This window comes from Paenibacillus sp. 23TSA30-6, from assembly GCF_014858585.1.
GTDB lineage: Bacteria > Bacillota > Bacilli > Paenibacillales > Paenibacillaceae > Paenibacillus.
The window spans coordinates 1-57,671 of sequence record NZ_SLTL01000011.1; the positions used below are offsets into that span (position 1 = coordinate 1).

45 protein-coding genes (1 of these 45 running past the window's edge) are annotated in these 57,671 nt (G+C 47.3%); 13 read left to right on the plus strand and 32 right to left on the minus strand.

The window, feature by feature from the left end:
* Positions 1–484: 484 nt before the first annotated feature.
* The 11 genes from E0698_RS12110 to E0698_RS12160 form a co-directional block, all read right to left on the minus strand.
* A complete protein-coding gene (locus E0698_RS12110) occupies positions 485–2,095 on the minus strand; it encodes an FAD-dependent oxidoreductase (RefSeq protein ID WP_192511718.1) in 1,611 nt (536 codons plus the stop codon).
* 25 nt (positions 2,096–2,120) lie between these two features.
* Entirely contained in the window at positions 2,121–3,056 is a 936-nt protein-coding gene (locus tag E0698_RS12115) for an ROK family protein (protein ID WP_192511719.1), read from the minus strand.
* 138 nt (positions 3,057–3,194) lie between these two features.
* Complete coding sequence (locus E0698_RS12120; protein WP_134911503.1) at positions 3,195–4,034, minus strand: MurR/RpiR family transcriptional regulator; 840 nt, start codon at positions 4,032–4,034, stop codon at positions 3,195–3,197.
* Positions 4,012–4,731, minus strand: a complete 720-nt coding sequence (locus E0698_RS12125) for an N-acetylmannosamine-6-phosphate 2-epimerase (protein WP_044646501.1) — start codon at positions 4,729–4,731, stop codon at positions 4,012–4,014. Before E0698_RS12125 ends, E0698_RS12120 begins: the two co-directional genes overlap by 23 nt.
* 5 nt (positions 4,732–4,736) lie before the next feature.
* Positions 4,737–6,278 carry a DUF4127 family protein gene (locus E0698_RS12130; RefSeq protein ID WP_192511720.1) on the minus strand — a complete coding sequence of 514 codons (1,542 nt, stop codon included), beginning with the start codon at positions 6,276–6,278 and terminating at the stop codon, positions 4,737–4,739.
* A gap of 97 nt (positions 6,279–6,375) precedes the next feature.
* Positions 6,376–8,202: a beta-N-acetylglucosaminidase domain-containing protein gene (locus E0698_RS12135; RefSeq protein ID WP_192511814.1), complete on the minus strand. Its 1,827-nt coding sequence runs from the start codon at positions 8,200–8,202 to the stop codon at positions 6,376–6,378.
* A gap of 51 nt (positions 8,203–8,253) precedes the next feature.
* Positions 8,254–9,144 (minus strand): carbohydrate ABC transporter permease, encoded by an 891-nt coding sequence (locus E0698_RS12140; protein WP_192511721.1) that lies wholly within the window; start codon positions 9,142–9,144, stop codon positions 8,254–8,256.
* The gene (locus tag E0698_RS12145; protein ID WP_192511722.1) at positions 9,144–10,025 is read right to left on the minus strand and encodes a carbohydrate ABC transporter permease; all 882 of its coding nucleotides are present in this window, start codon (positions 10,023–10,025) and stop codon (positions 9,144–9,146) included. Before E0698_RS12145 ends, E0698_RS12140 begins: the two co-directional genes overlap by 1 nt.
* A gap of 64 nt (positions 10,026–10,089) precedes the next feature.
* Positions 10,090–11,364 carry an extracellular solute-binding protein gene (locus tag E0698_RS12150; RefSeq protein ID WP_192511723.1) on the minus strand — a complete coding sequence of 425 codons (1,275 nt, stop codon included), beginning with the start codon at positions 11,362–11,364 and terminating at the stop codon, positions 10,090–10,092.
* A gap of 185 nt (positions 11,365–11,549) precedes the next feature.
* The gene (locus E0698_RS12155; RefSeq protein WP_044646496.1) at positions 11,550–12,113 is read right to left on the minus strand and encodes a DUF420 domain-containing protein; all 564 of its coding nucleotides are present in this window, start codon (positions 12,111–12,113) and stop codon (positions 11,550–11,552) included.
* 296 nt (positions 12,114–12,409) lie between these two features.
* A complete protein-coding gene (locus tag E0698_RS12160; RefSeq protein ID WP_134911509.1) occupies positions 12,410–12,685 on the minus strand; it encodes a GNAT family N-acetyltransferase in 276 nt (91 codons plus the stop codon).
* A 139-nt stretch (positions 12,686–12,824) separates the two neighbouring features.
* On the opposite strand from E0698_RS12160, the gene E0698_RS12165 reads away from it, so the two are divergent.
* From E0698_RS12165 to E0698_RS12175, 3 genes are all read left to right on the plus strand, one after another.
* Positions 12,825–13,784, plus strand: coding sequence for an ATP-dependent DNA ligase (locus E0698_RS12165; RefSeq protein ID WP_192511724.1), 960 nt, complete (start codon positions 12,825–12,827; stop codon positions 13,782–13,784).
* A 109-nt stretch (positions 13,785–13,893) separates the two neighbouring features.
* Positions 13,894–14,436, plus strand: a complete 543-nt coding sequence (locus tag E0698_RS12170; protein WP_192511725.1) for a MarR family winged helix-turn-helix transcriptional regulator — start codon at positions 13,894–13,896, stop codon at positions 14,434–14,436.
* Entirely contained in the window at positions 14,421–15,344 is a 924-nt protein-coding gene (locus tag E0698_RS12175; RefSeq protein ID WP_192511726.1) for an alpha/beta hydrolase, read from the plus strand. The genes E0698_RS12170 and E0698_RS12175 overlap by 16 nt, the downstream gene beginning before the upstream one ends.
* Positions 15,345–15,424: 80 nt before the next feature.
* Here E0698_RS12175 and E0698_RS12180 read toward each other — a convergent pair whose 3' ends face one another.
* Positions 15,425–16,360, minus strand: coding sequence for a manganese-dependent inorganic pyrophosphatase (locus E0698_RS12180; protein WP_273042023.1), 936 nt, complete (start codon positions 16,358–16,360; stop codon positions 15,425–15,427).
* Positions 16,361–16,721: 361 nt separating this feature from the next.
* On the opposite strand from E0698_RS12180, the gene E0698_RS12185 reads away from it, so the two are divergent.
* Positions 16,722–21,017, plus strand: a complete 4,296-nt coding sequence (locus E0698_RS12185) for a S8 family serine peptidase (RefSeq protein WP_192511727.1) — start codon at positions 16,722–16,724, stop codon at positions 21,015–21,017.
* 80 nt (positions 21,018–21,097) lie between these two features.
* Here E0698_RS12185 and E0698_RS12190 read toward each other — a convergent pair whose 3' ends face one another.
* Both E0698_RS12190 and E0698_RS12195 read right to left on the minus strand, forming a co-directional pair.
* Positions 21,098–22,588 (minus strand): sensor histidine kinase, encoded by a 1,491-nt coding sequence (locus E0698_RS12190; protein WP_192511728.1) that lies wholly within the window; start codon positions 22,586–22,588, stop codon positions 21,098–21,100.
* Complete coding sequence (locus E0698_RS12195) at positions 22,585–23,271, minus strand: response regulator transcription factor (RefSeq protein WP_192511729.1); 687 nt, start codon at positions 23,269–23,271, stop codon at positions 22,585–22,587. Before E0698_RS12195 ends, E0698_RS12190 begins: the two co-directional genes overlap by 4 nt.
* 287 nt (positions 23,272–23,558) lie before the next feature.
* On the opposite strand from E0698_RS12195, the gene E0698_RS12200 reads away from it, so the two are divergent.
* The 5 genes from E0698_RS12200 (at position 23,559) to E0698_RS12220 (ending at position 29,277) form a co-directional block, all read left to right on the plus strand.
* Entirely contained in the window at positions 23,559–25,868 is a 2,310-nt protein-coding gene (locus E0698_RS12200) for a glycosyltransferase family 39 protein (RefSeq protein ID WP_192511730.1), read from the plus strand.
* 17 nt (positions 25,869–25,885) lie between these two features.
* The gene (locus tag E0698_RS12205) at positions 25,886–26,977 is read left to right on the plus strand and encodes a glycosyltransferase family 2 protein (protein WP_192511731.1); all 1,092 of its coding nucleotides are present in this window, start codon (positions 25,886–25,888) and stop codon (positions 26,975–26,977) included.
* Between the two features lie 3 nt (positions 26,978–26,980).
* The gene (locus tag E0698_RS12210) at positions 26,981–27,403 is read left to right on the plus strand and encodes a GtrA family protein (RefSeq protein ID WP_192511732.1); all 423 of its coding nucleotides are present in this window, start codon (positions 26,981–26,983) and stop codon (positions 27,401–27,403) included.
* Entirely contained in the window at positions 27,400–28,275 is an 876-nt protein-coding gene (gene galU, locus E0698_RS12215; RefSeq protein WP_192511733.1) for a UTP--glucose-1-phosphate uridylyltransferase GalU, read from the plus strand. Before E0698_RS12210 ends, galU begins: the two co-directional genes overlap by 4 nt.
* A 174-nt stretch (positions 28,276–28,449) precedes the next feature.
* Entirely contained in the window at positions 28,450–29,277 is an 828-nt protein-coding gene (locus E0698_RS12220; RefSeq protein WP_192511734.1) for a class I SAM-dependent methyltransferase, read from the plus strand.
* Between the two features lie 171 nt (positions 29,278–29,448).
* Here E0698_RS12220 and E0698_RS12225 read toward each other — a convergent pair whose 3' ends face one another.
* From E0698_RS12225 to E0698_RS12260, 9 genes are all read right to left on the minus strand, one after another.
* Positions 29,449–30,195 (minus strand): glycerophosphodiester phosphodiesterase, encoded by a 747-nt coding sequence (locus E0698_RS12225; protein WP_192511735.1) that lies wholly within the window; start codon positions 30,193–30,195, stop codon positions 29,449–29,451.
* A gap of 88 nt (positions 30,196–30,283) precedes the next feature.
* Positions 30,284–31,345, minus strand: coding sequence for a hypothetical protein (locus E0698_RS12230; protein ID WP_149095499.1), 1,062 nt, complete (start codon positions 31,343–31,345; stop codon positions 30,284–30,286).
* Between the two features lie 26 nt (positions 31,346–31,371).
* The gene (locus E0698_RS12235; protein WP_192511736.1) at positions 31,372–33,204 is read right to left on the minus strand and encodes an HSP90 family protein; all 1,833 of its coding nucleotides are present in this window, start codon (positions 33,202–33,204) and stop codon (positions 31,372–31,374) included.
* Positions 33,205–33,624: 420 nt separating this feature from the next.
* A complete protein-coding gene (gene arfA, locus E0698_RS12240; protein WP_192511737.1) occupies positions 33,625–35,139 on the minus strand; it encodes an arabinosylfuranosidase ArfA in 1,515 nt (504 codons plus the stop codon).
* Between the two features lie 183 nt (positions 35,140–35,322).
* Positions 35,323–35,847, minus strand: coding sequence for a hypothetical protein (locus E0698_RS26805; protein ID WP_238353971.1), 525 nt, complete (start codon positions 35,845–35,847; stop codon positions 35,323–35,325).
* Between the two features lie 69 nt (positions 35,848–35,916).
* Positions 35,917–36,912: a S8 family serine peptidase gene (locus E0698_RS26810; protein ID WP_238353972.1), complete on the minus strand. Its 996-nt coding sequence runs from the start codon at positions 36,910–36,912 to the stop codon at positions 35,917–35,919.
* A gap of 147 nt (positions 36,913–37,059) precedes the next feature.
* On the minus strand, positions 37,060–37,842 hold the full coding sequence (locus E0698_RS12250) for a muscle M-line assembly protein unc-89 Uncoordinated protein 89 (RefSeq protein ID WP_192511738.1): 783 nt from the start codon (positions 37,840–37,842) through the stop codon (positions 37,060–37,062).
* Complete coding sequence (locus E0698_RS12255) at positions 37,839–38,534, minus strand: TIGR04066 family peptide maturation system protein (protein ID WP_238353973.1); 696 nt, start codon at positions 38,532–38,534, stop codon at positions 37,839–37,841. The genes E0698_RS12250 and E0698_RS12255 overlap by 4 nt, the downstream gene beginning before the upstream one ends.
* 11 nt (positions 38,535–38,545) lie before the next feature.
* Entirely contained in the window at positions 38,546–39,400 is an 855-nt protein-coding gene (locus tag E0698_RS12260; protein WP_238353974.1) for a hypothetical protein, read from the minus strand.
* Between the two features lie 217 nt (positions 39,401–39,617).
* Between E0698_RS12260 and E0698_RS12265 the strand changes: the two genes are divergently transcribed.
* On the plus strand, positions 39,618–40,205 hold the full coding sequence (locus E0698_RS12265; protein ID WP_192511739.1) for an RNA polymerase sigma factor: 588 nt from the start codon (positions 39,618–39,620) through the stop codon (positions 40,203–40,205).
* A 170-nt stretch (positions 40,206–40,375) separates the two neighbouring features.
* Here E0698_RS12265 and E0698_RS12270 read toward each other — a convergent pair whose 3' ends face one another.
* From E0698_RS12270 to E0698_RS12305, 8 genes are all read right to left on the minus strand, one after another.
* Positions 40,376–42,223: an ABC transporter ATP-binding protein gene (locus tag E0698_RS12270; protein ID WP_192511740.1), complete on the minus strand. Its 1,848-nt coding sequence runs from the start codon at positions 42,221–42,223 to the stop codon at positions 40,376–40,378.
* 66 nt (positions 42,224–42,289) lie between these two features.
* Complete coding sequence (locus tag E0698_RS12275) at positions 42,290–43,456, minus strand: hypothetical protein (protein WP_238353975.1); 1,167 nt, start codon at positions 43,454–43,456, stop codon at positions 42,290–42,292.
* On the minus strand, positions 43,432–44,121 hold the full coding sequence (locus E0698_RS12280) for an ABC transporter permease (RefSeq protein ID WP_192511741.1): 690 nt from the start codon (positions 44,119–44,121) through the stop codon (positions 43,432–43,434). Before E0698_RS12280 ends, E0698_RS12275 begins: the two co-directional genes overlap by 25 nt.
* A 4-nt stretch (positions 44,122–44,125) precedes the next feature.
* On the minus strand, positions 44,126–45,004 hold the full coding sequence (locus E0698_RS12285; RefSeq protein ID WP_014279341.1) for an ABC transporter ATP-binding protein: 879 nt from the start codon (positions 45,002–45,004) through the stop codon (positions 44,126–44,128).
* Positions 44,994–46,415 carry a PapB family radical SAM/SPASM ranthipeptide maturase gene (papB, locus tag E0698_RS12290; RefSeq protein ID WP_192511742.1) on the minus strand — a complete coding sequence of 474 codons (1,422 nt, stop codon included), beginning with the start codon at positions 46,413–46,415 and terminating at the stop codon, positions 44,994–44,996. The genes E0698_RS12285 and papB overlap by 11 nt, the downstream gene beginning before the upstream one ends.
* Before the next feature lie 608 nt (positions 46,416–47,023).
* Positions 47,024–47,878, minus strand: coding sequence for an ABC transporter permease subunit (locus E0698_RS12295; RefSeq protein ID WP_192511743.1), 855 nt, complete (start codon positions 47,876–47,878; stop codon positions 47,024–47,026).
* 18 nt (positions 47,879–47,896) lie between these two features.
* Positions 47,897–48,781 (minus strand): carbohydrate ABC transporter permease, encoded by an 885-nt coding sequence (locus E0698_RS12300; RefSeq protein ID WP_134911527.1) that lies wholly within the window; start codon positions 48,779–48,781, stop codon positions 47,897–47,899.
* Positions 48,782–48,817: 36 nt separating this feature from the next.
* Positions 48,818–50,071: an extracellular solute-binding protein gene (locus E0698_RS12305; RefSeq protein WP_134911528.1), complete on the minus strand. Its 1,254-nt coding sequence runs from the start codon at positions 50,069–50,071 to the stop codon at positions 48,818–48,820.
* 490 nt (positions 50,072–50,561) lie between these two features.
* Here E0698_RS12305 and E0698_RS12310 point away from each other — a divergent pair, with 490 nt between their 5' ends.
* The 3 genes from E0698_RS12310 (at position 50,562) to E0698_RS12320 (ending at position 57,276) form a co-directional block, all read left to right on the plus strand.
* Positions 50,562–52,736, plus strand: a complete 2,175-nt coding sequence (locus tag E0698_RS12310; protein ID WP_192511744.1) for a glycoside hydrolase family 3 N-terminal domain-containing protein — start codon at positions 50,562–50,564, stop codon at positions 52,734–52,736.
* A 13-nt stretch (positions 52,737–52,749) separates the two neighbouring features.
* Positions 52,750–56,190 carry a GH36-type glycosyl hydrolase domain-containing protein gene (locus E0698_RS12315; protein WP_192511745.1) on the plus strand — a complete coding sequence of 1,147 codons (3,441 nt, stop codon included), beginning with the start codon at positions 52,750–52,752 and terminating at the stop codon, positions 56,188–56,190.
* Positions 56,191–56,271: 81 nt separating this feature from the next.
* Complete coding sequence (locus tag E0698_RS12320; RefSeq protein WP_192511816.1) at positions 56,272–57,276, plus strand: substrate-binding domain-containing protein; 1,005 nt, start codon at positions 56,272–56,274, stop codon at positions 57,274–57,276.
* A 98-nt stretch (positions 57,277–57,374) separates the two neighbouring features.
* Here E0698_RS12320 and E0698_RS12325 read toward each other — a convergent pair whose 3' ends face one another.
* Positions 57,375–57,671, minus strand: the end of a protein-coding gene (locus E0698_RS12325; RefSeq protein WP_134914512.1) for a hypothetical protein. 381 nt of this gene lie beyond the right edge of the window; only the last 297 of its 678 coding nucleotides appear in the window; its start codon lies beyond the right edge, outside the window — the gene reads right to left on this strand; its stop codon occupies positions 57,375–57,377.

Sequence of the window (57,671 nt, forward strand, 5' to 3'; positions counted from 1 at the left end):
TGTATTAGGCACGCCGCCAGCGTTCGTCCTGAGCCAGGATCAAACTCTCCATTAAAGACCAACCGAAGTTGGTATATAGAAAGAGCGATGTGCTCATTTTGAAACTGACGAGATAAAATATCTCTTTTACACTCCGATTTCATACAACCTTGCGGTATGCACCGAGATCTTCGTGGTTGATTTTGCGAACAAAATCATTTACTCACTCGTTGTTCAGTTTTCAAAGATCAAACATTTCTTTTTCGCTGTCTTTTTCAGCAGCTATAAGATCATATCATGTGCGTTTCAGAAATGCAAGCTTTATTTTTTCTTCTTTTATAAAGATTATTTTAACCAAGCTTTTCATTTTTGAAACGGCTGTTTTGTTGTCAGCTAAAATAATATATCATATATCCAAGTAACTTAGCAAGTACTTTTTTATTACTTATTAAAATCATCTTTTGGCCTTATCAAAGTCAGCCAAGGGGCAATAGCCCCTCACGTTTTAGCTGGTAACTCCTTCGGGTTCAAATACTTCCGCAGGCCAGTGTAACTCCACACCTTGGCAAAGAAGCCTGCTTTGAAAATGCCCCAGATGCTCTGCCGATTCGCTGACTTCTATCGGGAATACTCCGTTGGAGACACAATAAGCCGCCAGACTACCCGCTGATTCACCTATATTCCACTCCGTGGGGTGCAGCCGATAGCAACCATTTGCGATTTGAGTCATCCCTATATTTTTACAGGCGGGAAGCAGATTACGCACTCTTACCGGAATAAGGGAGCCTAACGGAATTTCATAAGGGTAATTAGGAATGTAAAATGTCCGCTGAGATACAGTGGTCGGATGGAGGTCCAAATGATAGCTGCCTACACCTACGCTGTCCGCGTATCGTTTGGACCCATCCGTTCCACGAAGCTCACGACTTACATCGAACTCTGATATCGTATACTTCGCTCGAATTCGGCGCGATTCGCGAATATAGGGGGTTTTAGCCAGACCATCTGAGGTACCAAGGAAATCTCCACGAGGCCGAATGCCCGGATAACCGAATCCTCCATCTAACCGGGGTGCTTCGGTCTGGAGCCAATAGATTAAAGAACGGGTCAATTCACGTGCGCCTTCTCTATGTCTTTCCTGCTCCTGAGCGGTAACACCGATTAACGGACCGAGGTAATAATCATTTTGCGCCCAGTTTAAAAGAGTTACCTCTCCATCATTTAACGGTTTACTCCATATAGAAGGGTCCACAATGCGACGGTAATCCCACAGAGATACAATGCCCTGATCGTTAGGAAACAAAGTGAACTGTTTTAGTTTACTGGTATCATCCGCATCCGTAGCAAACCAACTCAAAATCGGGAAACGGGAAAAGGAAGGAATATAATTCCTCCAAAAATCGTATTGTAGCGGTCGCTTTATAATGAAGCTTCCATGCGGAATGTAATCCACGGCTGCCACATGTGTGATGGATTGCATATCCATAGGGTCAGCGCAATCCAGCGCATGAGGTTCACCTGTATCATCCCGCGACTCTGCTCCACTCGTATGCTCCACCCCCGCCAGCGGAAGAAGATCTCCGCACTCTGTGGCATCCAAATAAAACGTTCCGCGCAGCACCATCACCCCACACCCATCATCAAGGCTATCCGAGGTACGAACAGTTACGGAAGAAATGCAGTCTCCATCCGTTTGAGCAGCTACGGGCACGGTGTGGTAATATACACGAACACGCCCCGTATTCAAATAGGGAGCAAGCATATCCTCAAGCACCCGCAGAGCAACTCGTGGCTCATGAGCCAGACGGCTTACCCAACCGTTACCGGGATTAAGAATCGGGTCATTTTGGGCTTCTTCCGTTAAAGGATAGTTCTGACGGTAATAGTCACGCACACGATTACGGAACTCACGGTATGTTGCTGTGCAGCCAAACTGTTCGATCCATCGATGCTCATCCGGGGGGACGGCCTGTGAAGTCAACTGTCCTCCCAACCAGTCCGTCTCCTCCGTTACGATGACTCTCATGCCAGCCTTCGCTGCCGCAAGAGCTGCCGATGTTCCTCCCAGACCTCCGCCAATCACTACAATGTCGGTATCAAGCCGATTTTGCGTCATGGTTCGTTCCCCTCTCATGCTTGTTCTAGGAATCCGTTAGTTCAAAAGCAAGCCGTGCCGCACCAATGATGCCAGCGCGATTACCCAGTAACGCCCGGTTTACTTCCGTTCCGACTCCCAGCTGTTGTAGATGCTTTTCCAGCAAGGGCCACCAGACTTCTCCCGCGTCTGCTACCCCTCCGCCTACGATAATAGCCTCGGGATCAAGGGTGACCGAGATATTGGCCAGAAGTACGGCTAAATCTGCGGTGTAATCGTCCAGTACCTGAAGCGCCTCCGGGTGACTGCGAACAGCCTCCTTCATGATCTCAATTCCCGATCGATACTGTTTACCTGTGTGTTCTCTGCCCCGGCGTAACAGTGCGCTACCTGATACATACTGCTCGGCGCAGCCCTTTTTTCCACAATTGCAAGGAAGGCCTCTTGGGAATAAAATACTATGCCCCCAATCGCCGCCGCTCCAATGAGCCCCTCGGCACAACAAACCATCTTCCATATATGCGCCACCGACGCCTGTTCCCAAGGTGAGCATGACCAAGCGTCGCTTGCCCCTCCCCGCTCCCTGCCATGCTTCTCCTAGCAAAGCGGCGTTCGCATCATTGTCAGCAACAGCACGTAAGGCGAGATTCTCCCTCGCCCATGTTACCAAGTGTGTACCTTGCCAGCCGGGGAGATTATCCGTGGCATACACGACTTCACCGCTCTCCACGTTTACTCTGCCAGCCGTAGCAATCCCTAGAGCGCCGATGTCGTTATTGCCAATGGTGCTGATGTCTCTCAAGGAGCGTTTCAGTCCTTCCACAGCTTCTGATACCCGTGAGAGTACCCAATCACGCCCGCGAGAAGCATCCGTATCCAGCCGGATTTCATCCAGCACCGCACCATCCCGTGCCACTACGGCTGCCTTCACCGATGTACCTCCAATATCGATCCCTATGACTCTGTTCACAGCATCTGCCACTACAGCGTCCTCCTTGTTGCCAAACGATATCTACAAACACGCTCTTTTACGTAAAGCTTCTATAATAGCAAGTCATATACCACAACAATAACTAACGATAGGACACAGCCTAATAGACCAGTTCTCCGCTTTAAAACCTCAATAGCTTCGTTCAATGACCGCCCTCGCTGTTTTTTCCTTCATCAGTTTGGTATGACTCGTGTACTTGCGAGCAAGTCCTTCGCAGATGAGGTCAATGACGAATAGCTGCGAGATTTTGGCTCCAATCGAACCGCCCTCGATCGGAGCTTCCTTACCTGCGGTGAGCAGCACGATATCCGCAATGGAGGTGATGGGCGATTTTGCATAATTGGTGATCGCGATAATGGTCGCGCCGTTTTGCTTGGCTTTGTGCAGCATGTCGTTCGTATCCAGCGTACTTCCCGAAACACTGATACCAATAGCCACATCTCCGGGCTTCATGGACACCGCCATCATCGACTGAATATGTCCGTCTGCCACGGCTTCGGCACGCCGCCCGATTCGTAAGAAACGGTTTTTGGCATCCTGCGCGGAAATTCCCGAAGCACCTACACCAAAAAATTGAACATAGCCTGCCTGTTCGAGACACGCTATCGCACGCCCAAGCTCTGAACGGTCCAGCAGTCCCATACTAGAGTGCAAAATATCGAGCATATTGTGATACACCATGCGGGTAATATCATGTTCGTTGTCCGGGTCGGTGTTTTCCCCACCCGTATCGGTTTTGCGATAAGTCTGGTTTTGCGCCAGGGACAGTCGGAAATCCTGATAACCTTTAAAACCGATTTTCCGGCAAAAGCGCATGACGGTCGTCTCGCCTGTACCTGCAAAATCAGCTAACTCCGTCACGGAGAAATATATGATATCTGCCGGGCGCTCCAGTACGCATAAAGCGACCTTTTGTTCCGATTTTGTTAATGAAGGAAAGTACGTATTAATTCGGTCGTTCATCTCCATAGATGCATTTCACTGCCTTCCTTGCTGCATCGGCAAACCGCTGCGTAATTAATTGGGGTCTGGTAATCGCCGAGCCTACAACCACTGCATATGCTCCCAGCCGGAATGCTTCTTCCACCTGCGCAGGCTCATGGATTTTGCCCTCCGCAATTAAAGGCACGGGAACCAACTCCGACGCTCTCCGGACCAACTCCAGATCGGGTCCATCGATCTGAGCAGAGTAGGGCGTATAACCAGATAACGTTGTGGATACGCAGCTTATACCGAGGGAAGCGGCATGAAGCGCCTCCTCCAGTGTGGATATATCCGCCATGGAAGCCACTCCATGGCCGTGGGCGTAATCTATGAGCTGCTTCAGCCTGCATCCCCCTGGGCGCGGACGCGATGTAGCATCCAGGGCGATGATATCCGCGCCCGCGTCCACCAGTTCCTCCATCTCTCGGAGGGTGGGCGTAATGTAAATATCGGAATCATCATAATCCCGCTTGATCAGACCGATGACTGGCAGGGAAAGCGCCTGTTTGATCGCACGCACATCTGCTGCGCCATTGGCGCGAATGGCCACGGCTCCGCCCTGCTGAGCGGCGCGTGCCATTTTGACCATGGAATCCGATCCGTGCAGCGGTTCATCGGGTAGCGCCTGACAGGATACGATCAGGCCATGCTGAACTTTTGATAATACAGCTTCCATTCCCATTGGGATCACCCTCTCTCTTCGACATGGTGCCGTACGGTCAATCCGACTTCAAAGGTGCGGTTCCACGGCATATAGCAATCTGTAATTTCCACGTGGCCCTCCGGCCCGTTTACATATTCGTCGAGCGCCTGCTCCAGTCGTCCGCGAATGACCGCAGCAACCGAACCTCTCTGTCCATCGAGCATAAGCTTGTTGAAGCCCATTTGTTCCACAATTCCATTATTCATGGCGGTACGCACCACAGCGCAATAACATGCATCTTCGGCGTAACGCAACGCCAGAAAATCCAGATGCTCTGTTGTAGGCCCGTAGTGGCTATACAGCATGGACTGGGCAATGACGGTTCCCAGCGTATTGGAGCTGGTGTTCCAGCCGGCATAACCTGCCAGCTCAAAAAGCAGCCCTTTTTGCTTCAAAAGTCTAAGCAGCTTAAGATCAGCTCCGTTGGCATAGCCTACATCAGCCACTGCAATGTTTTTACCTGTATGTCGCAGCATATGGGCGCCGTATTCAACCAGCTCCACCACGTTTCGGTATACATCATATCCGGCCATTGCACGCTGTTGAGATGATGCTTCTGCCATCGTGTCTCCGGGCGTGTTAGCCAACAAAATCAAATCAGCCTCTGCCGCTGAAGAAGCGATCAATCCGCCTGCCGCCATAATCTGATATTTTAACGTTTCATAAAAATAACGATCCTCAAAAAGCGGAATCACGAATGCTCCCTGCAAAGCGGACAGCCTTGGATAGACAAGCGGCACAGCATTCTTCGCCTGGTTCACCCACCGCGCCAGCAGCGTACAGCCCACTTCGTCTGCCCCCGGGTACATGTACACACTCAAATCCAGCCCAAGATCGGAAATACGATTTCTTAGCCGCTGCTGATCCTTAGCGGTATAGCCGTAGGGAGCAGAATCATCTTGTGGAATGATCATAAAATCAATGATACCCTCTGCTACCAGCTCCAGTGCGGCTTCATTGGCTTCCAGATTCACACGGCGACGGCCCAGGTAATCCTCCAGTATCTCTACAGGCAGACGTTCGTTGATGTCGGATAATTCAAGAAGCTCCTCTGCGGTAGCAATTCCCAGTTCCTGACGATGCTCAATAAAGCCCTTCCTGAATATCTCGCGTCCCCAATCGGCGTAGTAATCCGGTTCTTCGTCAGCCAAAGAATATTGCGGACAACGCATAATCAGTTGAAAAGCATATAAGGTCATCTGCGGATAAAGCCGCTTGAGCCTGCGAAGTCGATTCACCTTGTCACCGACCTGCTCACTTGTCATTCCATGCAACCGGGACGGTACGATTCCGCCGTACAGCAGCGTATCCATCGCAATAATAGCTCCATCCGCTCTCGTCGCACGCTCTTCTAGCCAAGCCCACAGTTGGGTCGTATCACCGGGGATTTTCTTTTGTCCCATCCATTCCATAGGGGGACGCTCGATTTCCAAATCTGTGCCCTGCGCCAGTAAATGAGGAAATTCATAATTACAGGGCCGCTCATCCAGCGGCACAAAAAGCACACGAGTGTTTGGCTTTACCATACGCTCCACCTCTCCTGAAAATTACCGTTATCCTAACGGCAAATGGTTATTTTCAGGGCAGCTATGCTGCCTTGGTTTCTTGATCATCAGCAAATGCTCACAAGATCAGTCGATACTTGCCTTGTTCATCCTGACCGACGTAGCCCCACCGCTCGGCTGCACGGATCGCCGGATCACTGCCGAGCCGAGCCTCTGTCTCCAGACAGGCAGTGATACAGCGCCGGAGTTCCACCACGACTTCGTCCGTCAGGAGCACAGGCCATTGCCTGCCAACCACTTCCTGCGGCGTAATGCTCTCCTCTGCCTGCGTACCGCTCTGCCGCTCGCTGCTGACCACAGCTTGGCGCAGCGTACGCCACAGATCAGCGTCCAGCTCGGCGCGTTCCAGCCACGGCGCGGCCTGTGCTACGAAGCCTGCCGCCAGATCATCGGCGGGTACTTGGCGCAGGACGCTCACGGCTTGGAGTAGCCGCTCAAAGTACATATCCAGCGCCGGGATATCGCGCAATTGCAAAGCAAGGTCCACGTCCTCATACGTGCTGCCGCCCAGTCGGCTGTTCCTGTTTTGACGGCAGAAAAACATCAGTTCCTCCGCGCGCGCTCCCGCTAACTCCCGCACAGCCCAAGCCCAAGAGAGTTCAGGCATGTACCGCTCACTGTTCCACATATAGTGGGACATCGTAATGAGCGTCACTTTGGAGCATTCCCACTGATTCATCGGGTTGGCTACCATACCGGTATGTCCGCAGTCTGGAAGCCCGGAATACCGCCCGCGCAGCGGATCGAGGAATAAGCGGTCACGGTCACAATCATTCACCGGAATGTTATCCCACAGCCACAGTTCATGCCCAAAGAACGCATGATTATCGGCAGCGTGCTTCCGACCGATATGCGGAGCAAACACAAAGTATCCGGTCCAGAACACCTTAATCTCCGGGTGCAGCCGCTCACGGAAATCCTTTTTGTATTCGGTATCCCAATACGACCAATATTCCGAAGGACAGACTGTCAGCGTAAATTCAGGTAGCCGCTCTGTCAGCCATGTATGCACCTTGTTCGTCAAAAAGACATGAGCGTGGCCCGAGCGGCCCAGCAAATGTCGATTTTCTCCTTTTAACACATAATCAATATCATCCATTAATATGGAAAAATGGCGCACACCAATGGCAATCACAGCCGCCAGCTTTTCCGTCAAACTGAGGAAATCTTCATCGCTGCCAAAGCTCAGGTCGTTCCCCGGACTGATGCAGTAATGAAAATCCACCTCATGCTGATCGCAGGTTTCCTTTAAATCGCTAATCTGCGCAAACGTGTCTTCCGGGTACGGCTCCCGCCATAGCTCCCGGTGATACGGGTCATCCTTGGGAGCATACATGAATGTGTTCATCCGATGCGCAGCCATAAAACGGACGGCATCCAGCCGATCCGCCAGGCTCCATGGTTCTCCGTAAAAGCCTTCAATAATCCCTCTGACCGGAAAAGAAGGCTCATCGCGAATAGACACTACTGGCAGTGTGCATCGCTCCTGTTCGACTTGAAGCAGCAAATACAGGGCATCCATGCCGTACTTAAGCCCTCTTTTATTAGCAGCATGGATTTCAATTCGACCTTCCTTGTGAATCTCCAAACGGTAGCCGTCTGCAACGAGCGCTCCATCGTACTCCAGTACCAGTTGCACGCTTCCCCGTGTTTCGGTCGGTACACCCGGTCCCGGAGGCAAGATCAGCTTGATCGGCCCGTCAGGGTCCAGAACGCCTTCATATTCCTGATTCATCCCGAAGCGGGAGGACAGCTCGCAAATCAAACGCGGTTCGGGTATAACCAGCTTTTCTCCACTGTCATACACATCACCAAAATAATATTGAGTCTCCTGCGTTGTTAGCCCCACACGGGAATTGGGCCGCGTTCCTTTCGCCAGCTCCATCGTAACCGTCTCCCCTTCCATTCACGGATCGTCCGTATCCGATATTTCCGTCTATCCTTTTACTGCACCCGCCAAGCCTTCCATATAATAGCGCTGTGTGAACAGGAACAAGATAATGATCGGCAGTACCGAAATCATCGTGCCCGCTGCAATCCAGCCAAAGTTATAGGCAAATTGACCATTGAGATACGTCAGCGCAGCCGCCAGCGGGTATAACTCCGTGTCGTTCAGAATAACGATAGGCCACAGGAAACTGTTCCAGAACGACATAGCCTCCAGCAAAGAAATGACGGCGAGCGCTGGCTTCACCAGCGGTAGCACCAGCTGCCACCAAATTCGGAATTCCGAAGCGCCGTCCATTTTACCGGAATCACGCACATCGGTAGGAATATGGATAAACGTCTGCCGCATCAGAAAAATGTTGAACACAGAGACAGCTCCAGGCAGCACCACACCCAAATACGTATTGCCCAGATGAAGCCCCTGAATGGTCAGGTAATGTACGATGAACGACGTATATGAAGGAATAATCATGGTGGCAATCAGTAGCGTGAACACCAGATTTTTACCCTTAAAACGAAATACAGCCAAGGGATATCCCGTCAGACTGGCGAGCACCACATTAAAAATAACGCCAAGTGCCGTAATGATCACCGTGTTCAGCATATACTTCGGAAAGTTCATAAACTGCCACACCTGAACATAATTATCAAAATCAATAAAGGTCGGGAAAATGGCGGGCGGCGTGGAGAAAATGTTGCGGCCCGGCATGAGCGATACGCTGAGCAGCCATAGGAACGGTCCCATTAAAAAGAGAGCGAGCAGCACCAGCAGTACATAGATCACCGTCATCCTTACAACTCGCCCCAGGTTGCGCATGATGCGGCTATTTTCATTTTTCGGAAGGGGCGACTGTAGCATTTTGTCATCCTGTAGATTCATCAATAGGGATTGACACCGCCTTTCCTATTGAATCGGAATACGATAATACTGAGCACCCCAATCACTGCACCGACAATTAAACCAAGCGCCGAAGCATAACCAAAGTTAAACTGCTCCATCCCTTTTTGGAAAATATACAAGCTGGAGGTCAGCGTGGCTGTTCCCGGCCCGCCCTTGGTCAGTACATACACCTCATCGAACACACGAATAGCCGCCATGAGCGATATGAGGGTGCAGAACAGAATATAGGGTCTTAATAACGGGAGGGTAATATGGACGATCAGCCGCCAGCGGCTTGCTCCATCCACTCTGGCGGCTTCGTACAGGTCTTGTGGAATGTTCTGCAAACCAGCCAGATAGAGCATCATATAATACCCGAGTCCCTTCCACATCGTGATGAACATGAGTACATACAAGGCCAAAGAACTGTCCGACAGCCAGTGAATGTCCTTACTGATCAAGCCTGCCTGTATAAGCAAATAGTTCACAACGCTGTTATTGCCAAGCAACCAGCGCCAAATCAAGGCCACGGCTACCATCGAAGTTACAACAGGAATGTAGTAGGTCGTACGAAATATTTTAATTCCGGGTATACGGCTGTTCACCAGCACGGCCATCAGGATGGAGAAAATTTGGAGAAAGGGAACAATGAGCACGTATACTAATGAGTTCCAGATTGAAATGAGAAAATTGCGGTCCTTAAACGCTGCCTCGAAATTATCCAGACCGACATAATGGGTATCCGATATGACGGAGTAATCCGTCAATGCCAGCGGAATGCTGTAAATAATAGGCCAAAATACAAAGACGGCAAGCAATAACAGTCCCGGCGTCATAAAGGCCCAGGCCGTAAAGGATTCCGACCTCAACCATTTGATCATGCTGCATCACCACCCGATTTTGATAAATGAACAGGAGAGTCTTGATATGACTCCCCTGCTGTACCTATTGCTTTAAAATATCATTCACTTCCTGCTCCAAGGTAGTAAGCGTCTGTTTCGTGTCCGTTCCGTTCAATAAAATATTTTGAAAAGCACGCGTGACAGCGCTGTTCACGTCCTTGGCATTAGGCACACCGACCATGTAGTCTGTCGCCTTATCCAAACTTTGCGCGGATACCACTTTCGCTTGTGCTTCCAGCGATTTGTCCGACTGTGTGAAGTAGGGATCTTTAATGGAATCCTTCGTGGAAGGCAACGTATTGGCCGCTTTGGAAAAAGCCGTCTGGCTCTCTGCATTTGTCAGGAAAACAGCAAACTTCACCGCTTCACTCACATGTGCAGACTTGGTCGGTACGACCAGATCCATGGAGTTGGATAACCGTACATCGGCTTTACCTGTAGGTACAGGAACGGCGATGGTGTTCTTGTATACGTCCGGCGCAGCCGTTTTGATAAAGTTGATGAACGTCGGGCCTGCCAGCTCGAAAGCAACCTGTTCACCCGCATAATATTTCACTTGCTGTGAAAAATCAGCGTCCTCTTTGAGCACGACACCATCTTCCATCTGCTTTTTAAGATTATCAATCATGGTTACCGCTTCCGGTGTATTGAACGCCGCTGCTGTCTTTTCTTTATTCAAAATCGGAATCCCGTCTATGGCAAAAAGCTTGGATACAAGCTGCTGCACATAGCCTGCTTTGCCAATTTTTCTATTGATCTGGCGGCCCCACTCAGACAGTTCCGCCCGCGTTTTGGGCGGATGGGCAGGGTCTAATCCGGCAGCCTTTACCAGCTTCGTATTCATGTAGAGCACTTCCGTGCCGGTATACCAGGGTAGTGCGTAAGCCTTGCCATTAATAACGGTAGAATTATAAATACCCTCGAAATATGCGGCCTTTTCCTCCGGAGACAAATGCTCATTCATATCCACTACAGCACCCTTGGAGCCCATTTGGCTGGCAAATTCCGTATTGAGATTTACCACATCCGGACTGCTGCCGCTAGCGATACTCGTCAACAGCTTGTTGGTCACTGCGTCATAAGGGTAATCCTTCCAGTCAATTTTGACATTGGGATTCTTCTCCTCATAATCGGCAATCACCCGATTGAAATACGGGGTGAATGTAGGCTGTAGCGCAATGGTCCAAAATTGCAGTGTCACTTTTCCTCCGTTTACGTTGTTCGGGTTTGAGCCTCCGCCGCCGCAACTGCTTAGCAGCACAACCAGCACAAGCATGGAAACAAGCAACCGTAACCTGCCTTTCGCTTTCTTCGTCACATGGTGACCCCCTTATTCTTAGTTGATTAAGGCAAATTATAGCAGAAATACCGTTAGAGAAGGAACGTTTTTTCAATAAAATAAATTCAGAAGGAATAATTTTTCTTTTATTAGGCATCAAAAAGACGCCTCCGTTAGCAGAGACGTCTTTTTGATCATTGAACCTGTTGAAGGTTCAAGTCTATTTAATAATACGGGGCCATGAATACGTACACGAGTACCCCGGTCAAGCTGACATACAACCAGATCGGCATGGTCCAGCGTGCAATTTTACGGTGTTTTGCCACCTGCATCGTCCATCCCCACACAACTGTGAACAGGGCTAGTGGTACGATAATGGCAGCCAGTATGCTGTGTGAAATCAGCAACGTAAAGTAAATCGGCCGAATAATACCCACCCCGCCAAATTTTGCAGTGTCCGGCGAAATATAGTGGAAGGTCAGGTAGGAAAATAAAAATAAAACAGTGCTGGCGAAGGCCAGTAAAACAAATGTTTTATGCACTTTGACGTTCTTCTTGATAATGGCAACCAACGCCGCCACCAGAAAAATAAACGTGAAACTGTTAAAAATCGCATTCAACCTCGGGAAAATGGTGATATCGAAGCTAACACTACCCTGGTATCCAATCGGCGAAAAGAACAGCAGCAAAATAATCACGTTGGCTATGATGGAAACGGTGATAATCAAGGCTGTGAAATTACGTTTGCTCGTTGGAACGTACTGCTTGTCCTCACTCGCTTTATTCATAATGAGCGTCTCCTTCGTTTAAATTCAAACTTTTCGTTTTCGGTTGTGATAATAACCATACTATATTATATAGAACCTGAGGACGGCCTGTGAAGTGACAACAGTATGAACAATTTCACAGCCGAAGATTTGAAAATGTGCTTTAGCATCTTAGAATAACCATTTTCTTAACATATCAATAATAGAATACGGCCATTTCAGGGGCTTTATACACGCAAAAAAAACACCGGGAAGGCCTGAATACCTGTCCCGATGTTATGGTGTTTATGCACTTGTGGCGCGAGCGTTCCCCTTGTTTACTGCTGCCAGACGTCACTATATTCTTGATGACGCTTGAACAGGGCCAGTGCGTACGAGCAAGCGGGAACGACCTTTTTATGCTGATCCCTCGCCATTTGCACGACTTTGTCAATCAGCTCCTTGCCGATCTTTTGCCCCCGCAGCTTTTCGGATACAAATGTATGGTCAATGACCAAGGAATGGTCATCTATGGATTTATAGCCTACTTCCGCAACCACCTGTCCATCATCCACCATGACTACCGCATGGTCCTCCTCGCGAATTTGTCTCATGAAACCGAGCCCCTTTCTGCCGACGATTAGATATCCTTATCATTCCCCGATTTGAGGTCCAACGAAACATCTCATACATAAAAAGAAGCCTGTCGTCGACACTATCCTTATTCCAAAAAGGCGAGGCGAGGTGTTGTATTTGCGTTCGGAAATGAAACCCGTTATCCCGTTTGAACCTGTGCAAAGTGAACAAATCCCTACGGAGGGCCTGTGGCGGTACGAAATAAAATGGGATGGCACGAGAATTTTGACATATCACAATCAGGATAGCACACGTCTGTTTAACCGGAAGCAGCATGAACGAACGCTTTTATATCCTGAACTCGCTTCATTCCCCTCATATTGCCAGGCTGAATCGATAATTCTGGATGGGGAAATGATCGCACTGGGAGCCGATGGGAAGCCCTCGTTCCATGAGATTATGCGACGCGACCTGATTCGCAGAACGGATCGGATTCAAGCGGCTTATAAAGCTGTGCCCGCTACATATATGCTATTTGATATCGTGTATCTGAATGGCGTATGGGTTCACCGCAAACCATTGGTAGAAAGGCTCGAATTATTACATCAGGTCATCCTGCCGAATGAACGGGTTCAACTGGCGCCTGCACATCCTGATGGACAAGCTCTGTTTCAGGTGATGCGCAGCGAAGGGATGGAAGGTATGGTATGCAAACGTTTGGACAGTCCTTACACATTTGGCGGGAAGGATGGGCGATGGGTTAAGGTCAAGAATTACGGCGATAGCATCGCTGTCATTGGAGGCTACACTTTAAACGGAGGTGTCATCAATGCTGTGTTGCTGGGGCTGTACGACAAGCAAGGAAGGCTGCGCTACATTGGACATGCAGGCACAGGGAAGCTTACGCGAGAGGACTGGCGTCAGCTTACGGAGCGACTGAGACCGCATACCATTTCAGCGCGGCCTTTTGTCAATGAGCCGGAACGTCATCGGGATGCAATATGGGTACAGCCTATGTATACCGCCAAGATTCAATACAGTGAGTGGCGATGGCAGGAAGGGCGTACCCTCCGCCAGCCCTCTATACAGGCTTTTGTAAATCAGGACGCAGGGCAGTGCATTGGACCTTGGTCATGATAAGTTGTGCAGATATATTGAAAAAAGCGGAATAAAGTTTGTATAAATCATTGCAACCAGTGGTTAATTAAATTACAGTTAACTAATTAACTACATCGAGGTGGATCGCATGTTCTTTTTCTTGGACTCCGAAATTCGTCAACTGGCCTATAATCTGTTTCCAGGTGGCAATAAACCGATTGGTGTTTTGGTAGAGCTATTTTCTATAACGTATGAAATTCGTAAAGGCATGGAGAAACGTTCACGTGAATTCGGGCTCTCCTATGGGCAATATATAGCACTTTGTGTGCTTTCTGCGCAAAGAGACGAAATGTCATCCCCTTCTGCATTGGCTGAGAAGATGGGTGTAAGCCGGGCAGCGATCAGTTCCATGGTCATTTCCCTTGAACAAGATGGCTACATTAACAAATACGATGATCCGAATGACAAGCGTGGCATCTTTGTTTCTCTGAACGATAAAGGAAGAGGCAAGATCAATCAAATGGACCCTTTTTTCATAGGACTGGCCTCACGCCTGTTGTCGGACTTTAGCGAGTCGGAAATCTGCCAGTTTGAAACCTATCTGTCACGCGTACGGTCTGCATTTGAAGATGTAAAAGGTTCGCGTCTAACTGATCCCAGGGAGGGAGAAGAAAAATGGTGCGAAGACTGAAACAAAGGCTGTTCGTGAAGCTTGCGCGTATATCCGCTGGCAGAATGGTGGCGGCGTCTGATTTCAAGCCATCTCATTCTCCGAAGGTGCACCGGGAGGAACGAATCATCCCTACTTCTGTAGGTGACTCCAGGGTACTTGTATATGAGCCTGCCAACCGGACTGGCGACCCACTGCCTGTATTCGTCAATTTTCATGGTAGCGGCTTTGTGATGGGCAGTGCAGAAATGGATGATGCCTGGTGCCCGGTCATTGCCGAACGTGCCAATTGTGTCGTCGTTAATGTCGATTACCGCTTGGCCCCGGAGCATAAATTCCCTATTCCGTTACAGGAGAGCTATGATGTTACCAAATGGTTGTACAAGCATCCTGATGTACTGAACGTCAATCCCCAGCTCATTGCCGTCGGAGGACATAGTGCGGGCGGAAACCTTGCCGCAGCGATTTGTCTAATGGCCCGGGATCGCAAGGAATTTCCCATCGTATATCAGGTGCTGGATTATCCTCCTCTGGATATCGCCACTGATCCGAAGCTGAAGCCTCAATTCGAGCAGGCGATTCCGCCGCGTATCGCAAAAATTTTTAATGACAGCTATTTGCACACGTCGGATGAGGCACGAAACCCGTTGGTTTCGCCTGTTTATGCAGAATCACTACATAATCTTCCACCTGCACTGATTATAACCGCCGAGCTGGACTCCTTGGCCGACGAAGCCGAGTTATACGCCAAACGGCTGATTGAAGCGGATGTACCCGTGACCTATAAAAAATATATGGGCGCTGCCCATGCCTTTACACATAGCGGTGATCTCGCCCTAGCCGAGAGCGCCTGGCATTTGATGAGTGATCAGTTGAAAATGGCCTTTGAATTTCGCATCGGAGATGTACTGTCGGAACTAAAGAAATAAAAAAAGTAGCCCCCGCCTCCGCTGCTATAATGCAGTGCTGGATTCAGGTGGCTTCTTTTGTATTGTAGCCTGCTTCCGAATTACAAACTGTTAAAAGCGTCTGTCAATACAGGTACGATCTGCGATTTGCGGGATACGACACCTTTCAGAACGGCTTTGTTGTCGTCAAGCTGCACATTGTAGGCTTTTTCGACCGCTTGTGCTTGGCTTCCCAGCGCAATACCAATGGAATCACTGTTCACAATATCTGTTACAACGAACAGGAACAGGTCCAGGTTTTTAGCTGCAATTGTTTGGGACAGCGCTACTTCCAGCTCGGACTGACGGGACAGCACGTCGTTCACATCTACCGCGTTCACTTGCGCAATTTCCACTTTGCGTCCGTTCATCTGGAATTCCTTCGCATCCAGACTCACCAGCTGTTCAATCGTGTGACGGCTCAGATCAGCCCCTGCTTTAAGCAAGTCAAAGCCATAGCTATCTGCATCCACACCAGCGATTTCAGCCAGTTCACGGGCAGCAGCTACGTCTTGGTCGGTGCAGGTTGGGGATTTGAACAACAGGGAATCGGAAATGATCGCGGACAGCATCAGACCTGCGATTTCTTTCGGAACCGCTATCCCGTTTTCCTTGTACAGCTTGTTCAAAATCGTGGCTGTGCAGCCTACAGGCTCAGCGCGGAAGTACAACGGCTGGCTTGTTTCAAAGTTAGCGATCCGGTGATGGTCGATGACTTCAGTTACACGCACTTTGTCAATGTCAACCGCACTTTGCTGGCGTTCATTATGATCGACCAGAATAACGCTGTCTGTTTCCGCAGCAACCTGTTCAACCAGACGCGGCGCACTCACTTTGAAATAATCCAGTGCATACTGCGTTTCCCCGTTTACCTCGCCCAGCCGAACCGGCTCCACGTCCGCACCCAGTTTGGTTTTCAAGTCTGCATAAGCAATAGCTGAGCAAATGGTATCCGTATCCGGATTTTTATGCCCGAAAATCAATGTTTTTGCCAACATAATCGACTCCTTTGCACTAAGCATTTTATATCCTCATAAAATATCAACAATTCCAATGCAGATTATATCATTAAATCTCGTATTCTCCCATTCCCCTTTGAATGATTTCAAAAGTAATCTATTAAATTCATAACATTTCCATGGAATATGCACGTGAAGTTAACCTTATTTTTTCTAAAAATATAAAAAATATATAGTAATATATCCCACTAACATGGTAAGATATTCCTCAAAACTGGCAAGTTAGTCACCAGTGGTCAATTCTATCATTTGAATCTTGAGGGAGGCGTGAGAACTTCGACAGTGGCTTCAAATCCTAGTATGTAGACAAATCATATTTTGATTGAAAAGAGGGAAATCTTTGAAAAAGCCGATCATTTTGAGAAAAATTCCTGTCGTAACACTCGCTCTTGCCTTGACGGTAAGCTTGTCTCTTCCATCTGTCAGTTCTGCTGCTACCGTAGACCTGCAAACCCGTTCATTTTTAGAAGCACAGGAAGCTTTGACTTCCGAAGCAACACCGGCGTTCATTTCGCCAGAGCTGAGTACCACTTCCTCCCAGCAGGTCAGAGTCATCGTACAGCTTGATGGCGAACCGCTAGCCGTGGACAAATATGCGGCACAGTCGGGCAATCAGACTTTCACAGCACGATCCGAGCAAAAAGCGGAAGCCGCTATCGTCAATGAGCAAACAACGTTCGTGGATAGAGCGGCAGAGCACAGCATTCCCCTCCAGGTGAATTACCAGTACAATACGGTACTTAACGGTTTGGAGGTTACGCTTCCAGCCAACAAAATTCCGGAACTGGCAAAGCTGCCAGGCGTAAAATCCATCCATGAAAACAAAACGTACTATTCCATCCCCGTACAGGACCCGCCGACACTCACCGCCAGCGAAGCGACGTATGATAACGCACCGCTGGATCAAATTGGCGTTCCTGAAGCCTGGGCTAAAGGTTTGACAGGCGAAGGGATTAAGGTTGGGGTTATTGATACCGGGATCGATTATGAGCACCCGGATTTGAAAGCAGCTTACAAGGGTGGATATGACTCTTTTGAGCAGGACAATGATCCTTACGAGGAGCCCTTTCTTGAAAAAGAGAATGACCCGTACGGCACAGGTTTTGCCGGAACAACTCACGGTACGCACGTGTCCGGTACGATTGCTGGCCAGGCCGCTAATAAAACGGCAGATATTGTACAAAAGGGTATTGCCTATAAATCGGACTTATACGTATATAAAGTGCTTGGACGCAATACCAAAACCGGGCGTTCCTCCGGTTCCTCCGCACAGGTCATTGACGGTATTGAACGCGCTGTCAAGGATGGCATGAACGTGATTAACCTGTCCCTCGGCTCAGACTCCGAGAAGGACCCGAACTCCCCGGACTCCATTGCCATTAATAATGCGGTGCTTTCCGGTGTAGTTGCTGTCATTGCAAATGGTAATGCGGCACAAAACGGGAATTATTATTATTCGATGGGTTCCCCTGCATCATCCCAGTTGGCGATTTCTGTCGGTGCTGCCACTTCGCCGAGCAAAAGCTTCTCCGGCACAGCTTCAGTTACCCGCGACTCCTATTGGGAAGCGAATGGTGAATTGAAGAAAACAGTAACCGCCGATGCTTATGCGCATTACGGGTTTAATCTGATGGGCTGGGGGACAGGCCAAGAGGATTTTGCTTCAATTCTGGGAACTGCCCCTTATGAACTGGTATATGCAGATTTGGGGCAGCCTGATGATTTTGAAGGAAAAGATGTAGCCGGAAAAATTGTCCTCGTGTCACGTGGAAGCCTGACATTCGTGGATAAAATTGCAAATGCAAAAGAAAACGGCGCAAAAGCCGTAATCATTTTTAACGGGAGAGCAAAAACGACTGACATCACGCAGGCTGATTTGACAGACTCCATTCCGAGTCTAGATAGCTACGTAAACGCTAACCAGGGCGACAGCTTTGATTTTATTCCGACCTTTGATATGAAAGGTAAGGAAGGTCGCGCGCTGGCTAAACAACTCGTCGACAACGCCGGAGAAAAGTTCTCCGTCTCCTTCGGAGAGAAGTTTATTCGCACAGATAATGCAGGCAATACGATGGCTGGATTCAGCTCCCGTGGGCCAAACGGCGACGAACTGCTTAGCATCAAGCCGGATGTGAGTGCACCGGGGGTCGGCATTTTGTCAACCTATCCTGCTTTCGCCAAGTTCTATCCGGATGCCTCTTATGATCATGCTTACAAACGAAGCAACGGAACCAGTATGGCTTCTCCGCATGTAGCCGGACTTGCTGTATTGCTAAAGCAGCAGCATCCAAACTGGACGCCGTTCGATATCCGTGCCGCTCTGGCGAACACGTCGGATACGCTTTACGATGAGGCTCAAATCCAATACGATGTGTATTCCCAAGGTGCAGGACTTGTAAACATCGCCAATGCGATTCAGACCCCAGCCCTGCTGGAAACTGTTGAAAAAATTACGATTCTCGATAAGAACTTCAATCGGCAGGAGGTCGTGAACTACAATCCTTCCGCCAGCTTCGGGGTGTTAAAGCCAGGCAGTGATGCGAAGCAAATTCAATTGCAGCTTAAAAATCTGTCCGCAAACAGCGTACAGTATGAAGCCAGCTACATTTTGCATGATCATGTAACCTCTGATCCTGCCAAGCCCGTTACCACGCCTGACGTGAGCAATATCGCTGTTCAGTTGCAAGGTGTTGGCACGAATGGGGCGATCTCGGCCGAAGCGGGTAAATCCCAACCGTTCTTCCTGTCCGTACAGCCAAGCTCAAGTGCAGCTACAGGCGTATATGAAGGAGAAGTCATCCTGAAAAGCGCCGGACTGCCTACATTGCATCTGCCATTCGTCGTTCATGTCGGCAAGGAAAATCCGCCCACAGGCTTCGGCTTGCAGGATCTGAGTATAACCAACTCGATTATTTATCCAAACCGTACAGGTGCCCAACGCTCAACAGATCTTGCGTTCCGCCTGACCACGGATAAAACAAACCAAATAGCGCTCTATGTATATGGCATAGATGATAAATTAATTGGTCTTATTAATGGAATTACGACTTCCAAGGAACAAGGAGTTAACGCTCGTCTCAAGCAAGGAGCATACTCCTTCAAGGACATTGACGGAAGCTATGTCGAATACGATGCCAACGGAAAACCTGTTCTGGATGCCAGCGGTCAGCCCGTTATTCAGCATTTGAAGGACGGTGTGTATAAGCTGGAGGTTAATTCGCCGGAACTGAATGCGAAAGGCGAAGTCGAGACCAATACGGACGGCCCTAAATTTTTCACCGCTATGAAGGCCATTCGCGTCGACAATAGTGCCGCTTCCGGCAGCAGTAGCGGTGGAGGCAGTGGTGGAGGTGGCGGCAGAAGTAATACCACACCTTCCGCTTCAACCACGACCACAGCTACCCCTGTCGCTACATCTGCACCTTCACTTCAATCCGTAGTGAAGCAAGGACAGGCGGTAAAAGCGGTAGCCACAACCGTCGTGGTTAACAATAATGTACAGTCGCTGACTGTAAGCGATACAGACTTACAGTCAGCTATCACAGCAGCGGGCTCCAGCCCAGCAGCCATTGTCCTGTCGGCCAGCAGCCAAGCAGGTCAAACGACCAAAGCAGCGCTGACTTCCGCCCAACTGACAACGCTGGGCAAGGCTCCGGCAGGAAGCAGCCTGATCGTAAGCAACACAGGAGCTTCCCTGGCTTTGCCGATATCTGCTCTGAAAAATGCCCCTGCAGGTGCAGGCATTGAAGTGGTGATCAGCAGCCAGGCACAGGAAAGCAATACATTTACGAGCAAGCTGAAAGGGTCAACTGTGATTGGCACCCCTGTAGGGTTTGAAGCTAATGTTGTCACTGGCGGCAAGAGCGAACCGCTTAAGGTTGCGCCAGGACAGTTCATTAGTCGTTCCTTCACCGTACCTGGCCAAATTGAGTCGAATACAGCCGGTGTTCTCTATACAGCTAACGGAAATGTCTACCCGGTTCCATCCGTCTTTACCAAGCAGGCAGATGGATCAACAGTCGTTAAGGTAAGCCGTCCGGGCTTCTCGACGTATGCAGCGGCGACTCGTCCCGTTAGCTTTGAAGATATTTCATCGTCGTATGCTCAATCCGAGATTCAGTCGCTTGCGAACAAGCTGCTGATCAACGGCACCACAGACACGGCCTTTTCACCGAAGAAGAACGTGACACGTGCGGAATTTGCAGCCTTGGTAACTCGGGCTCTTGGCCTGACACCGGGTACTGCCGCACCATTCGGCGATATTCCAGCAGGTAGCTGGTATTCTGGCGATGTGGCAGCCGCTTATGAGGCCGGGTTGATCACAGGTCGCAGCGGCGACAAGTTCGATCCGAACGCTAACATCAGTCGTCAGGAAATTGCTGTCGTGCTGAGCAAGGCAGTAGACCTGCTTCAGATCAAAGCATCTGTCGATGGCCCTGCGCGCACACCGTATCATGATGCTTCATCTTTTGCAGGCTATGCCAAGGATAGCATTGAAAAAGTAAGTGCAGCAGGCATTATCAACGGGGAAACCATCAAGGACTCCTCCTACTTCCAGCCGAACGCGCCTACAACGCGTGAAGCATCTGCCAAGGTGCTGCACGTGCTTTTACAAAAGGCTGCATTGATTAACTAACCAAAAAGCCTCCCGAGCCGCGTTATAAATAACGTTGCCGTTCGGGGGGCTGTTTTTATGTTATACCATAATTTACAATGTTATACGGCCCCCGCTAACGGCAGCGTAACCTTGAATACACTACCTTCTCCCTGCGTACTTGCAGCGGTGATTTTTCCGCCGTGTGCTTCCACAATGGACTGTGTAATCGCCAGACCGAGACCGGCTCCGCCCGAGCTGCGTGTACGTGACTCATCTCCACGGTAAAAGCGTTCAAAAATCCGCTCCAACTGCTCTTTGCTCATACCTGGCCCGTTATCACGAATCTGAATATCCGCCAGCTTTTTCCCGGTAGACAAGTTTACATGGATCACACCTCTTTCCATATCCGTATGCTGAACAGCATTATGGAACAGGTTGAGCATGACCTGCTTGATTTTATCCCCTTCCGCCAGCACTCGCACACCCGCCGTCATATCAAAAATCACTCTTCGTTTACCCGCCAACATCAGAAGCTGCGGCTTCATTTCCAGCAGCAACGCATCCAGCGACATATCTTCCAGCTTCAGCTCCGGCGTCCGGTCCAGCTTAGCCAGCAACAGTAAATCGGAGACAAGCTTGTTCATCCGTTTGGATTCTCCATACATACTCTCCAGTGCAGATTGAAGCTGCTTTGGATTAGATGCGGCTCCACGAAGCAGCACCTCCAAGAACCCGTGAATCGAAGTGAGCGGGGTGCGCAATTCATGGGAAGCATCCGCAATAAACCGTCTCATCTGCATCTGTAACTCGCGCTCGGCAGCAAATGAATGCTCCAGCCGTTCCAGCATCCCGTTAAAGGATACCGCCAAGCGGTCCACCTCATACTGCCCCTGCTCTGCGTCAAAGCGCTCGGCCAGATTGCCCGCATCAATGCGTTTGACCGCCTCGACCATCCTCGAAAGGGGCACCAACGTTCGCCGCAGCACAGGAAGCATGAGCGCCAGACCAATTGCGAGCGCAATCAGAGATAACAAAATGAAGGTACGTAGCTGGTTAATCAGTTGCTCATGCATGGAAGTTGTGGATACGCCCATTTGAAGTAAACCTGACGAACGGTCAGGTGGACCGAGCGGACGGAATACGACCAGTTGCTCGTTCCCTTGTGCATCCGTGAGCAATTGATAGTCATGACGCATGCGCCAGTTCTGCTGCATCGAATTATACTGCTGAGTGGTGAGACGCGGTGGCGTAAGTCCATTTTCGCTGGACAAGCTCAAGAAGGTTCCTTCTTTACCTATGGAAGCGAGCGACATATCCGGCCAAAATAGAAACGGCCCCGGTCGATCATCCCTCCGATTGGTTCCTTCTTGGGGAGTGGAGCCTCCGCTCTTCTCTTGCGAATTCTTAATCAATAAATCGGCAGGAATTGAACCTAATTGCGTTCCCATCGCATCCGCCCGACTGCGGTACAGAAAATCTTTCATCAGGAAATATTGCAGAAAGCCGATCAATACGAGCAGCAGAGCCAAAATGAGTAACGTTCTGGCTAAAAGCTGGGACCGGAGAGAACGGAGCGCAGTTCTTCTCCGGCTTTTCCCCCTCGCCTTCATAGCAAATCCACCCGGTACCCGACACCACGCAGCGTACGAATGACCCGATGCTCCTTATCTTTGAGCTTTTCACGCAAGGAGCGGATATACACCTCGACAATATTATCCTCGCCCCCAAAATCGTACCCCCATACCCGATCCAGGATGCGACTTTTACTAAGGACAATCCCGTTATTCAATACCAGAAATTTCAATAGTTCATATTCGGTAGGCGACAGTTCCAGCACCTGATTTTGGTAGCGAATTTCCTTGCGGCGATCATCCACCTGAAAGGGCCCGTGAACCACTTCTCCAAGCAGATCGGGAAACTGATTCCGCAGACGCGCTTCAATGCGAGCCAGCAGTTCATTAAAACTGAAGGGCTTCACGATGTAATCGTCCGCGCCGATTTTCAATCCCTTCACCCGATCATCTACATCATCCTTGGCCGTCAGCATAATGACCGCGATGTTATCCTCCGTCTCCTTGAGACTCTGGCATACCTCAAATCCGTTCATTTCAGGCATCATGACATCCAATACCGCAACATGAGGGCGAAACTCTCTCGCTAAATCCAACGCATCACTGCCGTTCTCGGCTGTTTTGACCTCATACCCTTCATTAATCAGCCCAAGCTCCAAAAATTGTAAAATGTGCGGCTCATCGTCCGCTAGCATAATTTTAACCCCATGTATCGGATTCATCGGTTATCTTCCCTTTCATGAAACCACTTTTTTTCTTAATAAAAGAACGATTCATTTTCACCTGTATCTAATATAACTGAATATTTACGTAAAAAAAGCATCCCTATCCAGCTTTCAGCTAACATTCAGGGAGCGCTCATAACCATTTCAGCTACGTCAGGCATGATAATAGCAAGCCGGTAGTTCACCGGGCCCAAGATCGGAAGTGGCTGATCATTCCACAGTCCTGAAGATAGCGGCTAGAACAACGGAAAATACAAAGAATTTTCACAGGGAGTGGAATGTACATGATTAAGAAATGGTTTAAGAGCAGGGCGGACGTCCCCCTCATCATCATCATGCTGATATCTGCGATTTTGAACGGATACAACATCTGGCAAGACAAATATGTTAACACCTATTACACGACGGCCGTAGCGAGCATGCTAGAAAACTTTCACAACTTCTTCTTTGCCTCACTCGATTCGGCCGGATCGGTAACGGTAGACAAACCGCCCGTCGTGTTCTGGATTCAGACCGCGAGCGCCTATATATTCGGGCTTCACGGCTGGAGCGTTATTTTGCCGCAAGCGCTCGCTCAGGTCGGGTCGGTATTGCTCGTTTACCTGCTCGTCAAGCCGAGCTTCGGTACGATGGCCGCTCGATTGGCCGCCTTCGCTATGGCAACTACACCAATTGCAGTAGCGGTCAGCCGCACCAATAACATTGATGCGATGCTGGTTTTCACACTGCTGCTCGCAACATGGTTGCTGTTCAGAGGGATTAGAAACCACAAAATGGGACCGATCCTCTGGGCTTTCGCAGTCGTAGGTATCGCCTTTAACGAAAAAATGCTTCAAGCCTATATGGTTGTTCCCGCTTTGGGACTCTTCTACCTGCTGGCCTCCCAGTTTAACTGGAAGCGAAAAACGATAACACTGGCAGCATCGGCAGTCGTGCTCATGGCTGTGTCGCTCTCCTGGGCAGTCGTGGTGGACTCCACTCCGGCAGACCAACGCCCTTATATGGGAAGCAGCGGTACGAACTCCGTGCTGAATTTGGCCTTTGGCTATAACGGCCTCTCCCGTCTGACGGGAGACCGAGGAACAGGCGGCGGCGCTGGTGGTGGTCAACGCTCGGAGTGGAGACAAAATGCTTCAACCAGCAGCAATACCAATTCGGATCAAGCTCAAGCAACTACATCAACGGATAGCACTACAACAGGTGGCAACGCCACGGGGGGTCAAATGCCACCGGGCGGATTCGGCGGTAACGGTCAGGGTGGCCCTGGTAGTGGCGGTCCTGGCGGTAATTCCAGCGGCGGCATGTTCGGCACTGGCGAAAAGGGACCTCTACGGTTGTTCCAATCTGCACTGTCAGGTCAAGCCAGTTGGTTGCTTCCATTCGCATTGATTGCTTCGATCGGCCTGCTTGCAGGCATTCGACGTCGTAATATCACGCAAAAACACAAAGAGGCCATCTTCTGGCTGGCCTGGCTGATTCCCGTAGCTGCATTTTTCAGCGTAGCAGGTTTCTTCCATCATTATTACCTGATTATGCTCGCACCACCGATTGCAGCGCTCTTCGGAGCCGGATTCGTGGAATTGTGGGAGCAATATCGTGAGCGTTCCGGCTGGCTCTCCTGGCTGTTACCCGCAGCGGTACTGGCAACCTCGGTATTTAGCTGGTTCGTCCTGCAAAATTACAACGACACTATCGGCAGTGGCTGGTCCATCGCCGTATTGATCCTCGGTATCATCGGCACGGCGCTACTGGTAGTAGCACGATTGAAGTCTGAGAAGTTAACGAGATATGCCATCATTGCAAGCGTACTCGCTATGTTCATCGGCCCTGTGTACTGGGCATTGACACCAATCACCTACGGGGGGAACAGCATGATCCCGCAAGCCGGACCAACACAATTTGGTGGCGGCGGTGGTGGAGGAATGCCAGGAGGTAATTTTGGCAACCGAGGCCAGGGTGCAAATGGTCAAGCAAATGGACAACAACCTGAAGGAACTCAAACGAATAACCAATCCAATAATGCAGAGCAATCCAGCTCTGATGGTATTACTTCAAGCACAGGAACAAGCACAGACAGGGAACAGAGATCTTCTACCCGCTCCAGAGGAATGGGTAGACCAAACGGTGGTCAAAGCTTAGACCAAAAAACGTTGAGCTATTTGCAAAAGCATAACACAGGTGAAACCTACCTTTTCGCAGCAAGCAATTATTCGACAGCCGCTCCTTACATGATTGAAGCTGGACAAAAAGTGATTATTATGAACGGCTTTGTATCCTCCGATCCGGTGTATACCGTCGATAAGATCAAGGCACTGGTAGAAAGCGGTCAAGTGAAGTACTTCATGATCTCTGGTGGAGGCGGCGGTGGACCGGACAGCGGTAACTCCGAAGTCACAGCATGGATCAAGGAACACGGCAAAGTGATTCCTACAGATGAATGGAAAACAACAACTGGCGAAACCAGTACCAATGTTGAAGCATCCAACAGCGGAAGCGACACCACGAACAGCAACTCGAACGCTCAGGATGGTCAAGGCGGACCGGGCGGAGACGAACGTGGCGGAAGCGGTACATTATACGAAATCACATTATAAATGAGGAGGAACTACCAATGAGTGAACAAATCCGTTATTCCATAGTTATTCCGATGTACAACGAGGAAGCCGTCATTACCGAAACCTATCGGCGGCTGAAACAAGTGATGGGCTCGATGGGCGAGCCCTACGAGCTGATATTCGTAAATGACGGCAGTTCGGACCGCAGCGTCCAGTTAATCAAGGAATTCAGTCTCAGAGACGATACCATAGTATTGATTGATTTCTCCCGTAATTTCGGTCATCAGCTAGCGATTACCGCCGGGATGGATTATGCGGTGGGAGAGGCGGTCGTCGTTATTGACGCCGACCTCCAGGACCCGCCGGAGCTGATCGTAGAGATGGCCAACAAGTGGAAGGAAGGCTATGAGGTAGTCTACGCCAAGCGGTTGAAACGCAATGGCGAAACTCGCTTCAAAAAGTGGTCTGCCAGCCTCTTCTACCGTGTACTGAAAGCATCAACGGATATTAATATCCCGGTAGACACCGGCGATTTCCGCCTGATGGACCGCAAGGTAATAGACGAATTGAAACGGCTGCCGGAAAATAATCGGTTTGTCCGTGGACTCGTTAGCTGGATCGGCTTCAAGCAGACGGCTGTTGAATATGAGCGCGATGAGCGGCTCGCAGGCGAAACCAAGTATCCGCTGAAACGCATGATCAAGCTCAGTCTGGACGGAATCACATCCTTTTCCATTAAACCGCTCAAGCTGGCAGGTTATATCGGCGCACTTCTATCCATGTCCGGCTTCCTGTATCTGATGTACGTATTGTTTCTCAACTTTTTCACCGATTCCTATGTCATGAAGGGCTGGTCTTCCATGATTAGCATCAGCCTGATCTTTGACGGAGTGATCCTGATCATTCTCGGTATTATCGGTGAATATGTTGGACGGATTTATGACGAAACCAAAGCCCGCCCGCTCTACATTGTCCGTGAACATCTGGGTGGACAATACGAAAATGGCCCAACACATGCCATGAAGACCCCTGAACAACGCGAATCCCTATACATGCAAGGTTCCCGTGACAGTCTGATATCCGCCAGCCGCACCGTACGCGGCAACAGCGCGGTATATACCGGACCTAAATCCGGTCACGGAGCATAACCCATGAAAAGCCGCATGGCCCAGATACTCCCTATGATCCGTTTTGGCATGGTAGGACTGGTGAATACGGGCGTAGATTATTTCATTTTCATGCTGCTGGCTTGGGCCGGAGTTCCGGTTGTGCTGTCGCAGATCATTTCATATAGCTGCGGCACAGCCAACAGTTACATTTTGAACAGCAAATGGACATTCAATAAACAACCAGCACACGATACTCATAAACGTCAATTGCCTAAATTTATCGTCATCAACCTGATCGTATTGGGACTGACCTCCTTATTATTACAAATGCTTCACAGTGGAACCGAGCTGCCGCTTGCCGTATGCAAACTGATCGCCACCGCAGCCGGAATGATTATCAACTATATCGGGAGCCGATACTGGGTATTCGGTTCCCCATCTCGAAAGGAAAGTGAATCTCCATGAGAAAAATTACAAAAGCCGTTATTCCAGCCGCCGGATTAGGAACTCGTTTTTTACCTGCTACTAAAGCTTTACCTAAAGAGATGCTTCCGATTGTCGACAAACCAGCTATTCAATATATTGTCGAAGAAGCCATCAAATCCGGGATTGAAAGCATCATTATCGTGACTGGACGTAATAAAAAAGCCATCGAGGATCATTTCGACAAGTCCGTGGAATTGGAACAAGTGCTGGAGAGCAAAGGCAAGTATGATCTTCTGCGCGAGGTTCAAAGCATCGGGGGCAAAGCGGTCATTCACTATATCCGCCAAAAAGAACCCCTCGGTTTGGGACATGCGGTACGTTGTGCCCGTCAGTTTATTGGGGATGAGCCATTCGCAGTGTTGCTGGGTGATGATATTATGAATTCCTCTACTCCGGCGATTCGCCAAATGATGGATGTCTACGAAGCGACTGGCAAGCAAGTGGTCGGCGTACGCACAGTGGAAGAACCGGATGTAAGTAAATACGGCATTATTGACTCCATCCATCAGAACGGTCTTATTCACGAAGTTGGCGGACTTGTTGAAAAACCATCTCCTGCGGAAGCCCCTTCACGGCAGGCAGTCATTGGGCGGTATGTATTGGAGCCTTCCATTTTCTCAATATTGGAGAATCTGTCCACGGGTGCGGGCGGCGAATATCAACTGACTGACGCCCTTCATCAGGTAGCATTGCAGAACCAACTTCTGGCACTAGAACTGGAAGGCACACGTTATGATATCGGTGATAAAGCAGGATACCTGGAAGCCGTACTCCACATGGGTATGCAGCGCGAGGATCTTCGTCCAATACTTGATTCCATGATGGGCGAGTGGGCACAGGCTTCACGATAAAATAGGCACACAGGATTGCACCTATCCCCTCTTCCTGTGCATATTCTGATATCTGATCCATGTTGTGGAACCACAAGAGTAGATGGATAAACACATAAACCTGTACAATGTAAAAGTACAGTACCATCGGAATATGCTCGGCTGTCCGCCGAAATCAGGGAGGAAGAAGTCCATATGATACCTGAGGGAAATTTGCAAAGTAATGTAGACCGTTTCAACGGCTTTGCCGATGACTACGACCAACACCGTCCGGAAGCACCGTCGCTCGTTGTCGAGATCATTACCCGCTATCTGGAACGAAAAGTGGAGCTTGTTGCCGATATCGGCTGTGGAACAGGGCTTTCGACTTTCATTTGGAAAGACGTGGCCCGGCAGATAGTCGGCATCGAGCCCAACCCGGACATGAGAGGAAAGGCGCAGCGCAAGCTGGAGACAGCAGGAGCAACAACGGCAGACACCATCTCCTTCAAAAGCGGGTTCTCCAACAACCTGCCCTTTGAGGATGGAACTGTAGACGTCATCACCTGCTCTCAATCCTTTCACTGGATGGACCCCGACAGCACGCTCAGGGAAGCGGGCAGAGTCTTGGCTCAAGGCGGGGTATTCGCTGCCTTTGACTGCGATTGGCCTCCGGTGCTGCAATGGGAGATAGACCAAGCTTATGTACAGCTGATCGCCAAAGCAGATGAGATTCTGAATCGGGAAGCACCTGTAGAGCAGCAAGCCCATAAATGGAGCAAGGAACAGCATTTGCCTAATCTACAGCGCAGCGGACAATTCCGATATACTCGGGAGATTGTCTTCCATAACCATGAGCAGTGTGACGCAGCTCGTTATATAGGGCTTGTTCTTAGTCAAGGCGGTATACAAACGCTATTCAAACTCGGCAATCGAGCGCTTGATGAAGATTTGGCCCGCTTTGTGAAGCTCGTAGAAGGTCATTTTCAGGACAGAACATTGGATATCCTGTTCAGCTATCGTATGCGGCTTGGCGTCAAATAGAAAGGAAACAAGATTATCGTGATGATATATTCTTCAGCTCAAGCCCAAAAAAGACTCTCCTTCGCCTCGTAAAAACGAGTGCGTACAGGAGAGTCTTTTGGCTTCAAAAAATAGCCACACTCACGTCCCTGCGTATCTTAGTCGCAGTTCCGTGGTATCTTCGGCTTCGGCTTAGGAAGAGCGGACAGCCAATAGAGATGCCAAGCGATCAGGGTAGTCGGTGATAATACCGCTCACCCCCGCCTCCAGCAGCCGCTTCATTTCTTCCGGCTCATTCACTGTCCACGGGTGATAGACTACACCTGCAGCCAGTGCCTCAGATACTCCCTCCGGTGTGACGGAATGCTTGTAAGCATGCAGTGCTGTGACCCCGAATCGACTTGCATACTCCGCCGGGCGAACCATAATCTCGATATACAGCGCTCCCGTCCTGATCTCAGGGGCCAACTGCGCACAGAGCGCCAGTGATTCATGATTGAAGCTGGAGATAATCACCCGCTGTTCTAATCTGAAACGCCGTACAGCGGCGATTACCTCTTCTTCCATACCGGGATAGAGGTAAATGCTATTTTTTAATTCCAGATTAATGATTGCATCCGAAGACTGTGTCAGTTCCAGCAGCTCATCCAGCAGCGGCACACGCTCACCCCGGAATTTCTCATCAAACCAGCCGCCTGCATCTAACCCATTCAGTTCTTCTAGTGTAATATCGCGTACATCCAGCGGGGAACCTATCGTGCGTTCCAGTGATTCATCGTGAATGAGCACCAAATGCCCATCCCGGGTACGCTGCACATCCGTCTCTATGCCGGTTGCCCCCAGCTCCAAAGCGTGGCGGAACGCCGCCATCGTATTTTCAGGGCATACACCCGAAGCACCGCGATGTGCAAAATTAATCACTTTCTCGGTTACAGTCACTACATAACCCCTCCTGTCATTTCACAGGAACATTATACCGCCTCATTGTTTGGGCTGTATAAAATGTTCGTTACTGGTGCGTCTTCTTCTACGCCGTTTGAACAATCTTCCCGATCCAGTCGGTATAAAATGTATTCCCGTTCCGTCGATCAAACGCATCCGCCGCCGACTCTGCCAGTGGTCTGAAATACCCAATGATTTCTGTTAGCGTACGCTCCTCTTTGCCCCACTCCAAAGAAGCAGGCAGACGGATCAGCCGATTTTCTCCCGAAGTATCCAGCTTTTGCAGCAGACCCACCATTGCAGCGTAGAAATACATTTGCTCCAGTCCGCTCTCATAGTCCAACGCCATATGCAAATGACGCTCTGCCACTTCAATACCCTTAACCGGGTCCGCGACCGTCAAATACTCGATATGCTCGGCTATCGTTTTCAGAAAATCGCGGTCATCCCGAATCAGACGATATCCCTTACGATGATTTTCCTTCGCCTTGTCCACTTCTCCCTGACGATAAAGCGGTAATAATAACTGAGAGAGCGTCACATGTGGGACTTCAGCGCATGTCATTCGTCCTGACAAAATCGGTTTCGCCACCGCAAGCACCTGCTCGTCCTCTCCTGCCAAATAATAAAACCGCACGATCTGGCTCTGCTCGCAGGCTTCACAATCACTCATGCTATCCCGCTCAATCGAACGGAAGGTATCGAGATGCTGACGTGCTTCCTCCAGCTTTCCCATATCCATCGCGATACGGAACTTGTAATAATGATATGGACGCTCATTATACCCGTATTCGGCATAACGTTTGCGCATATCCTCTACAAGATCCTCCACCTGAGTTTTCGGTATATTAGGAAAGCTGCACACTTTGCCGAGTATCCATTTATAATTCCACAGCAGCTCATCCGGCTCATACTCCTCCGGGTTTTGATCAAATTGACCCAGTTGCCACGAAAAAGCGATCAGCGCCTTCAACGGATATCCATTAAAAATAGCACAGTCCACAATCTCTCCCCGGACTTCGTAGCCGAGTTCCTTCAATCCGGAAGCATCTGCCAAGCGGGCCGCTTCCTCCAAAATCGCCAGCTTGGCCGCCCCACCGGGCAAATCCTGCGCCTGTTCCATCAAATCATATATCGTATCTTCCATTCGACTAGCCTCCTGTAATTACGCAATTACGTGTTCTGTCCGTTCCCTAATCCCCAATTGATAAAATGCAGCACGCTCCGATTCATCAGCCCCAACTCATTGCGATTCATCGGATAATGGCCCATCATAAGTGCGTTCACATACATCATTTCCGTTGCAGCCGTAATCATCTGTGTATCGGTAGCTTCAAAAATACGTGCCACCACCGGATTGTTCAGATTAAAATATAAGGTCGAGTAGCCCGCATTCTGCTGGACCCCCGCTCTCAGACTATCGAGTACATTAGAAAAAAGCGCGGTTGTTTCCTCGACGGTGTTTTCCATCGAGCGCAAGGTTAGCGCATCCTGCGAAATGGTATATAGCACAGGCAAGCTCGCAGGCTCAAAACGCTTCAACTCCGTACGGCAGCGCATCGGTTGCAAAGCAGCATCCATGACGCGTAGCACGCTGTAATACTGCTCGCGCTCCTCCTGCGTCAGCCCGGTAAATGAAAGAGATACATCCTCGGGACTAAGCCGCTCGGCTTGCAGAGCAGGGTCGATCCAATGCAGCTTTTCCAAAATTTCCGTATCGTAAATATAGCCGCCATTGATCACCAGCATGGATTGCGCCGCCGCCACATGGGTAATCTGGCGATACTCATCAACCGTCGATGTGTAATGGAGCGGACGCCCGCCCGCCTCGCGGATCAGTTCACTCAGCTCCCGCCGCCCAAACGTGCTTTCAAAGGAAAACCAGCGGTGCATAATTCGCAGAAATTCATCATCCTCCACCGCGAGCGCCTTCATAGACAGCTCATGCAAACGAATCCAGTGCTGCAAGCGGTCCGGCTCATACTCTGCCATGCGTAACAGCTCTTGCCGAATACAGGTTCCCAATTCAGAGCGAACACCATCAAGCTGCTCATTCTCATAAAAATATTCCCGGGATGCCGTCGGCTGCAATTCATCTGTCCAGATCAGACTCTTAATGAAAAAAGCCCACTCCGGCAATACATTTTCCGCTTTGTCGGACACCAGCATATGCTTCAGATACACCCGATGCAGCCGCTTGCTGTTCAGATTAATGCTGCGCGGCAAAATGAACGCAATTCCGCCTGTTCTGCCCGATACCGTTCGCAATGGAATAAAATCGCCAAAGCGCTCACCCATCAGGCGATAGCCCAATTCCAGCACCTCACCACGTCGACTGCGCAATTGTTCCGGGTCCTGCATCCAGCTAGTCGATGGAAGATTGACGCGCTTGGTCTCCCCGTCTACAGACAGCATGACCGGATACGGCAGCAACGCTCCATAATAAAATAGAGACTCCTCCACCTGCGCTGGCTCGTAATAAAACTCGCTCCCCGGCTTGCAGCGCAAATAAATTTGCGTCCCTACAGGCAGTTCCGTCTCCAATCGACGGATCGTATACGTTCCGTCCGGCTTCCCTCTCCATTCCATGGAAACGCCTTCCTTCACCGAGCGGGTCAGCACCACAATTTCATCGCTCACCATAAAGCAAGACAGCAAACCAATCCCAAATCGTCCGATAAATGATGTCTCCGAGGCCAGCAAATCCGTCCCCTTCTTGGAGGATTGGCCGATGATCGACAGAAAGCGGTGAATATCCTCTTCCGTCAGTCCAATGCCGTTATCCTGAATCATCAAAACCTGCTGCTCACCGGAACCGGACAACTCCACGGTTACTTTGCCTTCAGCAGCAGTCTCCCCCAGCTCCTTGCGAGCCGTAATTGCGTCTGTTGCATTTTGCAGTACCTCACGTATAAACACGCGTGGACTGCTATATAAATGATTGGCCAAAATATCAATCATACCGCCCAGATTCACCTGAAAACGATATTCGTCCGTTTGACTCATACAGATCATTCCTTTCTGGAAATGCTACGACCATCATGTGCTTTTGAATAAACCATCATGTAAATTATAACGTGGATTACAGACGGATTGCACACTCTGCATTTCAGATATCAATACGTTGACAACGCTATATCAGGGTCTTTTTTCACCTAGGGTGATCGGAACTGGGTCTAATTAACTTCTTAAAAATGTATATAAGATGAGAGTATAGTTAATAAGCATCATCTTCGCTTAGTTAAATTTAGTAATTAAAATAATATTTATTTAAAAATGAGCCTGCTTTTGTATCCCTATAAGTGCTGAGGGACAAATGGCTCATTTTATACAAAAAGCCCGCATGGCTGCTCCTGTATACCCATACAAGAGAGAATGCGGGCTTTTTCAGGTACAGCCGGGGCTGTACCTTTTGCAGAAAAAGGATTAATGAGACTTGGCGAGACGGATTACGTTCCACGAGGCTTTGCCCAAATGAGCTTTTACGATGCCATCGTCGAGCTTGGCATTCCCGCCGTTGTGAGGCGTAACCTTTTCTCCTGCCGGGCTGTTGGTCGCTTTGAGATCGTCATGCTCCAGCACCGTATGCTCCACAATACGATAGCCTTCGAAGCTACGCACATCCACTGTCAGCTCCAGCGACTCGGACAAGTGGCGGTTTACTGCAAAGACGGTCAGAGCGTCTCCCTCTTCATCATAAACCACAGCGCTATCCAGATAAGGAATGTCTGTGAAATCCTTGGAATCGTATTTTTCCGAGTCTACTACCGGCATCAACGATACACCGCGACCATAACGGGATGCATGCAGATACGGATAGAAAATAGTCTGTTTCCATGCTTTTCCATTATTTTCAGTCATGATTGGCGCAATAACGTTGACCAATTGGGCAAGGCAAGCCATTTTCACACGGTCAGCATGACGCAGGAACGTAATGAGCATGCTTCCCACCAGCAGCGCATCCTCAAAGTTGTAAATATCCTCAAGCTGCGGCGGCGCCACAGACCACGGATCAATTTTGCTGTCCGCATCGTTGGAGTGGTACCACACATTCCATTCGTCGAAGCTGAGCATCATTTTTTTCTTGCTGCGTTTCTTTGCTTTGATATAGTCACAGGTCGAAATAACCGTATGAATAAAATGATCCATATCCATGGAACGTGCCAAATAATTGGCCGTATCATTGTCGTGGTTGCCATAGTATTGATGCAGAGAAATATAGTCGGCTACCTCATAGGTATGATCCAGCGTCGTTGCTTCCCACTCAGGGAATGTCGGCATTGTCGAACTGGAACTACCGCAGGTTACAAGCTCAATGTCTGGGTCAATCAGCTTCATCGCTTTTGCGGACTCTACCGCGAGACGGCCATACTCTTCCGCTGTCTTGTGTCCGATCTGCCACGGGCCATCCATTTCGTTGCCAAGACACCAGGTTTTAATCTTGTGCGGTTGCTCTACACCGTGACTGCGACGCAGATCACTCCAGTAGGAGCCGCTTGGATGGTTGCAATATTCCACCAGATTACGTGCCGCATCAATACCGCGTGTACCCAGGTTAACCGCCATCATGACCTCTGAGCCGATATCTTTTGCCCATTTGAAAAATTCGTTCGTACCCACTTCATTCGGCTCGACAGTTCTCCACGCCAGCTCTAGCTGTTTAGGTCTGGACGCGACAGGGCCAACTCCGTCTTCCCAATTGTAACCGGACACAAAGTTACCTCCCGGATAGCGTATAATAGGAACATCAAGCTGCTTCACCAACTCTTTTACATCATTACGGAAACCGCTTTCATCACTGGTTGAATGAGTAGGTTCATAAATACCGCCATATATAGCACGCCCCAGATGCTCTACAAAAGAACCATAAATGCGTTTATCGACTTCAGCAATACGGAAAGACTTGTCTACAATCATCTTTGCTTTTATAGCTGCTGCCATCCAAACCATCCTCCCTGAATACGAAAATAAAATCCGTTGTACCTCTAAGACTAACAAGCCGTTTTATTTACGATTTCAATATAACACACCCTAATTATGATGGTCAATATTATCATTAAATACTTAATATATTTATTAACATTCATAATAAACGATAAGAAATTGGTTACTCACTTCTAAATATCAGTTTACCAGCAGTTGTTCCAAACACTCATAAAAACGATCTATATCGTCCACGTTTAAATCCGGGAGGACCCATTCTTTCAAATATTCCTGCTCTGTCCGTATTAATATGTGAATACGTTCAGCTTCCGCTTTCACCCTCACAGAAAACTCAATATCCACACCTGACAAACCTCGTTCTTTGTTGCAATCCGTAATATCCGAAGCCTCTAGGCATAAAATGACAATATCCGCATAGGCGCTATATGCCATTGTACCCGCAACGGTTATCATTTCCTCTAATCCATTGATTTCATCGGAAGGGGACAAATACTCCATATCATGCAACATAGCCGCAGCCTGGTCCACCGCGATCCAGCTTTGGTATCCATCCCGGGCAAAGGACTCTCTCAACACTTGCAAAAAATAAATGATGTCAACGCCCTTGTTATAATAAATACAAATAAGCGGAATGTGAGAATCCTCTATTGCAATAGTCTCCTCCTGCTTAAAAAAGAAACGCTCCTCTTGCTGCCACCAGCGCAAATGGTGAGAGGAAAAATTCAGCGTCGGGATGTGGCGTTGATTTCTGGAGATATAAACGACATGTTTCCCTTACCGTAAAGCCAATGGCTCCACTTCCTGCACATTCACTGGCTCCATATCCCCTAGCAAAACAATCGTATCTGTAAGGTCGTCTACCCGTTGTTGTCCACCTTCGAGCGTCGTACTCTGTTGTCCTCGCTCATGCAGGATTGCCTGTTCTATGATCGCAGCAGCTTTGACGCCAGGGAGTCGAGTTTCACATGAGGTCTGAAAATAATAAGGCGCTTTCGATCCAACTGCGCAATTTTCCTTAAACACAAAGGCACGTCGTATCCAATCTGGATGTTTGTAACGCATTACGGGTAAACCCGTATCCTGTATTGGGCGGTAACTATTCTTATGTAAAATATGTTTTAGCTTTTCTATAGAAGGAACACGCTTGGACTGCTGCAAAACTTTACATACCTGTGCTGTAACGAATGGAGTGGCATAGCTATTACTATTTGGACATTGTACAGCCTCTCCAACTGCACCTACCAGCTCATGCTTGGCAAAAGCGGTAAAATCGATACCACTTGAGAAGGCCATCTCAGGATCATATGTATATTGGCCAGCTGTGAGTATGCCGTTACGATCACAGCGTACTCCAATCACATTAGCAAAGGAGGCCGGATAAGTAAGAAGTCCTCCGTTTTGTGCAGCACATACCATTATTAAGCCTGCCATAGCTGCATCATTTACAGCTTCCCGCAGCATGCCTCGATCGCGATAATTTATGCTTCCCAGGCTGATATTGGCTACCTGCACACCATGCTTCACACACCAATCCAGCGCAGCGCAAAGCTGAACTGCATTTCCTTTTCTATGATTCATTATTTTCACACTGCTAATAATGACATCCGGAAAATATGTTTGTACAATAGCAGCACATAGCGTACCGTGATTTAAGGTACCTCCATCTTCTACGCCTCCATGAGCTATTTCGACGTTATATAATAATTGGGTGTTTAAAAAGCCAGCATTAACCCCGTCGTCAATAATGGCTACATGGATCTTGGCATTCATTTTTTCTCCCCCTGCCCCTTCGGATCGCGAAATGAACCTCACGGCTCTGTTCGCTCCATTAGAGTAAGCGGAGGGTGCCTCTGCGAACGATAGCGTTCGTCTGAAAGCACCCTCCTAATTTAGCGTACCATGCACATGATAGCCGGATCAGACTGCAATATTTACCTTCGTGCCTGCAGTCTTTGCCCCGTCTTTAGCCGAGTCCAGATAGGCATTGAGCTCTTGCTCAGTCCATACCCTGCCTGCCTCTGCACTTGCTTCCTTCTCATCCTTTGGTTCATCTCGATCTGTAATCGCCGGTTCGTTATTCACTGCTTCACTGATACGCTCATTAATATTCGCGGCGATGTCCATGATCTTTCCATTAAGTCCTTCTGCCTTCTGACGCAAAGCCGCTGATCTTGCAGGGTTAGTGTTTTCCCACCCCTTGGCTTCGCTTTCCAATGTAATTTTTGCCATTTTGGTTATTTTGGCATTCTTCAACTCATTGTTTGCAGATACAACACTATGCATTGTATAGGTGATCAGTCTTTGCTGCTGCTCCTCAGCAGTCTGGGACGTATATTGTTCCTTTTTACCTTCCTGAGCTTCTTTTTTACTTTCCTCATCCATGCCCAAGGCTTTTTTTTGTTCTTCCAGTGACTGCTTTTGAATGTTCTCGTCAATTTGCTGAATCTGCTTATCTATCTCTTCCATTTCAGCTTTTACAGCTTCCGGACCGAGACCACGCTTGAGAGCATTACTTACATAGTCCGAACGCTTCTCCATCAAATTTTGCTTTTGCTCTGTCAATTGTTGAATAACCTTGTTTTGTGGCTTGCCTATACTTTTCCTTTCATCCTGAGCGGATGTGGGATGCCGTAGTTCAAGTCGGTTGTTATCTGTGGTGCGGAACGGCGATTGGTGTGATGATGTAAATGATACATTCATCCGAAAACCTCCAATTCTCTTCTAATAAGTGATTCTAGAGGTATATCGGATTTTTTGTATGTTTTTGTATGTTTTAACTGCGGAAAAGAATGTGCACCAATCAGCTCCCCGCATCCATTAGATGTGATTTGCGACACCCGATACCCTTGTGCTTCAAGCTTCTGCCGAAGGTTAAGCTGCAAATGAAGCTTATGCGTTCGCTCGTTCAGCCCCAATACAAATAGAACCGGTGTAAAAAAATCATGGATAGCGGAGCTTGGATCAGGCGGTAAAATATCCTTCGTGTGTACATCAAATGTATTTTTTAAAATCAGCTTGTCATCATGCTCCTCACAGGGTTCGATGAATTCCATACATGGGTCTGGCAAAGTGAAATTACACATGATCTTTTTGCCAAGTTGTCCAGCCTTCAGGATCACGGGGAGATAAACCTCAGCTACATCCAGCTTGAAATTGGATTTCACCAGTAATATGGCATCACAACGCTCTATTTCCTGCTCCAAGCAAGACTCCGGCTTCACTATGAAGCCTGTCACTTCCCCCTTGTCCGTTACACAGGCATCTTTCCCGATCATACCCGACCCTTGAAAAGAAATAAGTACACCTTCCCCATAACTTCCTAATAGATTCAAGTTCCTAACCAGGGCTATCGTTTCATAATCAAACGGATAAATGATTAATTTATTGGTCATGGAGACACCCCTCATGCTTTGTCAAAATCGAGGATCGTATCCTCGGAGAAATCATAGCCCAGCTCATTCATCATGCAATAATCAAGTAAAGTATGTCTGATATCATTTTTAACTACGGAGCAGTGACTCAGCTTCTTTTCTTTGGACAAGGTATGCAAATCATCTGCTACAGCAACACACAGCGTACAAAAACGGAAATTCCAGCAGTTTTTACATGCATCCTCCGTGATTGTCCCTACATTTAAAATCCGGCTGATTTTATCTACTTCAAAGCCAGTGTCCACCTTTCCAATCTGCACCACCTCCGACTGCTCACTGACCCGTTCACATGGATACAGATTTCCATGCACATCCGCAAACAATCGCTGTACACCAGGCACACAGGGCCCGCCATGATGCGCTTCTATCGGCATCCCTGCAGAAGGCTTTCTATAATGAAACATTCGGAAGTAAATCTGAATATAGTAGTCCTTAATCAGCTTGGAGACATGACCTTCATCCACTCTTCCAAACTTGGAGAGCATCATTTTAAAAACCTCATAGCCTCTCTGCTCAATAAATTCATTCCTGTAGCGTATCTCATCCTTCACATAAGCATTGTTAATGTAGGACGACCTTACACTGTACAGACTTTCGAAGGTTTCATAATTCGTATAAAAATCATTGACGCAACCAAAATCATTGCGGGTATCCAGCACCACATTAAAATTAATCCATTCAAAGAGGGCCGGGTAATCCCTTTTAATTTTGTCCACATTGGCAATGATCGTATCGAAGGGGATGAGACATGTCAAAATGATAGCGATCGTTTTCAGATGAGGTCTAAATGTTGCGGCCAAACGTTTATATACTATGGATTCTTTCATCCTTTTTCCCCTTTCACCAGATGCACCCTCTCCCCCTATTAACTAATTCCGTATCAGAATCAAAATCACCTTAAAATATCTTTTAACTGTTCTAGTAACTTCACATTTACGAGGTTAAATATGATTTATGTCATTCTTTAAAATTGGAATTAATGTATATGGTTGGCACATACAAAAATCACTGATCTTTTTATCCGTCCAAAGGGGGCTTGAACAAATGCTGACCACGATGGTTATCGACTGTTGCAAAGAGGATCAGTGCAGAGGTAGTTCCAGATGCTTTTACAGAAAAATTTGTGAACTTTATCTGAGTGAGGTATATCGTTTCTGTATGCATTTAATCAAGAATCAGTCTTGCTTCAAATTTATGGCAGAAGAATGTACACAAGATACTTTTGCAGCGGCAAGGCAGCAATTGGTCAAGCTCAAACATCACCCCAATGTAAAGGGTTGGCTGTACCTTACGGCTAAAAATCTCATATATAAATCATTTAGGTGCTACTATACACAAAAAAAGCATGAAACTACGCTTGAATGTGAGAAGATATGTAGTTTTTCAAATTCGGTAGAGGAGGAGTGGGAGAATCGAAGGCTGGGAGATGTAGATACGGTTATCGTTAACATATTGATGAAGCTTTCAAAAAACGAATATATGCTCTATCAGGACTACTTTTGTCAACAACTGCCTGTGCCCTTCCTTGCTGTCAAATATAATATTTCCGTTACGGCTACAACGACTCGTATCTACAGACTGAAAAGAAAAATTCGTACAATATCCCATCAATATTGTCTAACTCATATATAAATATGTCTATATAAAGCAAAAATAGCAGAGCTCCTCTTTCAGAGAGAAGCTCCGCTGTTTTTATTGTGACTTTGACTAGTATTCACGAGATACTCTACATAGTATACTTCTCGTAAGGTAAAAACATTATTGTTCGCAATCCAACTGTTTGGCGGAATCTCTATACACAGTTAGCGTGCATCATTAGTAACTAGCGCTTCTTGGAATGTATTAATTTCATCAGAAAATAAGTCATAGTAAAGCCCTCGACTTTTAATTAGTTCTTGGTGGGCTCCTTCTTCTACAATCTGGCCCTTGTCCAGAACTAAAATTTTATCTGCATATAAAACAGAGGTATAGCGATGAGAAATGTAGAGGCACAGTCTATCATTTACAAAATTTTGAAATTGGCGAAATACTTGTTTTTCTGATTCTGGATCAAGAAATGAACTAGGCTCATCTAATACATAAACGTCAGCATCTTTGAAGAGCGCCCTGGATATCGCTATTTTTTGCCATTGCCCTCCAGAAAGCTGTATGCCTCCTTCAAAATTCCTTCCTAGCTGTTGTTCCAATTGATTAGGCAAATCTCGTATTACCTTATCTACTCCTGTATGTTGTGCTGATTCCCATATCCTAGTATCAAGTTCAAGATGTTCTATACTGCCAAAGCCTATATTTTCTCTTACTGAAAAATCGAATTGAACAAAATCTTGAAATATAACGCCTATTCTGTCGTAAAGCGTTTCTTTGTTATAATTCCGAACCGAGATAGAATTGATTAAAATATCTCCTTTAAAATCTTCATATAATCCCGTTAAAAGTTTTATTACTGTTGTCTTTCCTGACCCGTTTCTGCCAACTAGAGCAAGGGATTCTCCACGCTTCATTTTAAAGCTTACATCTTTGAGAGCTAATTCTTTTTGATCTGGGTAGGCAAATGAAACATTTTTAAATTCTATGCATTCTATTGTTGCATCAGCTCGTACACCTGATTCTTTTAGCAGCATACCAGAATTCTCTTGTTTATGATTTATGTTAAAAAAAGCGAATAATTCATCTAGATACAGATTATGATCACACAATGAAATCAACCCTTGAGATACCGTATTTATATTTTGATTAGTTAATAATACTGCTTGAACTAATGCATAAATACTGCCAACAAGTAATTTTTCTTGCCATGATATTTGTATGATCATTATCAAAGCAATGGCTATAAATAATGTGCTTATTACTTGAAAAGACAAATATAAATTGATACGTTTTTTTGCTAAATACTTATCCTCTTTATAGAAAATATCAAAAATGCTCTTATATTTTGCTGTAAAGTAATCACTAAGTTGATACAATACGATTTCTTTAAAAGACTTTTCATTAGTTAACAAGTAATTTATATACCTGGATTTGCGTTGTAAAGGAGCCCGTTTCTTCTTGGCTACATATTGGATTTGTGTGAACCTCAGTAAAGAATAAAAGGATGCTAGTGGGGAAACGATGAGAATGAGTAAAATCCACCATCTGAACGCTATTAAAATGGCAATGCTAGAGCATAACGTGACCATGGAACTTAAGAAATTAATGAGTTCTTTATAGATCTGGATAGGCCTATCTATCGAGTCGTTCTGTACTCTTTTGAGTTGATTATGTACTTGCGGATTTTCAAAATCCGCAAGATTAAATGTTGATGTTTGTAATACTATTAATGTTTGCAATTGATTTATCAGAGATATTTGGAATAGTTTGTCAGTATACTCAATTAAACTTGAAATGAGCAGACCACAAAACATCACGAGAATTAAGGGGAACACTGCGCTTATTTGAAGCGTATGCGATAATGATCTAGTCTCTATTTCAGAAACCAAATACTGTATGGAAAGAAGGTTGGCAATCGGGAGTATTCCTTTTAGAAGGTAACCAATAATGATGATAATAAAATAGGTAGGTTCTGTACTCCATAATAATTTAGATAACTTCGGCCAATATTGGAATGAATGAAATATAGCTCTTATATTCAAATGGTCCGCCTCACGTTTCATGCATTCCATCCCTTTCTTTTATATCTACTATTATCGGTTCTTCACGAAATCTCGCTATTTTAGCTCTCAGTCACCCTGAAGTGTATAGACATTTCCTGGATTTTTTTCCCTAACTTCTATAATAATGTCATTTTTTAGGTGTTTAAAAGCATCAACTTGCTCATTGGACAAGTGGGTTGATTGCGGCAAAATGTAATCAATCCACTTAGTCGCCCAATCCATCCCGAAATTGAACTCTAAAAGCTTATTTGAATAAATATTAATTTGAAGTTTATTATGATTTTGCACTATTATTTTCGGCTCGAACGATGACATGGAGTGCATTCGGGTGATTTCCAAGGTATAGCGAACCGGGTGTGTCTCCTTTTTCTTAGCCACTTGATACAGCGTTTCAAATAGAGTGGCAAATTGCTTCGCCTGATACGAACTAATCCCCTTATACTTTACTTGTGTTTGTCCTACTGTTATTTTTTTAAACGACGATGTCTGTACATTCTCATTAAATAGCCTCTCATATCCCCATACGCCAATCAGTAGACTACAAGCAAGGACCGTACTGATCCAAGGAATTAAAGACTTTTTGCCGCCTCCGCGCCGACTGGATAACAATGTGCCTAATCCGTAAAATAATAAACTACAACCTAAGAGTCCAATGAGATTTCGCCAGTTGATCATATAGGGATTGAATATATTCACTATAGGTGAAATATATCGGAACTTCTCATTATAAGACCAAGCCATTAAACCCATAGGAAGATAAATAGAAATTAATATAGTAAAAGCAAGCCCAAAATGTTTCACTATCTGTCCTACAAAAATCCCTGACATTATTGCAAATATAACGGAAGAAAGAACAATAAGCAGCAAATTCCATAATGATACATCAGGGAATGATTTCCATAAAAGTCCTACCATCATGAGCAAGAGAGGAAACGAAAGAATTAAAGAAACATAAAGCTGGTAAGTGATTAGACGATAAGTAGGTAAAACAGAAATATATAAGAACGGTTCTGTATGATTACGTTTATGTATACTCGCAATCTGCAAAGAAAAGAAAGCCACAAACAACAAATTAACACTATAAGTTATTGCGATACCTTCATGCATAAATAAATTGAATAAAATAACCACACTTAAGGAAACGAGCCAGGTTACTGCTTGTTCTCTTCGGAGTAAAAGCTGTAGCCAGAAACGAACTATAATTCCATTCATTCTTGTACCCTCGCCATCCATAGATGATTACTGACTTTCATCAATACCCACATAAGCAAAAATAGGAATATTCGCCCGAAAGCAAACGACCGTGTAAAGAAATTGGAAATAATCCAATCTGGATTAAACCAGATGGAAATGTAGGGCAAATTGATAGTAATACTGGTTAAAAGGTAGACGAGCATTATAATGTTCACATACAGTTGTTTACGTAATAGCAGGTTCAATATGACGGTGACTTGAACAGAAAAACCTATAGTTGCCACACTCGCTGCTGTTAGAGGAAGCAGTGTCAAGAATGGAGCCTTACCATGAGTCGTCCATTGAACTACACAAATCATAGCTAAAGCGACAAACTGAAATAAGGAAACCACTCCCCATAATACACAACTCTTACAATAAAAATATTGGGCTCCTTTATGCAATTTAGGAATAATAACAGAAGAGATCATTTTTTGCTTCTCGCCATCATAAAGAACAGAATACATTAACGGCATTAGTAATATGGTAAAGAACATTTGTCCATGATGCAAAAATATCCATAACTCGTTATTCTTATCCCCTGCTCCCAGATATAAAAATAAAGGAATTAAAAAACAAGAGAACGTTAGTGCTATAAAAAACACTACACTTTTTTTCATAAGCAAAACTTCAAATTGAACCAGGGCTATGATTACTTGTCCCATTCTGTTAACTCTCCTCCGGATCGGAAATGTATAGATACGCATCCTCAAGATTAGCCGTTTCGGGTGTGACTTCTGTACAGCAATCTGGAGGGCGGTTACACAATAAGCGAGCCTGAATTCTTCCTTCCTTCCGCACAATGGAGGTAATTCGAGCTTGTTGGCTTAATTGTTCCAATTGACGCTTACCAACATCAGCCAACCATACTTTACCTTCAACAGTTCGAATCATATCGTCTATAGCCCCTTGATACAGACAACGGCCTTCCTTTAAAATGAGTAGTTTATCACATGTACTCGAAACGTCAGGAACAATATGAGTAGATAACAATATAATCCGGTCTTCTCCATAATTCTGAAGCAAGTTTCGAAAAGCAATTCGTTCTTTGGGGTCCAGTCCAACCGTCGGCTCATCAACAATTAACAACTTAGGCTGTCCTAACATAGCTTGGGCAATTCCTAAGCGCTGCTTCATTCCCCCAGACAGCTGTTTTATTTTTTTATGAACTTGATCGATAAGTCCCACCTCAATTAATCGCTGTGATGTCTCCTCTTGAATATGACGCTTACCTTGAATACCTTTTAAAGCCGCAAAATAGTTCATAGATTCCATAATCGTTACATTTGGAAAAAAATCAAAATGCTGTGGCAAGTACCCCAGTAAAGAACGAATAGCATCCGGTTCTTTTTTCAAAGAATGACCGAATATTTCAACTTCCCCTCGGTCGAATCCAAGTAAAGTGGCAAGAATTTTCATTAAAGTGGTCTTACCTGCCCCATTGTCTCCGAGCAGTCCGAATATACCATTATCAATGTGAAAATGAAGCTCGTTAAGCACTTGGTGAGAACCATATGACTTACATAAACCTCGAATATCAATAGTCAAATGACACATCCTCCAATAGTTGTTCTTGCTGCCGCTTAGCAGAGAACAGGTTTTTCTTGTCTTCTTTAGTTAATCGTAAATACAATTTCATACAATCCATTATTGCACTGCGAGTAAAGTTACAATATCTATCCACTGGCTCATTAATCGAACCACTAAGCACCATATTCTCTTGAGGACAACCTCCACCACATAGATTCTTAGCCCAACATTCTCCGCATACAGTTCTCTTCTCTAAACGCATCTCACTAAGCATGCCACTCTTCTTTCTTACATCCACCCCTTCTCTTACATTCCCTAAAAAATAATTCTTTTCATTAACAAATCGTTGACAAGGATAAAGATTACCATGCACATCAACGGCAAGCATATGCGAGACCGCCCCACAAAAATAATCTCGCTTAGAAGAAGAATGAATCATCTTCAAGTATTTTAGAATGTTCGATATTTGACGTGCTTCCCCATATTTTTTAGCCTGAAGCAAAGATTCAAAATGCACAACCAATTTGGTGAATTCTTGTGCATACTTCTCAAAGTCTTCCTCACTAAGCATCTCGACTGCAGGATACATCGCAACATGGCGAATACCAATCCCCATTAAATGTGTAAGTGTATGTGTTATATCCAATTGTACTGGTGAAATCGTAGCTCTTGCTGTTATAACACCTTTTTTTCTTAAACTTTCTGTTCTATCTAAAATGATTTCATAGGTACCTTTTCTGTTCTGATAATATCGATTGAAATCGTGCGTCATTTGATCACCATCTAGACTTATCTGAATAGAAACATGATGATCTAATAAGAAGTTTTCAATTTCTTTGGAAATCAAGGTGCCATTCGTTGTCATACTGTATGTAACACGTTTATTTGATTTTTCTTGTTTTAGCTTAGTGTAGGCTACAACTTCTTTAATAACTTCAATGTTCAGAAGTGGCTCCCCTCCAAAAAAGCAAATATTCAGTTCTTCTTCTTCGCCAGAATGATTAAACAGATAATCAACTGCTTTTAATGCGGTCTCTGTGTCCATCCGTCCTCGATCATTATATTCCCCGTCTCCTCCATAACAGTAAGAGCATCTTAGATTACACTCTTGAACCAGCATAAGGATTATAGATGATAGACTTACTTGCTCATCATTGCAACTTTTACATTCCTTTTGAATAGACAAATCTTTATTATATATAACCGATGCTTCCTCCAGACTGGCTAATAACCTATCTACCTCTTCTCTACTAGAACGATGCTTAAGTAATTCATATATTTCTTCAATTTCCTTACCTTCGCTATTACATATATCTACTACGACATCATCAATCTGAAAAAGCCCATTTGTTTTTATATTGTATAAGTATAAATTTTCATTTTGTTCTATGATTTTGACGGGATTTTTTTCAAATGGAGCACTAATCACTATTAATCATCCTCTCAAAGTTACAAAATAGGAGGAAGTCCAAGAAAATTAGTTCCCAGACCTCCTAATTGACTACCTGTGTTTGAAAGCCCTATCGTTGCGAGTGTTACTTCAATTAATCGCTATCATTATTAGTACACCAATGACCACTTTCTTTGCTACAAAACCAATCGGTAGCATCACAACCTACACAACGATCACGTGTATCACAAAGAACGCAAGTCATAGGAGAAACACTGCCTTCAGCTGCTTGGTTAATAGGATCGAACAATTTGATTCACCTCATTTTTTATATTTTTTTATTTCTTTTCCAATATAATCATTTTTTTCGTTACACTCTATACTTTTTTTGAAGTAATTGTGTAAAATTTGTTAACATATTATTTTTGAAATATTTTCAATTAAATCTATTAAAAGTATAATATGATTTGCCGAGCCCTGTTTCCCCTGATATAAACAACATCCTGATGCAACTCTCTAAGAATAAATATGAGCTGATCAGGATTATTTTCTCTTTTTTCTATAACACAAAAAAACGGAGGACTTCTTGGCTTAAACCAGAAAGTCCTCCGTTTTTTTGCTTTTTTATCAATCCGCCGCTACAACTACTACTTAATGCCCGAAATCGTATAATTCTCGATAATATACTTTTGGAAAACAATGAATATGATCATGATCGGTACGACCATGAAGGTCGAGCCTGCCATCTGGAGCGCGAACTGGCTCTCATTTTGGCCTTTGAGCAACGACAGTCCCACGGACAACGTATACAGCTTCTCATCATTCGCAATAATGAGCGGCCACAAGAAGCTGTTCCAACCGCCGATAAAGGTCAAAATGGCCTGTACTGCCAAAATTGGTGTTGAGATAGGCAGTACGATTTGCAGGAAAGTACGAAACTCCCCTGCACCATCAAGCCGCGTTGCCTCCAGCAGTTCTTCCGGAATATCGGACATGAACTGTCGGAACAGGAAGATGGCGAAGGCACCTACCAAGCCAGGAAGTACAATCCCCATCATGGTGTTGGTTAATCCCATCTGGTTCAAAATCAAATACACAGGAATCATCGTTACTTGCCCCGGAACCATCATTGTGGCCAGCACTAAATAGAACAGAAAACCTTTACCTTTAAATTTAAATTTGGCAAAGCCATAGCCTGCCATGGCGTTCAGGAATAATCCGAAAAATGAAGCTAATACAATCACCAGTGTATTAGTCAGATAGGTGCCAAAAGCCATGCTATCAAATAGTATTTTAAAATTGTCCAATGTGAAATGCTGCGGCCAGATGGTCGGAGGAATTTTGGTTACCTCGCTCTCCGTCTTAAAGGAGGATAAAATCATCCACGCAAAAGGCAGCACCATCAACAGACCTCCCACGGTCAGGAGAATCGCCACGAACCATTGAAATGTTTTTTCACCACTGCGCGAACTGGCGCGGGCTTGCTGAACAGCTGTTTTCACGTTCATCACCTCTCTCTATCAGGACTCCGTTTTATTTTGCAAACGGAACTGAATTAGCGTCACCGCGATGATCGCAAAGAACAGAATGAATGATCCCGCCGCGGCATAACCGAATTTACTAAATTGGAAACCATTATTGTAAATGAACAGAGATGCTGTTAGTGTGCCGTCAAGCGGTTTCCCTTTGGTCATGACGAACGGTTCCTCGAAAAATTGCAGCCAGCCGATCATCGTCGTAATGGACACGAAGAAAATAGCGTAGCGGAGCTGCGGAAGGGTAATATAACGAATTTGTTGCCATGTATTGGCCCCGTCAAGCTGAGCCGCTTCATAGTAGGAACCCGGAATCCCTTTAATCGCAGCAATGAAAATAATCATATTTAAGCCTATTCCCCGCCAAACAGCCAATAAAATAAGCGAAATTTTTGCCATCGTAGGATCGGTCAGCCATGGAACAGGACCCAGATTCATCATGCCCAGTACATAGTTGAATAGCCCGAGGGTCGGATTATACAAATAACTCCAGACCACCGCTACCGCCACCACGTTCGTTACGGACGGCAGATAGAACACCACGCGGAAAACTTTGAAAGCACGTGATTTACCCATGTTGATCAGGATCGCAATGCTGAGTGAAAACAATAGCACTAAAGGAACCCCGATGATGACGAAAAATAGAGTATTCCCAATGGATTTTAGAAATGAAGGGTCTATTAGCACATTCTTGTAATTTTCCATTCCTAAAAAGCGAATATTATCATAATTTACTAGTCCTGACAGATCCATATCTGTGAAGCTGATCACGAGTGCCAGTAAAATCGGCAACAACGAAAACAGCGTCAGCAGAATGATGGAGGGACCGATAAACAAGTATGGCGCAAGCTTCTGCGAGCTTCCTTTCATGCCTTCACTCCCTTTGACAATGACGGATACGGATCATTATTTTTTCATAATACTTGCAGCTTGCTGGTTAAAGTCATCCATTTCCTTCTGTGCGTCGGCTTGACCACGGTAAATGCGTTCGAAGCTCTTGATGAATTGCTGAGAAACCTCTTCCCATGCTGCCAGTTGCGGTAATGCTGCGGAATGATCGAGCTGTTGACGAATCGTTTGCAGCATCGGATCACTCTTCAGTCTTGCATCTTCCCATGACTTGGTAGCGGCAGGCAGGGTACTGGACAGCTCCATCCATTTCAGTTGCGTTTCCGGTTTACTCATGAAAGCCAGGAACTTGGCCGATTCCTCTGGGTGCTTGCTAAACTGCATAATCGAAAGATTCGATCCGCCCAAAACAGACAGGTTGTTTACTTTGCCAGGAAGCTCGGCTACATTCCATTTTCCATCCAGCTCAGGTGCTTTGCTCTTGATTTCTCTAATCATGAAAGGACCACTGATAAACATAGGAACGATACCATCACCTTGCAATCCTTGAACGGAATCTATCCCAAGATCAAGGGCATTGGAGCCATTTTGGAAAAAGGTGTTCAAATACTTCACAGCTTCTACAAACGGTGGCTGGTTGAACAGCGGATTGCCCTGCTCATCGACCAGCTTGGAGCCGTTCTGAAGAGCGAACATAAAGCCCAGAGACTGCTCTTTCGCATTAATGGCAATACCATACTTCCCTTTGCCACGCGCTGCCAGCTTTTGAGCAGCGTCAGAAAGCTCTTCCCACGTTTTAGGTGCTTCATTATATCCAACTTGCTTCAATAGATCTGAACGGTAGAATAAAATTTTCGTTTCGGTATACCAGGGAACGCCTACAGGTTTTCCCTCAAATTTTGCCGTATCCACAGCACCCGGGAAGAAATTCTTCGATTCCAGCTCAGGATATTTGCTGATATAAGGGGTGATGTCCGTCAATGCACCCGCAGACGCAAGTTCCGGAACCCATGATGTACCCAACTGAACCACATCCGGACCGGATTTGGAAGCAACTGCTGTCAGTAGCTTATCGTGAGCGTTATCCCAAGGCAGTGCTTGCACATCTACATGAATATCAGGATTTTCCTTTTCAAAATCCTTTGCAATCTCAGGCAGCAGCTTTCCTTCCGCCCCCATGCCCCATAGTGTAATCGTCGTTTTTCCATTCGCATCCTTACCGGATGATTCATCCTTGGATGAACAGCCTGCCAACGCGCCCCCCAGTAATAAGGTGCTTGCCAAAATGATCCCTAACGTTCTTTTCATCATAGAAATTCCTCCCGAGATGACCGGCTTACCGATCATGCAAATATGATAGCGGATTCAATCACACACGTTAAAGCGTACAGTGCTTAAAGCCAATTAAAACCTGCTTTTATAGAAAATATGTGGAAAGCCTAAGGACCATACTCATCAATAGAAACGTTTCGATAGTCATTATAAAACAAATTGAAACCGTATTCAATAGGGATATTATTTTTTATTTGTCCAGAATTTTACCCCATTTTCTTTCATTTCATCTATATAGCGTTGTTTTCTCGGTAAAATGACCCTCCATTTCGATTTGACTCTCTATTTGAAAGCGTATATAATCCAACTGAGTTCAACAATAGAAACGTTTCGATTAATAATACAACAGGATATTAAGCTTCTATGTAAAGTATTAGCCTGTTCGTTGCTTCTTTGAATCAGTCTTAACACAAAATCTCATGGATCTGAAAAAGAAAGCTGCCACCAGAGCAGCTTACGGAGGATTATGATGGAACAACAACTGAATTCCTACCTGCAAAATATGACACTTGAAGAAAAAGTCGATCAATTGCTCCAGCTTGTGGGAGCCTTTTTTGAAGATGCCGAAACAGACGGCCAAATTACCGGACCGATGGCATCTCTAGGGATCACAGAAGAAACGGTCCGTAACGTCGGATCGGTGCTTGGCATCGCAGGAGCCGAGGAAGCTATTCGTGTTCAACAAGCACATCTAAGCAAAAACCGTCTAGGTATTCCGCTTCTAATTATGGCAGACATTGTACATGGCTTCAAAACGATTTTTCCCATACCGCTGGCTATTGGCTGTTCATGGAATGTGCAACTCGCAGAAGAGAGCGCTACCATTGCTGCCAGAGAAGCTTCTGTGTCCGGTGTTCATGTCACCTTTGCTCCGATGGTGGATTTGGTACGTGACCCGCGCTGGGGCCGTGTAATGGAATCTACAGGGGAAGACCCTTACCTTAACAGTGTATTTGCCCGTGCTTTCGTACGCGGCTTTCAAGGCAAGGACCTGACGAACGATACAGACCGGGTGGCGGCGTGCGTGAAGCATTTTGCCGCATATGGAGCAGGCGAAGGAGGACGGGATTACAATACCGTCGATCTGTCCGCATGGCAGTTGCGAGAGTATTATCTCCCCTCCTACAAAGCTGCGCTAGATGAAGGCTGCGAAATGGTGATGACCTCCTTCAATACCGTAGAAGGTGTAGCTGCAACGGGCAACAAGCGCCTGATGCGCGATTTGCTTCGCAATGAGTGGGGCTTTGACGGTGTACTCATCTCGGATTGGGCCGCCATCAAGGAGCTTATTCCCCATGGCATTGCCGAGGATGAGCGCGAGGCAGCACAGAAAGCACTGCTGGCAGGCGTAGACATTGAAATGATGACCTCCTGCTATAACGGGCATTTGCCTGAGCTGGTTCGCAGCGGGCAACTGGATGAAGCACTCGTCGATGAGGCGGTCATGCGTGTGTTGAAGCTTAAGCAAAAGCTGGGCTTATTCGACAATCCGCTGCGCGGTGCAGACCCTGAGCGGGAACGTGAAATTGTGTTCTGCGAAGCTCACCGGGCGGTTGCCAAGGAATTGGCGATCCAATCATGCGTACTGCTCAAAAACGATTCCGTTCTTCCATTGAATCGCAGTCAGCATATCGCGCTGATCGGGCCTTTTGCAGAGAACGGTGATATTCTTGGCTCCTGGTCGTGGAGCGGTTCGCAAGAAGAAGCTGTTCAAGTCATTGATGGGTTCAAATCGAAAACATCCTCCTCGCTGCTCTCGGTAGCGACTGGATGCTCTATAGATGAAATATCCGAAGAACAATATGCAGAAGCGCTGCAAGCTGCCAGCCAGGCAGAGGTCATCGTACTGGCGCTCGGCGAGCGTTCGGATATGAGTGGTGAAGCGGGCAGCCGCTCGGATATTTGCCTGCCACAAGCCCAACTGGATCTGGTAAAACGCCTAAAGACGCTGAACAAGCCTATGGTAGCCGTGCTGTTCAACGGTCGTCCACTGGATTTGCACGGTGTCATTGAAGAGGCCGACGCCGTACTGGAAGCCTGGTTCCCGGGCGGTGAAGGCGGCGCGGCGATTGCCGATCTGCTGTACGGCGATGCCGAACCAACGGGCCGTCTGACGATGTCCTTCCCGCAATCGGTGGGGCAGGTGCCTGTGTACTACAATCATTTTAATACAGGTCGTCCGCAGTTGGACCCGAATACAAAAGAACGGTACGTCTCCCAATACCTAGACGTACCGAATGAACCTTTATTCCCGTTTGGCTATGGCTTGAGCTATACGAAGGTTGCCTATGAAAGCGTACAGCTTTCCAGCGACACCCTCAATCCCGGTCAAGCACTGACCGTGAAGGTACGGGTAACGAACACAGGAACACGTCCTGTCGAGGAAACGGTTCAATTCTATATCCGTGATATCAGCGGAGATACGGTTCGCCCGATGAAAGAGCTGAAGGATTTCCGCAAGGTTCTTCTTGCCCCGGGCGAAAGCCGGGAAGTGGAATTTGCATTGATCGAGTCTCAACTGCGCTATCATCATGCAGACCTGAGCTTTGATAGTGACAGCGGTGAATTCGCCGTCTTTACAGGACCTAACAGCCGAGATACTACCGAAGGACGTTTTCGTTTAGTGAAAGAAACAGGAAAGTGAGGCGTAACCTTTGATGAATACAAGTCTGGATCAAAATATTTTGCTGCGGGCAGGAGACCTGTCCTTTACCTTCTTGAGCAGCGGTGATGTATACAAAATTGCCCACGGCTCAACCATGATCAATCAACTGCTGACCAATTCCGTCGACGGTTCCCTGAACAACCTGTACTTGCGACTGTATCGTCCGTCCGGCGTCAGCATCACTCCCCTGCTTGGAGTTCGTTCACCCGGAGTTGTACAACAAACGGATCAACAGATTATTTGGGAAGGCATTACGTCAGGTGTCGGCTATCAGGTGACATTCACGCTAAGCCGTCTCGGGGTATGGTTTTGGGATGTAACTTTACAGGGCGATGACGTGGAAGCTGATATCGTGTACGGTCAGGATATCGGCATTGCGGATACAGCGGCTGTACGCAGTAATGAAGCTTATCTGTCTCAATATATCGACCATACCGTCTACCATGACGAACAAAGAGGCTATACGGTTTGTTCCCGTCAAAACCAGCCGCAAAGTCAGGCATTCCCTTACATCCAGCAAGGCTCGCTGACCCGGACCGTCGGTTATTCGACGGACGGATTTCAATTCTTTGGGCTTTCGTACAAAGAAACGAACGAGCCGGAAGCACTGCGCCGTGATTCGCTCGCCAATGAAGTGTACCAGTACGAATTCGCCTATACGGCGCTGCAATCCGAGCGGGTAAAGCTCGCCGGGGAAGCCCGCTTTACCTTTTACGGCCTGTTCCAACCCAATCATCCGACTGCCGTTACAAAGCTGGAGTACCAGGAACTGGTGACGAAAGCACGCGAAGAAGTATCGACTATTCTGGAGACTGCTTCCGACACCGCCATCCCGGTGCACGCCACAAGCCGTCTCCAGGCTGGGCGTGTAGCTCCAGCCCAGAACATCGGGGAGCCGCTGCGCACGCTGGATATGACCGCAGCCGAGCTGGATCAGCTCTTCCCGAAACGACAGGAAGAAGAACATGACGGCGACACGTTGCTTTCCTTTTTCACGGACAGCTATGAACATGTCGTACTCAAATCCAAAGAGCTTCGTGTAGAGCGTCCCCACGGACATATTTTAATGGGCGGGCATTACGCTGGAGGTAAGGAAGAGACCATTACAACCACCTCCTATATGTACGGAGTGTTCAACTCCCAGCTTGTAATTGGCAACACGAATTTCAATAAAATGATCACAAACGCGCGTAATGCGCTCAATATTCCAAAAACATCCGGCCAGCGTATCTATATCGGAATCGATGGGAAATACCGTCTGCTCACGATGCCTTCCCTGTTCGAGATCGGCTTTAACTATGTGCGCTGGTATTACAAAACCGCTGACGATACGCTCATCATTACGAACCATACTAACGCCGATACGCCTGAAGTACAGCTTCACGTGCGCTCGGCAAGCGGCAAAGCCTATCCGTTCCTCGTGACTCAGCAAATGTCCATGCATGTGAACGAATATGAGCTTCCGTTCCATATGGAACGGGATGGCGAGGCCCTGCTCTTCCGCGCAGACCCATCCTCCCTGAGCGCCGAAGCCTATCCGGACCTGTTGTACCGGATGCAGGTACAAGGCGCTCCGTTACAGCAAGTGAGCGACGCTCACGCACTGCTACAGGGTACAGCCTCCCCTGATGCATCTCTGGTCGTGCTGGAGCTGGGCGACAGCAGCGAATGGACCTGCACCGTGCAAGGCTGGCTGCATGGACATTCGGCCGGGAAGGGCCAAGCACACGCGGAACGCAATGCCTCTTTTGAGGCTGGGCGCGAGCGCTATCGGCAATATTTTGCCGGACTAATGAACGGCTTCCATCTGACGCATAGCGGACATGAAACCAGCGAGCTGTTCCGTGTGAATGCGGTGGCCTGGTGGTATACCCACAATATGCTTGTCCACTATTCTGTGCCTCATGGTCTGGAGCAATACGGTGGTGCAGCTTGGGGAACACGCGATGTATGTCAGGGCCCGGTGGAATATTTTTCAGCCGTACAAAAGTTTGACGAAGTCCGGTCCATTCTGCTGACCGTGTTCAGCCATCAGTACGAGGATAGCGGAAACTGGCCGCAATGGTTTATGTTCGACAACTATACTCGCGTTCAACAAGAAGAAAGCCACGGTGATATTATCGTCTGGCCGCTCAAGGTACTGGGAGATTATTTGACCGCTACCCGGGATTACAGTATTCTGGAAGAAAATGTACCCTACACCAACCGGCATAGTTTTGATTATACAAAACAAACCGCGATCCTCATGGAACACGCGATGAAGGAAATCGAATATATTCGAGCGAATTTCCTTCATGATACACATTTGTCCGCCTACGGCGACGGCGATTGGGATGACACGCTCCAGCCAGCCAACACTCAACTGAAGCAATACATGGCGAGCAGTTGGACCGTTGCACTCACCTATCAGGTGGTTCGCAACTTTGCTACTGCACTGGAGCAAGCCCCGGCAGGCGTCATAAACGAAGCCGCCGAGATCGCACAGGAGCTGCACCAGATGGCCGAAGGCATCCGCAAGGACTTCAACCGCTACATGCTGGAGAGCGGTATTATCCCGGGCTTCGTGTATATGGAAGAACCCGGTCAGCCCAAGCTGATGCTCCATCCGTCCGATACGGAGACGGGGATTCACTACCGCTTGCTGCCGATGACACGCAGCATGATCAGCCAGTTGCTCACGCCGGAACAAGCATTGGCTCATGAGCAGCTCATCCGCGAGCAATTCCTGTGCCCGGATGGCGTGCGTCTGATGAACCGCCCTGCACAGTACGATGGTGGCGTGAGCTCGCACTTCAAGCGCGCAGAGCAAGCGGCCAACTTCGGACGCGAGGTCGGGCTGCAATATGTGCATGCCCATATCCGCTTCGCGGAAGCAATGGCCAAGCTCGGTCGCAAAGATGACGCCTGGCACAGCCTGAAGCTCATCAACCCGGTTGGCATTCGAGCGTCCGTACCAAACGCCGAATGGCGTCAGAGCAACGCGTATTTCAGCAGCTCGGACGGCAAATTTAATACCCGCTACGAAGCACAAGAGCGGTTTGGTGAACTGCGTGAAGGAGCCGTTCCTGTCAAAGGCGGCTGGAGAATCTATTCCAGTGGTCCAGGGATTTATATGAATCAGCTCATTTCGAATGTCCTTGGTATCCGTCAGTCGGGCGAAGACCTGATCCTGGACCCTGTACTTCCGGATGATCTTGACGGACTGGAATTTGAATTTTCCTTTGCCGGGAAACCCGTTACCTTCATCTATCGCATGCCACAAGAGCATAGCAGCAGTGAGCAAGGCCGCGCGGTATTGAACGGAACACCGTTGGAGAGCAAGCCAGCCGATGACAATCGCTACCGTTCGGGTGCCCTGCGCATCAAGCGCAAGAATTTCGAGCAGGCGCTAGCGGAACATGACGGTGTACACCGTCTGGAGATTATTTTATAAATCAGGCATAGAGGCAACACAGCGATGGCGATCTTGCGGGATCGCCCTTTGCTGCTTGCCCGTCAAGAAGGAGGAAACGATGTGGTCAGCATTAAAGATATCGCCAAACAGGCGGGCGTTTCCATATCTACCGTTTCATACGCTTTGAACGGCAGTGATAAGGTAACAGAAGAGACCTGCGCACGTATTTTAGCCATTGCCAAAGAGCTTAACTATGTGCCGAATGCCGCCGCACGTAATCTCAAAAAAAGGGAAACCAAAATTATCGGCGTCTTCCTAACCGATTTCCGCGGAGACGTTTATGGAGATTTGCTGTATGGCATCAAGGAGATTTTGAACCGAAAAGACTATGACCTTATCGTATGCAGCGGCAAGCAATCTCACCGAATGCTGCCGGAGCGCATGATCGATGGAGCCATCATACTGGATCAGACGTTCGATAGTCAGGAACTGCTAAACTACGCCGAGCGTGGGCATAAAATTGTCGTACTTGACCGCGAGTTAAATCATCCTAACATTAACCAGGTACTGCTGGATAACAAAGCTGGTGCCGCTCTCGCGGTGGAGCATCTGCTGGAAATGGGACACCGCAAGCTGTATGTTGTCACCGGACCAGACGGCTCTTATGATTCATGGCAGCGTATGCAGGCGGTCAAGCAGACGATTGAGCGCAGCGGCACCGCTGAAATGATCGAGATTGGCGGCGATTTTGAGAAATCGGGCGGCGAACAGGCGGCCGAGATCATTTTGCAGCAACATGTCAGCCCGGATTCGGGACCCGTCGCGGTATTCTGTCTCAATGATGAGATGGCAGTAGGCTTTTACAATCGAATGGCTCAGTCGGAGCTTACCATCGGCAAGGACATTCATATCGTCGGCTTTGATAATATCGAGCTGGCACAATATATTCAGCCCCGTCTGACAACCATTGATTACTCCAAACGTAAATGGGGCGCAGTAGCTGCCGGACAAGTTCTTAAAATCATTGCTGGGGAAGACGTGGAGCATGAACGGCTGTACGTTACACTCGTCCAAAGGGAATCCGCAGGCGTAGCATTCAGCAATCCACATCAACAGAATGCCTGATGAACGCCGCAGAAGCCCCATTTACACGCTATCCTGCAAAAAAAGAACTTCCACTGCCCGGAACACGGGTTGGAAGTTCTTTTAGTCATGCTTATTTTTCAACCTAACCAATCCTCAAGCAAATTCATCAACGACCGTAAGGGATTGCCAATCGCCTGACCCGTCTCCAGTTCCACCTGCAATGCAGCATCAACCATAGATAACTGCGCCACAGCCAGCGTTCTGTCTGGATCAGCCTCTATCAGTTCATGCAATGCACGGGCCAGCACTTCCATATATTCGTCTTTGCGACCTTGCATAATCAGTTCAAAAGCGTGCTCCACCACCTTGACCTCTATCAATGAAGAGATATCTGGCTTGCCTAACAGGGCCGCTATATGATAAAGACGCTTCAT

Bases quoted from the DNA above. Each gene is read 5' to 3' on its own strand.
- E0698_RS12110 (WP_192511718.1), bottom strand. From the start codon at position 2,095: ATGACGCAAAATCGGCTTGATACCGACATTGTAGTGATTGGCGGAGGT.
- E0698_RS12120 (WP_134911503.1), bottom strand. From the start codon at position 4,034: ATGGAGATGAACGACCGAATTAATACGTACTTTCCTTCATTAACAAAA.
- E0698_RS12125 (WP_044646501.1), bottom strand. From the start codon at position 4,731: ATGGGAATGGAAGCTGTATTATCAAAAGTTCAGCATGGCCTGATCGTA.
- E0698_RS12130 (WP_192511720.1), bottom strand. From the start codon at position 6,278: ATGGTAAAGCCAAACACTCGTGTGCTTTTTGTGCCGCTGGATGAGCGG.
- E0698_RS12135 (WP_192511814.1), bottom strand. From the start codon at position 8,202: ATGGAGCTGGCGAAAGGAACGCGGCCCAATTCCCGTGTGGGGCTAACA.
- E0698_RS12140 (WP_192511721.1), bottom strand. From the start codon at position 9,144: ATGAATCTACAGGATGACAAAATGCTACAGTCGCCCCTTCCGAAAAAT.
- E0698_RS12145 (WP_192511722.1), bottom strand. From the start codon at position 10,025: ATGATCAAATGGTTGAGGTCGGAATCCTTTACGGCCTGGGCCTTTATG.
- E0698_RS12155 (WP_044646496.1), bottom strand. From the start codon at position 12,113: ATGAATAAAGCGAGTGAGGACAAGCAGTACGTTCCAACGAGCAAACGT.
- E0698_RS12160 (WP_134911509.1), bottom strand. From the start codon at position 12,685: ATGAGACAAATTCGCGAGGAGGACCATGCGGTAGTCATGGTGGATGAT.
- E0698_RS12170 (WP_192511725.1), top strand. From the start codon at position 13,894: ATGTTCTTTTTCTTGGACTCCGAAATTCGTCAACTGGCCTATAATCTG.
- E0698_RS12175 (WP_192511726.1), top strand. From the start codon at position 14,421: ATGGTGCGAAGACTGAAACAAAGGCTGTTCGTGAAGCTTGCGCGTATA.
- E0698_RS12180 (WP_273042023.1), bottom strand. From the start codon at position 16,360: ATGTTGGCAAAAACATTGATTTTCGGGCATAAAAATCCGGATACGGAT.
- E0698_RS12190 (WP_192511728.1), bottom strand. From the start codon at position 22,588: ATGAAGGCGAGGGGGAAAAGCCGGAGAAGAACTGCGCTCCGTTCTCTC.
- E0698_RS12195 (WP_192511729.1), bottom strand. From the start codon at position 23,271: ATGAATCCGATACATGGGGTTAAAATTATGCTAGCGGACGATGAGCCG.
- E0698_RS12200 (WP_192511730.1), top strand. From the start codon at position 23,559: ATGATTAAGAAATGGTTTAAGAGCAGGGCGGACGTCCCCCTCATCATC.
- E0698_RS12205 (WP_192511731.1), top strand. From the start codon at position 25,886: ATGAGTGAACAAATCCGTTATTCCATAGTTATTCCGATGTACAACGAG.
- E0698_RS12210 (WP_192511732.1), top strand. From the start codon at position 26,981: ATGAAAAGCCGCATGGCCCAGATACTCCCTATGATCCGTTTTGGCATG.
- galU (WP_192511733.1), top strand. From the start codon at position 27,400: ATGAGAAAAATTACAAAAGCCGTTATTCCAGCCGCCGGATTAGGAACT.
- E0698_RS12220 (WP_192511734.1), top strand. From the start codon at position 28,450: ATGATACCTGAGGGAAATTTGCAAAGTAATGTAGACCGTTTCAACGGC.
- E0698_RS12230 (WP_149095499.1), bottom strand. From the start codon at position 31,345: ATGGAAGATACGATATATGATTTGATGGAACAGGCGCAGGATTTGCCC.
- E0698_RS12235 (WP_192511736.1), bottom strand. From the start codon at position 33,204: ATGAGTCAAACGGACGAATATCGTTTTCAGGTGAATCTGGGCGGTATG.
- arfA (WP_192511737.1), bottom strand. From the start codon at position 35,139: ATGGCAGCAGCTATAAAAGCAAAGATGATTGTAGACAAGTCTTTCCGT.
- E0698_RS26810 (WP_238353972.1), bottom strand. From the start codon at position 36,912: ATGAATGCCAAGATCCATGTAGCCATTATTGACGACGGGGTTAATGCT.
- E0698_RS12250 (WP_192511738.1), bottom strand. From the start codon at position 37,842: ATGAATGTATCATTTACATCATCACACCAATCGCCGTTCCGCACCACA.
- E0698_RS12255 (WP_238353973.1), bottom strand. From the start codon at position 38,534: ATGACCAATAAATTAATCATTTATCCGTTTGATTATGAAACGATAGCC.
- E0698_RS12260 (WP_238353974.1), bottom strand. From the start codon at position 39,400: ATGAAAGAATCCATAGTATATAAACGTTTGGCCGCAACATTTAGACCT.
- E0698_RS12265 (WP_192511739.1), top strand. From the start codon at position 39,618: ATGCTGACCACGATGGTTATCGACTGTTGCAAAGAGGATCAGTGCAGA.
- E0698_RS12270 (WP_192511740.1), bottom strand. From the start codon at position 42,223: ATGAAACGTGAGGCGGACCATTTGAATATAAGAGCTATATTTCATTCA.
- E0698_RS12275 (WP_238353975.1), bottom strand. From the start codon at position 43,456: ATGGATGGCGAGGGTACAAGAATGAATGGAATTATAGTTCGTTTCTGG.
- E0698_RS12280 (WP_192511741.1), bottom strand. From the start codon at position 44,121: ATGGGACAAGTAATCATAGCCCTGGTTCAATTTGAAGTTTTGCTTATG.
- E0698_RS12300 (WP_134911527.1), bottom strand. From the start codon at position 48,781: ATGAAAGGAAGCTCGCAGAAGCTTGCGCCATACTTGTTTATCGGTCCC.
- E0698_RS12305 (WP_134911528.1), bottom strand. From the start codon at position 50,071: ATGATGAAAAGAACGTTAGGGATCATTTTGGCAAGCACCTTATTACTG.
- E0698_RS12310 (WP_192511744.1), top strand. From the start codon at position 50,562: ATGGAACAACAACTGAATTCCTACCTGCAAAATATGACACTTGAAGAA.
- E0698_RS12315 (WP_192511745.1), top strand. From the start codon at position 52,750: ATGAATACAAGTCTGGATCAAAATATTTTGCTGCGGGCAGGAGACCTG.